The organism is Escherichia sp. E3659 (assembly GCF_005781135.1).
Classification (GTDB): domain Bacteria; phylum Pseudomonadota; class Gammaproteobacteria; order Enterobacterales; family Enterobacteriaceae; genus Escherichia.
In genome coordinates this window covers 57672-115342 of the sequence record NZ_VATQ01000042.1, presented here as the reverse complement: position 1 = coordinate 115342, position 57671 = coordinate 57672, and the positions used below count along the sequence as shown (strand labels likewise).

The following is a 57671-nucleotide window of genomic DNA, read 5'->3' as shown; positions in this document are numbered from 1 at the left end:
CCCCTGACGCAGGGCGCGTAATTGCACGTCATAACGCTGGCCGCCGTACAGGGCAACCACGTTTACGCCGCGCATGTGTTTAGAGAAATCCGTCATTGCTTCAGCAACCTGTACCGCCAGTTCGCGGGTCGGTGCCAGCACCAGAATCTGTGGTGCTTTCAGCTCAGGATCAAGATTCTGCAGCAGAGGTAAAGAGAATGCTGCAGTTTTTCCGCTCCCCGTCTGGGCCATACCCAGAACGTCGCGGCCATTCAGCAGATGTGGAATACACTCTGCCTGAATTGGAGATGGTTTTTCGTAACCCAGATCGTTAAGGGCTTCAAGGATAGGAGCCTTCAGGCCCAGATCTGCAAAAGTGGTTTCGAATTCAGCCATGTAGTACGTGTGCCTCAAAATTAATGGCGGCCAGTCTACATAACTCATCATGAAATTGATCAGCAATTTTCATTGAAAAGTGTGAACCGGCTCAAAGTAGGTGTATTAACGAACAACAACGCCCTCACCCGTTAAGGTGATGGCAATCAAAAAAGATTACGGGCTGATGTGTACGTCAGCTATTGCTGGTCCGATTCTGCCAGGTCATCTTGGTCCTGGCCCAGGAGCGATAATTCCAACAATGCGTATCGGTGCTCAACAAAGTTATGAACGTTGTTGGCAACCGCCAGTTTGAACAGTGCCGTGGCGCTGTCCAAATCCCCCAGACTTAGGTAGTACTTACCTAAATAGAAGTTGGTTTCACTGAGATGCTCAGCGAGCGAGGTGTTATCCGTTGCGTCCGCCTTGAGCCTTTCCATTAACGTTTGTTCGCTAATGTTGCCCAGGTAGAACTCGACAATGTTCCATCCCCACTGTTCCTTGTCCGATTTTTCGAAGTGCTGTTTCAACACTTCTTTAGCCTGCTTCTCATCGAGCTTCTGCTCGGCGAGATAAAGCCACAGACTACGGAAAGGATCATTGGGATCGTCTTGATAAAACGCCAGCAGATCATCTTGCGCTAACTTGTCACGACCGCCGTAATATAATGCGATCCCGCGATTCAAGTGCGCGTAGTTGTAAGTTGGATCAAGCTCAAGTACAGAATCAAACGCTTCATAGGCAGCATCAAAATTGCCTGCCTGCGTTAAATATATGCCTAAGTAATTGAATACTTCAGGCATATCTGGTCGGATTGCCAGCGCTTGCGAAAAATCGTTACGCGCTAATGCCCTCAGACCGAGACTATCATACAACACTCCGCGCTCATATAAAAGCTGTGCGCGTTCGTCATCGGTTAAAGCCCGACTGGCAAGGATTTGTTCCATACGTGCCAGAATCACTTCCTGCTGTAAAGTCGGTTGCAATGGTACCGCGAGGACTTCACTTTTACGCCAGGAAGTATTACTGCATCCTGCAAGCGTAAGTGCTGTCGCAACGAAACACCAGCGCAAAAAAGGCTTCATTTCCCACTCCCGAAGACCACGGTTGAATGAACGTCCTGTTCCCGGTTGCTAACAAGGCGTCCTGCCCGGTTAAAAGCCCCCCGCCGCAGCGGAGGGCAAATGGCAACCTTACTCGCCCTGTTCAGCAGCCGGAGCTTCCGGTGCTGCAGCAGGTTGAGACTGCTCAGTCGCTTCTTTAATGCTCAGACGGATACGGCCCTGGCGATCAACTTCCAGAACTTTCACCGGTACTTCCTGACCCATCTGCAGGTAATCGGTCACTTTCTCAACGCGTTTGTCAGCGATTTGAGAGATGTGTACCAGACCTTCTTTACCGCCGCCGATGGCAACAAATGCGCCAAAGTCAACGATACGGGTCACTTTACCATTGTAGACGCGGCCCACTTCGATTTCTGCAGTGATCTCTTCGATACGACGAATAGCGTGTTTCGCTTTCTCGCCATCGGTCGCTGCGATCTTCACAGTACCGTCATCTTCGATTTCGATGGTGGTGCCAGTTTCTTCGGTCAGGGCACGGATAACAGAGCCGCCTTTACCGATAACGTCTTTGATCTTGTCCGGGTTGATCTTGATGGTATGGATACGCGGAGCGAACTCAGAGATATCGCCACGCGGCGCGTTGATCGCCTGTTCCATTACACCCAGGATATGCAGACGCGCACCTTTAGCCTGGTTCAGTGCAACCTGCATGATCTCTTTGGTGATACCTTCAATTTTGATATCCATCTGCAGTGCAGAGATACCGTCGCGGGAACCCGCAACTTTGAAGTCCATATCGCCCAGGTGATCTTCGTCACCCAAAATGTCAGACAGTACAACGTAGTTGTCGCCTTCTTTCACCAGACCCATTGCGATACCCGCAACAGCGGCTTTGATTGGCACACCTGCGTCCATCAGCGCCAGAGACGCGCCGCACACGGAAGCCATAGAAGAAGAACCGTTGGATTCGGTGATTTCAGACACAACACGTACGGTGTACGGGAATTTGTCCATATCCGGCATTACTGCCAGCACGCCGCGCTTCGCCAGACGACCGTGACCAATTTCACGACGCTTCGGAGAACCGACCATGCCGGTTTCGCCTACGGAGTACGGAGGGAAGTTGTAGTGGAACAGGAAGGTGTCAGTACGTTCGCCCATCAGCTCATCAAGAACTTGCGCGTCACGTGCAGTACCCAGCGTTGCGGTAACCAGAGCCTGCGTTTCACCACGGGTGAACAGCGCAGAACCGTGAGTACGCGGCAGCACGCCAGTACGCACGTCCAGACCACGGATCATATCTTTTTCACGACCGTCGATACGCGGTTCGCCTGCCAGTACGCGGCTACGAACAACGTTTTTCTCGATAGCGTGCAGAATTTCACCCAGTTCGTTTTCGTCCAGGGTTTCATCTTCAGCAAGCAGCGTAGCGATGGTTTCAGATTTGATGACATCAACCTGCGCATAACGCTCTTGTTTGTCGGTGATGCGGTAAGCATCGCTCAGACGAGCTTCAGCCAGTGCAGCAACGCGCGCGTTCAGCGCTTCGTTTACCGGCTCCGGCTGCCAGTCCCAACGCGGTTTGCCGGCTTCTTTCACCAGTTCATTGATGTTCTGAATAACAACCTGCTGTTGTTCATGACCGAACACTACTGCGCCCAGCATCTGGTCTTCGCTCAGCAGTTCAGCTTCAGATTCAACCATCAGTACAGCGGCTTCAGTACCCGCAACAACCAGATCCAGTTTGCTCTCTTTCAGCTCGTCCTGAGTCGGGTTCAGTACGTACTGGTCATTGATGTAACCTACGCGGGCAGCACCAATCGGACCATTGAACGGAATACCAGACAGAGACAGTGCTGCGGAAGCACCAATCATCGCGACGATATCCGGGTTAACCTGCGGGTTAACAGAAACCACGGTGGCGATAACCTGAACTTCGTTGACGAAGCCTTCCGGGAACAGCGGGCGAATCGGGCGGTCAATCAGACGCGCGATCAGGGTTTCGCCTTCGCTTGGGCGGCCTTCACGACGGAAGAAGCTACCCGGGATACGACCAGCAGCGTAGGTACGCTCCTGATAGTTAACGGTCAGAGGGAAGAAGTCCTGACCTGGTTTGGCTTTTTTCTGGCCGACAACGGTAACAAATACCGCGGTGTCATCCATGCTAACCATAACAGCGGCAGTGGCTTGACGCGCCATCATGCCGGTTTCCAGAGTCACGGTATGTTGGCCGTACTGGAATTTACGAACGATCGGATTAAGCAATGTAATACCCTTTTCTTTCTTAGACAGCACCTTACGGTACTGGTGTTAATACCCGATCTTCTGCGCATCCTCGCGACTAATGACAACCCTAACCCAGCCAAATGTGGGTAAAGCCTCTCATTAGCCGCGCGAACCTCTGCAACGGAAGATCATTCATAGCAACAATACATTAGTTTCCAGTGAATTGCTGCCGTCAGTTTGAAAAAAGGGGCCACTCAGGCCCCTTTTCTGAAACTCGCAAGAATTAGCGACGCAGACCCAGGCGCTCGATGAGCTGGGTGTAACGTGCTACGTCTTTACGTTTCAGGTAGTCGAGCAGTTTACGACGCTGAGAAACCATGCGCAGCAGACCACGACGGCTGTGGTGATCTTTTTTGTGCTCTGCAAAGTGACCCTGCAGGTGGTTGATCTGTGCAGTCAGCAGTGCTACCTGAACTTCGGTAGAACCGGTGTCGTTTTCACCACGACCAAACTCAGAAACGATTTTAGCTGTTGCTTCAGTACTTAGAGACATTTTAAAACTCCAAAGTATATAGAATGAAAGGACGCCGATCTCTAATTCAGCGATCCCAGTGTACGTTACGCAAAGTGTTAAACAATTTACGCGACGTTAAGCGGCAGTATTCTACTCGTAGCGACCTGTTATCGCAAGACGGTTAACATTACGCCGGATATTCAACCACCAGGCGACGAGGCGCAACGCGGCCTTCATCGTCAATTTCACCCATACCGATAAACTTGCCATTCTCACCTTCTGTAACACGAACCAGTCCTTCCAGCGGCGCACCAGATGTACGAACTGGGTTACCATTTTTGAAGTAAACAGAAGACGTTAACGGAAGATTCACCACCGGATAGTCCGAAGCTGGACTGTCCATTGGCATCAGTAATGGATCAAGTAACTCCGCAGCCGGAATATCCTGCTGTTCAGCTTGCTCAACAAGTTCACGCAGGTGCTCCAGGGTCACCATCCGTTCAACCGGATATTTGCTTACCGCCAGACGGCGCAGGTAAATAACATGCGCGCCACAGCCGAGTTTTTCACCCAGGTCGTCAATGATAGTGCGGATATAAGTACCTTTTGAGCAGTGAATTTCCAGCTCCAGCTCATTGCCTTCATGGCGAATAAACAGCAATTCATAAACGGTAATCGGACGCGCTTCACGCGGAACTTCAATGCCCTGACGCGCGTATTCGTACAGTTTTTTGCCCTGATATTTCAGTGCTGAATACATCGAAGGGATCTGTTCGATATCGCCACGGAAGGTATCCAGCGCCGCCGCCAGTTGCTCTGCACTAAAGGTTACCGGACGTTCTTCAACGATTTGTCCATCGGCATCGGAAGTATCGGTACGCTGTCCAAGACGCGCAATCACCCGATAGCGTTTGTCGGAGTCCAGCAGATACTGGGAAAACTTCGTCGCTTCCCCGAGGCAAATCGGCAACATGCCAGTTGCCAGCGGGTCCAGCGCGCCGGTGTGTCCGGCACGGTTGGCGTTATATATACGTTTCACTTTTTGCAGCGCATCGTTGCTGGACATACCCTGCGGTTTATCCAGCAACAAAACGCCGTTAATGTCGCGACCGCGACGACGAGGACGACTCATTAGTCCTCCTTGCTGTCGTCCGGGTTAACACGACGTTCTTCGTCATGTTTGACCACGCTGGTCACCAGGTTTGACATGCGCATCCCTTCAACCAGCGAGTTGTCGTAGAAGAAGGTCAGTTCCGGCACGATACGCAGGCGCATCGCTTTACCCAGCAGGCTGCGGATGAAACCAGAAGCTTCCTGCAACGCTTTGATGCCCGCTTTAACCGCGTCTTCATCTTTGTCGTTAAGGAACGTCACATATACTTTGGCATACGCCAGGTCACGAGACATTTCGACACCGGAAACGGTGGTCATCATGCCCAGACGAGGATCTTTAATTTCACGCTGCAGGATGAGAGCGATCTCTTTTTGCATTTCCTGCGCTACGCGCTGCGGGCGACCAAATTCTTTCGCCATAATAAATTCTCCTGACAAAAAAGGGGCTGTTAGCCCCTTTTTAAAATTAATTTCAGGTGGAAGGGCTGTTCACGTTGGCCTGATAAGACGCGCCAGCGTCGCATCAGGCAATCCATGCCAGATGCGGCGTAAACGCCTTATCCGGCATGGAACCCTAAAAACCTTAAGCGATGGTACGTTGGATCTCGATGATTTCGAATACTTCGATCACATCGCCAGTGCGGACGTCGTTGTAGTTCTTAACGCCGATACCACATTCCATACCGTTACGGACTTCGTTAACGTCATCTTTGAAGCGGCGCAGGGACTCCAGCTCACCTTCGTAGATAACCACGTTGTCGCGCAGGACGCGGATCGGGTTGTGACGTTTAACCACACCTTCGGTAACCATACAGCCTGCGATGGCACCAAATTTCGGCGATTTGAACACGTCACGAACTTCCGCCAGACCGATAATCTGCTGTTTCAGTTCCGGAGACAGCATACCGCTCATCGCCGCTTTCACTTCGTCGATCAGGTTATAGATGACGGAGTAGTAACGCAGATCCAGGCTTTCCGCTTCAATCACTTTACGTGCAGAGGCATCAGCACGTACGTTGAAGCCAACCAGGATGGCGTTGGACGCTGCCGCCAGGGTGGCGTCGGTTTCGGTGATACCACCTACACCAGAACCGATGATCTTCACTTTAACTTCGTCAGTAGACAGTTTCAGCAAGGAGTCGGAGATCGCTTCCACAGAACCCTGTACGTCTGCCTTCAGGACGATATTCACTTCGTGAACTTCGCCTTCGGTCATGTTGGCGAACATGTTCTCGAGTTTAGATTTCTGCTGACGAGCCAGTTTAACTTCGCGGAATTTGCCCTGACGGTACAGTGCAACTTCACGTGCTTTCTTCTCGTCACGTACAACGGTAACTTCATCACCTGCAGCCGGAACACCGGACAAGCCGAGGATTTCCACCGGAATGGACGGACCCGCTTCCAGCACTTCCTGACCCAGTTCGTTACGCATCGCACGAACACGACCGTATTCGAAGCCACACAGAACGATATCGCCCTTATGCAGAGTACCTTCGCGTACCAGTACAGTAGCAACCGGACCACGACCTTTATCGAGGAAGGATTCGATAACCGCACCGCTCGCCATCCCGTTACGTACAGCTTTCAGTTCAAGGACTTCAGCCTGCAGCAGGATAGCATCCAGCAGATCATCAATACCGGTACCCGCTTTTGCAGATACGTGTACGAACTGGCTTTCGCCGCCCCACTCTTCTGGCAGGATGCCGTACTGAGAGAGTTCGTTCTTAACGCGATCCGGATCGGCTTCTGGTTTATCGATTTTGTTCACAGCAACCACCACCGGAACACCCGCCGCTTTCGCGTGCTGGATAGCTTCGATGGTCTGCGGCATTACGCCGTCGTCTGCAGCAACAACCAGGACTACGATGTCCGTTGCCTGCGCACCACGTGCACGCATTGAAGTAAACGCGGCGTGCCCCGGGGTGTCCAGGAAGGTGATCATGCCGTTTTCAGTTTCAACGTGGTATGCACCAATGTGCTGGGTAATGCCGCCCGCTTCGCCAGAGGCCACTTTCGTTGAACGAATGTAGTCCAGCAGAGAGGTTTTACCGTGGTCAACGTGACCCATGATGGTCACAACCGGTGCGCGCGGTTCAGCCGCAGCGCCCGTGTCACGGTCGCTCATTACCGCTTCTTCCAGCTCGTTTTCACGACGCAGGATAACTTTGTGGCCCATCTCTTCGGCTACCAGCTGTGCGGTTTCCTGGTCGATAACCTGGTTGATGGTTGCCATTGCGCCCAGTTTCATCATCGCTTTGATGACCTGAGAGCCTTTAACCGCCATCTTGTTAGCCAGTTCGCCAACGGTGATGGTTTCGCCGATCACAACGTCACGGTTAACGGCCTGAGCTGGCTTCTGGAAGCCCTGCTGCAGCGAAGAACCTTTACGTTTTCCGCCTTTACCGCCACGTACCGCTGCGCGCGCTTCTTCGCGATCAGCTTTTGATTCAGCGTGTTTGTTGCCTTTCTTCGGACGCGCTGCTTTCGCGTTACGACCACGGCCACGGCCGCCTTCGACTTCACGATCGCTTTCGTCTTCTGCCTGACGGGCATGTTGAGAGGTAGTAACGTGATAATCGCTGGAATCTTCAGTTGGTTCCGCGTTATCAGTCCATTTATTTTCTTCCGCCATACGACGTGCTTCTTCAGCAACGCGACGTGCTTCTTCTTCGAGTTTACGACGCGCTTCTTCTTCAGCTTTACGCTTGAGCTCTGCAGCTTCCTGCTCACGGCGGGCTTTTTCAGCCTGGGCGGTTTTAGTCATATCGTCTTGTTGATTGCTCACTTTGTCTTTTTCCGCAGCTTCACGTTTCGCTTGTTCAGCGGCTTCACGTTTAGCTTGTTCTGCGGCCTCACGTTCAGCTTTTTGTTGCGCCTCGCGTTTGGCCGATTCTTCTGCCTCACGACGGGCTTGCTCTTCCGCTTCACGCTGCGCTTGCTCTTCCGCCGCAAGGCGCTCGGCCTCTTGCGGGTCACGTTTCACAAAGGTGCGTTTCTTGCGGACTTCGATTTGTACCGATTTGCTTTTTCCACCGGTACCAGGAATGTTAAGGGTGCTGCGTGTTTTACGCTGCAGCGTTAATTTGTCCGGACCTGAATTTTTCTGGTTCAGGTGGTCAATTAAAGCCTGTTTCTCTTGTGCGGACACAGAGTCGTCAGCAGACTTCCGGATACCTGCATCAGCAAACTGCTGTACCAGGCGTTCCACGGAGGTCTGTCGCTCTGCGGCCAGCGTTTTAATCGTTACATCTGTCATGCTGTTCCTTCCTGCTACAGTTTATTACGCTTCGTCACCGAACCAGCAAATATTACGGGCAGCCATAATCAGTGCTCCGGCTTTTTCGTCGGTCAACCCTTCGATATCAGCCAGATCATCAATGCCCTGTTCGGCGAGATCTTCCAGCGTACAAACGCCACGGGCGGCCAGTTTGAATGCCAAATCACGATCTATCCCTTCAAGGTTCAGCAGATCGTCAGCCGGTTTGTTATCACCGAGGCTTTCTTCCTGGGCCTGTGCAATGGTGGCCAGTGCATTTTTAGCACGCTCACGCAGTGCTTCAACGGTCGGCTCATCAAGGCCTTCGATTTCCAACAGCTCTTTCATCGGCACATAGGCCAGTTCTTCCAGCGTCGAGAAACCTTCTTCTACCAGGACAGTCGCGAAGTCTTCGTCAATGTCGAGATAACGGGTGAAGGTGTCAATCGCTGCATGCGCTTCCGCCTGATGCTTAGCCTGCAGGTCGTCAACGGTCATCACGTTGAGTTCCCAACCGCTGAGCTGCGAAGCCAGACGCACGTTCTGACCGTTACGGCCAATCGCCTGCGCCAGGTTACCGGCTTCAACGGCGATATCCATGGTGTGTTTATCTTCATCCACCACGATAGAAGCAACGTCTGCCGGTGCCATCGCATTAATCACGAACTGCGCTGGGTTATCATCCCACAGGACGATATCGATACGCTCGCCGCCCAGTTCAGTAGAAACCGCCTGAACACGCGCGCCACGCATACCTACGCAAGCACCTACCGGATCGATACGTTTATCGTTGGTTTTCACCGCGATTTTCGCACGAGAACCCGGGTCGCGAGCCGCTGCTTTAATTTCAATCACTTCTTCGCCGATTTCTGGCACTTCAATGCGGAACAGTTCGATCAGCATTTCCGGCTTGGAACGGGTAACGAACAGTTGCGCGCCACGCGCTTCCGGGCGAACGGAATAAAGCACGCCACGAACGCGGTCGCCAGGGCGGAAGTTTTCACGCGGCAGCATATCTTCGCGCAGGATCACGGCTTCAGCGTTGTTGCCCAGATCCAGAGAGATGTTGTCGCGGTTTACTTTTTTCACCACGCCGGTGATGATTTCACCTTCGTGTTCACGGAACTGATCAACCACCATCGCACGTTCGGCTTCACGCACTTTCTGCACGATAACCTGTTTTGCCGTCTGGGTGGTGATACGGTCAAAGGTAACAGACTCAATCTGATCTTCAACGTAATCGCCCAGGTTCAGGCTTTCATCTTCATAACGTGCGGCTTCAAGGGTGATTTCCTTGGTCGGCTGGGTGACTTCATCAACAACTAACCAGCGACGGAAGGTGTCAAAATCACCGCTTTTGCGATCGATCTGTACGCGGACGTCGATCTCTTGTTCATATTTTTTCTTTGTTGCTGTCGCCAGCGCGCTTTCCAATGCTTCGAAAATCTTCTCGCGAGGTAGCGCCTTTTCATTGGATACGGCTTCAACTACAGCCAAAATTTCTTTGTTCATCGCGGGCTTTTCACCTCATCCAGACTATTAAAAGTGGGGAACCAGGTTCGCCTTCTGGATATTACTCAGCGCGAACACTTCATCTTTACCTTCGACGGTAACTGTGATCATTTCACCGTCTACCGCTTTGATAACGCCCTGCCATTTACGACGGTTTTGTACCGCCATACGGAGAACCAGAGTCACCTCTTCTCCGACAAAACGGGCGTAGTGTTCAGCCGTGAACAGTGGGCGATCGAGACCCGGTGAGGAGACTTCCAGGTTATAAGCAACGGTGATGGGATCTTCAACATCCAGCACAGCACTTACCTGGTGGCTCACATCAGCACAATCATCAACATTGATGCCATCTTCACTATCAATATAGATGCGCAGTGTGGATGTGCGACCGCGAATAAACTCGATGCCAACCAGCTCAAAACCCAGGGCCTCAACTGGCGCAGTAATCATCTCTGTTAATTTTTGCTCTAATGTGGACAAGCCCACCCCCAAGACATAAAAAAAGGGCCTAAAGCCCAGTTATTCTGTAGTCAGATAACAAAAAACCCCGATAAATCGGGGCTTTATATAACTGAACCCTATAACCGCAACTGCGGTCTGGAGCACTTTCCAGAAGGATTTTTTCAAATCCCACTACGAAGGCCGAAGTCTTCACAGTATATTTGAAAAAGAACTCTAAGGGAAAGTGGTTGCGGGGGCCGGATTTGAACCGACGACCTTCGGGTTATGAGCCCGACGAGCTACCAGGCTGCTCCACCCCGCGCCTGAAACGTGGCAAATTCTACTCGTTTTGGGTAAAAAATGCAAATACTGCTGGGATTTGGTGTACCGAGACGGGACGTAAAATCTGCAGGCATTATAGTGATCCACGCCACATTTTGTCAACATTTATTGCTAATCACGTGAATGAATATCCAGTTCACTTTCATTTGTTGAATACTTTTGCCTTCTCCTGCTCTCCCTTAAGCGCATTATTTTACAAAAAACACACTAAACTCTTCCTGTCTCCGATAAAAGATGATTAAATGAAAACTCATTTATTTTGCATAAAAATTCAGTTAGAGCGCAAATCCAGGCTCATCATCAGTTAATTAAGCAGGGTGTTATTTTATGACGACGATTCTCAAGCATCTCCCGGTAGGTCAACGTATTGGTATCGCTTTTTCTGGCGGTCTGGACACCAGTGCCGCACTGCTGTGGATGCGAAAAAAGGGAGCGGTTCCTTATGCATATACTGCAAACCTGGGCCAGCCAGACGAAGAGGATTACGATGCGATCCCTCGTCGTGCCATGGAATACGGCGCGGAGAACGCTCGTCTGATCGACTGCCGCAAACAACTGGTGGCCGAAGGTATTGCCGCTATTCAGTGTGGTGCATTTCATAACACCACCGGCGGCCTGACCTATTTCAACACGACGCCGCTGGGCCGCGCCGTGACCGGCACCATGCTGGTTGCTGCCATGAAAGAAGATGGCGTGAATATCTGGGGTGACGGCAGCACCTATAAAGGAAACGATATCGAACGTTTCTATCGTTACGGTCTGCTGACCAATGCTGAACTGCAGATTTACAAACCGTGGCTTGATACTGACTTTATTGATGAACTGGGCGGCCGTCATGAGATGTCTGAATTTATGATTGCCTGCGGTTTCGACTACAAAATGTCTGTCGAAAAAGCCTACTCCACAGACTCCAACATGCTTGGTGCAACGCACGAAGCGAAGGATCTGGAATACCTCAACTCCAGCGTCAAAATCGTCAACCCGATTATGGGCGTGAAGTTCTGGGATGAGAGCGTGAAGATCCCGGCAGAAGAAGTCACAGTACGCTTTGAGCAAGGTCATCCAGTGGCGCTGAACGGTAAAACCTTTAGCGACGACGTAGAAATGATGCTGGAAGCTAACCGCATCGGCGGTCGTCACGGCCTGGGCATGAGCGACCAGATTGAAAACCGTATCATCGAAGCGAAAAGCCGGGGTATTTACGAAGCTCCGGGGATGGCACTGCTGCACATTGCGTATGAACGTCTGCTGACCGGTATTCACAACGAAGACACCATTGAGCAGTATCACGCGCATGGTCGTCAGTTGGGCCGTCTGCTGTACCAGGGACGTTGGTTTGATTCCCAGGCGCTGATGCTGCGTGACTCTCTGCAACGCTGGGTTGCCAGCCAGATCACTGGTGAAGTGACGCTGGAACTGCGCCGCGGGAACGACTACTCGATCCTCAATACCGTCTCTGACAACCTGACCTATAAAGCAGAGCGTTTGACCATGGAGAAAGGCGACTCTATGTTTACGGCTGAAGATCGTATTGGTCAACTGACCATGCGTAACCTGGATATTACCGATACCCGCGAGAAGCTGTTCGGTTATGCCAAAACTGGACTACTCTCCTCCTCTGCCTCTTCGGGCGTGCCGCAGGTGGAGAATCTGGAAAATAAAGTTAAGTAATATCATAGCTTTCGTGCTAAAGGCCGCAAATGCGGCCTTTTTTTACGGCTAAGAGAATGTGACTGCGTTCAGTGGCCACCGTGTCCGAATTCGGAATTAAAGTAAAATTTAAATGAAATAAAGTAAATTTCAGCGCATTCTATTTTTACTTTATGTTTTTATGCTTAGTAAAAGGAATGACCAATGAATGGTGAATATTTTGTACGCCTCGCATTACATACCCTGAAATGCACTCAAAAAGATTTAGCAAGCCACTTAGGTGTTTCCTCAACACAAATTAGCAAGTGGAAAAAAGGGGAACACATGTCTGCTGATATGGAAAAAAAGTTCAGAAATATTACCCAAATAGGAGATTATTCTCCTCAACTAGTTGAATGGACGGGCTCAGTCGAGAATGCTGAGAAATGGGATCGGCTTATCCATTTTCTTGCTCAACGAGCTATGGAGGATGCTGAAACGGGTTATATAACACGACCTCTTACTGACGAAGATGGCTTTTTGGTTGAAGAAACAATTGATGTATTAAAGCGAATAGGTTTTCCTACACCTCTTTCCTTTCCTGAAGGACTTAATATTGACGACGATAATGCTGATGAAGAAGAGGCTTTTTGGGAGATCTTAGAGAGCAATGCTCATTGTTCTGTAATTAATGATATTTATCATGCTCTGAATGATGTTTATGGTTTCTACATAGCATATGTTGATGAGTTGATTCAGGACGACGATTTAGATGTCTATTCAAGCGAAGCCATCAATATTCAGAGTTCATTGCTATCACTTGCTGCATGCAAAATTGAAATTGATACTCCTGTTGCGTCAAACATTAAAGAATTTCGTTATAGAGTTCAAAAAGACTACGAAAATTGGTTGAATCAACTCAAGATGATGGCATTCAGGGCGGGAATCCCGTTAAGAGCCGAACTTCTGGAAATGGTTTATAACACTGCTGACCAACTTAGCGTTGCAGCAGAAGCCGAAAGTTTCGATTTCAATAAATCTCGCATTCATCCAGATATATACATGAACGAGATCCTCACTGGCATGAGAATAATTCACCAAGTGCTTCCGTTAATAATGCAAAAGTTAGAAATTACAGATTTCAAATTAGATGAAACAGATTTACGCTTGGGTAAATAGTTATCAAATTCAGAATATTTAGCCTGGCTTATAAAACGAAAAAAGACGCTTTTCAGCGTCTTTCTTTCGGAATATTGGTACTGAGGATGGGACTCGAACCCACAAGCCCGTTAGGGCACTACCACCTCAAGGTAGCGTGTCTACCAATTCCACCACCTCAGCACAGATACTACTTTTTAGTTCGGGATATCGCTGGTCGGCTTAGCCGGAGCAGCTGGCTGAGTTTGTTCGGTTTTCGCCGGCGCACTCAGGTTTTCCCATTCGCTACCTTTATTGGTTTTGTTGCTGTTGATGTTACCCAGCACCAGACTGATGATGAAGAATAACGTTGCCAGCAGCGCCGTCATGCGGGTCATGAAGTTACCAGAACCACTTGAACCAAACAGCGTAGCGGAAGCGCCTGCTCCGAAGGAGGCTCCCATATCAGCGCCTTTACCTTGCTGCAGCATGATCAGACCTACAAGGCCAATTGCTACAATAAGGAAAACTACTAAAAGAGCTTCGTACATAATCAACCTGTTCCTTGCGGAGTTGCCGCGTACCAATGCTTCAACCAATAAAGCGGGAGTTTTTAATCTTTCCCACTGAAGCGGGTGTGAATACTAACCAAAGCGAATGACCTTCGCAAGGGCAATTTTATCGCATTGTATCAACTGCGGAAAAAAACAGCAAAACCGATGTGCTTAAGAAGAACAAAGGCGACAAGCGCCGCCTTTTTAGCCAGTTAGCTATCGAATCAAACTGCTTTTACCGCGTCAGCGATGCGATGCGCAAATTCGGTTACCTGCGCTTCGTCTTCACCTTCTACCATCACGCGAATTAACGGCTCGGTGCCAGATTTACGCAGCAACACGCGTCCACGGTTACCCAGCGCAGCTTCAACCTCTGCGGTCACGGCTTTAACTGACTCATGCTCAAGCGGATCGCCGCTACCTGCGGTGTAACGCACATTAACCAGAATCTGCGGGAACATTTTCATGCCACTGCAAAGGTCGTGCAGGCTCATATGGTTACGCGCCATCGCCGCCAGCACCTGCAAACCAGCAACGATGCCGTCACCGGTAGTGGTTTTATCCAGCAGGATCACATGACCGGAGTTCTCGGCACCGATGCGCCAGCCTTTCTCCTGCATTTTTTCCAGTACGTAGCGGTCGCCCACTTTCGCACGAGCAAATGGAATACCTAACTGTTTCAGCGCCAGTTCCAGCCCCATATTGCTCATCAATGTACCCACAGCGCCACCACGCAGCTGGCCCTGACGAAGACCTTCACGCGCGATGATATACATGATCTGATCGCCATCGACTTTATTGCCTTCATGGTCAACCATAATCACGCGGTCGCCGTCACCGTCAAAGGCGATACCGAGATCCGCTTTTTCAGCCAGCACACGCGCCTGTAACGCACGAACATCAGTTGCGCCCACTTCGGCATTGATGTTTACGCCGTTCGGCTCACAACCGATAGCGATAACATTCGCCCCCAGTTCACGCAGCACGTTCGGCGCGATGTGATAAGTCGCGCCGTTGGCGCAATCCACCACAATCTTCAGTTCACTGAGGCTAAGTTCGTTCGGGAACGTGGCTTTACAAAATTCGATATAGCGACCCGCAGCGTCAACGATACGGCTGGCTTTACCCAGTTCTGCCGAATCAACGCAGCTAATCTCTTTTTCCATTTCAGCTTCAATGGCTTCTTCAACTGCATCCGGCAGCTTGGTGCCGTCAATAGAAAAGAATTTGATCCCGTTATCATAAAATGGGTTATGTGATGCAGAAATTACAATCCCAGCTTCTGCGCGGAAGGTACGCGTCAGATAAGCCACGGCCGGTGTTGGCATCGGGCCAGTGAAGAGTGCGGAAAGACCGGCAGCCGCCAGACCCGCCTCCAGCGCCGACTCCAGCATATAGCCAGAAATACGCGTGTCTTTACCAATAATGATCTTACGGGAGCCGTGGCGCGCCAGCACTTTACCCGCAGCCCACCCCAGCTTAAGCACAAAATCAGGCGTGATCGGCGCATCCCCAACACGACCACGAATCCCATCGGTACCGAAATATTTACGATTACTCATAGCGTTTGTTTTCCTTTGCAGACAGAGTGGCTTCCACCACTCGCATCGCTTCTACGGTTTCTTTGACGTCATGAACACGAATAATGTGCGCGCCTTGCATTGCGGCAATGACCGCACAGGCCAGACTACCGCTCAGGCGCTCGGACGGCCCCACGTTCAACAGCTGTCCAATCATCGATTTTCGTGACATACCCACCAACAGCGGCAGGTTGAAATGATGAAATTCAGCCAGACGCGCCAGTAATGAATAGTTATGGGAGAGATTTTTACCGAAACCGAATCCGGGGTCGAGCAACAATTTCTCTTTTGCGATACCCGCCTGTTCGCAGCGTGCTATTTGCTCAACAAAGTAGCGATTTACCTCGGCAAAGACATCGTCATACTTTGGTGCTTCCTGCATGGTCTTTGGGTTTCCCTGCATATGCATCAGGCAAACTGGCAAACCAGTTTCAGCGGCAGCTTCCAGGGCGCCGGGTTCGGAAAGGGAGCGGATATCATTAATGATGTGAGCGCCTGCTTTCGCTGACTCACGGATGACTTCTGGTTTGGATGTATCTACCGAGATCCAGACTTCGAAGCGTTGAGCAATTGCCTCAACCACAGGAATAACACGTTGCAACTCTTCTTCAACGCTCACTTCCGCAGCCCCTGGACGTGTGGACTCGCCGCCAACGTCAATGATCGTTGCGCCAGCATTGATCATCAGATTCGCATGTTTCACCGCATCAATCAGCGAATTATGCGTGCCGCCATCGGAGAAAGAATCAGGCGTGACGTTGAGGATCCCCATTACGTGAGGATGGCTAAGGTCCAGTGAAGTGCCCTGGGCAAAGAGTTTCATGGTGTTATCCCTGGTATGAATTGATAAGAAAAAACCCCGGAGCACGCCCCGGGGTTTTCGGTACAAATACAGTCATCTGATGCGGGAACTTACTTGTCGCCTAACTGCTCTGACATGGTGTTACCCGGGTTCGGCGTACGCGGTTCATCAACCGGACGAGGAGCCTTTGGACTACCATTGTCGCCAGAATTATTAGAAGCGCCTGGTTCTTCCCAGCCCGCTGGCGGGCGTACATCGCGACGTGCCATCAGGTCGTCAATCTGCGGTGCATCGATGGTTTCATATTTCATGAGCGCATCTTTCATCGCATGCAGAATATCCAGGTTGTCGTTCAACAACTGACGCGCACGATTGTAGTTACGCTCAATCAGTAACTTCACTTCCTGGTCGATGATACGCGCAGTTTCATCGGACATATGTTTCGCTTTCGCCACGCTACGACCGAGGAACACTTCACCTTCTTCTTCCGCGTACAGCAGAGGACCAAGTTTTTCGGAGAAGCCCCACTGAGTCACCATGTTACGTGCCAGGTTGGTCGCAACTTTAATATCGTTGGACGCCCCGGTAGAAACATGTTCCGGCCCGTAGATGATCTCTTCTGCCAGACGACCACCGTACAGCGTAGAAATCTGGCTTTCCAGTTTCTGACGGCTGGCGCTGATTGCGTCGCCTTCAGGCAGGAAGAAGGTCACACCCAACGCACGTCCGCGCGGGATAATCGTCACTTTGTGCACCGGATCGTGTTCCGGCACCAGGCGACCGATAATCGCATGGCCTGCTTCGTGGTATGCCGTCGATTCTTTCTGCGCTTCCGTCATCACCATGGAGCGACGTTCCGCACCCATCATGATTTTGTCTTTCGCTTTCTCGAACTCAACCATCGACACAACGCGTTTATTGCCACGAGCAGCGAACAGTGCCGCTTCGTTCACCAGGTTCGCCAGGTCAGCACCGGAGAAACCAGGAGTACCACGGGCAATGATTGCCGCATCGATATCGGGTGCCAATGGTACGCGACGCATGTGAACTTTCAGGATCTGCTCACGACCGCGAACATCTGGCAGACCAACCACAACCTGACGGTCGAAACGGCCAGGACGCAGCAGTGCCGGGTCCAGAACGTCCGGACGGTTAGTCGCGGCGATAACGATGATACCTTCGTTACCTTCGAAGCCATCCATCTCAACCAGCATCTGGTTCAGAGTCTGTTCACGTTCATCGTGACCACCGCCCAGACCTGCGCCACGTTGGCGGCCGACGGCGTCGATTTCATCGATAAAGATGATACACGGTGCCGCTTTCTTCGCCTGTTCGAACATGTCACGAACACGGGATGCACCCACACCGACGAACATTTCTACGAAGTCAGAACCGGAGATAGTAAAGAACGGAACTTTCGCTTCGCCTGCAATCGCTTTCGCCAGCAGCGTTTTACCGGTACCCGGAGGACCGACCATCAGGACGCCTTTCGGGATCTTACCGCCGAGTTTCTGGAAGCGGCTTGGCTCGCGCAGATACTCAACCAGTTCAGCAACTTCTTCTTTTGCTTCGTCGCAGCCCGCAACATCAGCAAAGGTCGTTTTGATCTGATCTTCCGTCAGCATGCGCGCTTTGCTCTTACCGAACGACATGGCACCTTTGCCACCGCCGCCCTGCATTTGACGCATGAAGAAGATCCAGACACCAATCAGCAACAGCATCGGGAACCAGGAGATGAAGATAGAAGCCAGCAGGCTTGGCTCTTCAGGCGGTTCACCGACAACCTTGACGTTCTTGGTCAGCAGGTTATCCAGTAACTTCGGATCCTGAACCGGAATGTAAGTGGTATAACGGTTACTATCTTTCTTGGTAACGTTGATTTCACGTCCGTTGATACGCGCTTCACGAACCTGGTCGTTATTGACCTCTTGTAGGAAGGTAGAGTAATCCACCTTACGTCCATTAGACTCGCTGGGCCCAAAGCTCTGGAATACTGACATCAGCACAACGGCAATGACCAGCCAGAGTATTAGGTTTTTCGCCATGTCACTCAAGGGATTAACCTCTTATTACAACTGTGTTAAAAACAGCGTCAGGATACTCTATATCCAGCATCTTTCAAACTTTCGTCTGAAATCTCCCGGTTAGGGTTTACGCCCGGTCGCTACAATATACACTTCCCGCGAACGTGCACGAGAAGAGTCCGGCTTACGAACTTTGACCTTCGTAAACAGGGAGCGAATTTCCCTTAGATACTCATCGAAACCTTCGCCCTGGAACACCTTCACTACAAAACTGCCACCTGGCGCTAATACATCACGACACATTTCTAGCGCCAGTTCCACCAGATACATGGCACGGGGGATATCCACCGCCGGTGTTCCGCTCATGTTTGGTGCCATATCGGACATGACAACCTGGACTTTGCTGTCGCCTACGCGCTCCAGCAGTGCTTTCATCACCAGTTCATCACGAAAATCGCCCTGAAGAAAGTCCACACCAACGATAGGATCCATAGGTAAAAGATCGCAAGCGATGATACGGCCTTTGCCGCCAATTTGGGTGACCACATATTGTGACCAACCACCTGGCGCAGCACCAAGGTCGACAACCGTCATTCCCGGTTTAAAGAGTTTGTCACTTTGCTGTATTTCATCAAGTTTAAACCAGGCACGGGAACGTAACCCCTTTTTCTGTGCCTGTTGAACATATTTATCGCTAAAGTGTTCCTGAAGCCAGCGACTGGAGCTGGCAGAACGCTTCTTACCTGTCATTTAACTTTCCCATTGGGATAACTCATCGTAACCAATTGCGTAAATTTTTACGCGCCTATTTGGCGATATATGGGAGATGGCGGTAGAATGACCCGTTTTCAATCCCAACGTAAGCAAAAAAATACGATGAATCTGAGTACTAAACAAAAACAGCACCTGAAAGGTCTGGCACATCCGCTCAAGCCAGTTGTTCTGCTTGGCAGTAATGGTTTGACCGAAGGGGTGCTGGCCGAGATTGAACAAGCGTTAGAGCACCATGAACTCATCAAGGTGAAAATCGCCACTGAAGATCGCGAAACTAAAACCTTGATCGTGGAAGCTATCGTGCGCGAAACCGGCGCCTGTAATGTACAGGTCATCGGTAAAACGCTGGTGCTTTATCGTCCAACTAAAGAACGTAAAATCTCGCTGCCACGCTAAGATTATCCTAAAGTTACACACATTTGCTGTGTAAAACGAGGGATTTTCCGCAAGCAGGAGAGCAAAATGCCACGCTCTGTTCGTTGATAAAAGGCCGCATAGCGGCCTTTTTCCTTTCTTTACAATACATCAACATTTTGAGTATTGGGTAATTCTTACAGGTATTCCACCTTAATTACTTCAAATTCTACATCGCCGCCCGGCGTTTTGATGACCACGACATCATCTTCTTCTTTGCCAATCAGGCCACGAGCAATAGGCGAGTTTACAGAAATCAGGTTTTGTTTAAAGTCAGCTTCGTCATCGCCTACGATGCGATAGGTCTGTTCTTCATCAGAATCCAGATTCAAAACCGTCACGGTAGCGCCAAAAATCACGCGACCATTGTTTGGCATTTTGGTGACATCAATTACCTGCGCGTTCGACAGCTTGGCTTCGATGTCTTTGATACGGCCTTCGCAGAAGCCCTGCTGTTCACGCGCTGCGTGGTATTCGGCGTTTTCTTTCAGGTCGCCATGCTCACGCGCTTCCGCGATAGCAGCAATGATTTCAGGACGGCGCACAGATTTCAGAAAATCCAGCTCTTCGCGTAATTTTTCAGCGCCGCGTAAGGTCATCGGAATAGCTTGCATTTGTTATACCTCTTGAATATTCCTGATGGGGAGAGTCTCCACTCGCCCCGGCTGTTCGGCATGCCCGGCACAACTCCTCGTCGGGGCCAGAAGCAAAAAAATACCGACCCGGGAACAGGTCCCAGGCCAGCAATAATTCACATTTTGATAGTCATTTTACCCTGAAGTTCCCGAAGGGTCATCGTTTACTTTATAGGGCGTTGCGCCGTAGTATGACGGCTCGATTCCAGGTTGTTAGCGCGAGATTATGCGATTTTCCAGATTTATCATCGGATTGACCAGCTGTATAGCGTTCAGTGTTCAGGCCGCGAATGTAGATGAGTACATTACTCAACTCCCCGCTGGCGCCAACCTTGCCCTGATGGTGCAAAAAGTCGGCGCGTCTGCCCCCGCTATTGATTACCATAGTCAGCAAATGGCGCTGCCCGCCAGTACGCAGAAGGTGATCACTGCGCTGGCGGCGTTGATTCAACTTGGCCCCGATTTTCGTTTTACCACGACGCTTGAAACCAAAGGCAATGTGGAAAACGGCGTACTCAAGGGTGACTTAGTGGCGCGATTTGGTGCCGATCCGACGTTAAAACGTCAGGATATTCGTAATATGGTGGCGACCCTGAAAAAATCAGGCGTCTCCCAAATCGAGGGCAATGTGTTCATAGACACGTCCATTTTTGCCAGTCACGATAAAGCCCCCGGCTGGCCCTGGAACGATATGACACAATGCTTTAGCGCCCCGCCTGCCGCCGCCATTGTTGACCGCAATTGCTTTTCCGTCTCGCTCTACAGTGCCCAAAAACCCGGTGATATGGCCTTTGTTCGCGTGGCCTCTTATTACCCTGTAACGATGTTCAGCCAGGTACGCACTCTCCCCCGTGGCTCAGCCGAAGCGCAATATTGCGAGCTGGATGTGGTGCCAGGCGACCTTAACCGCTTTACGTTAACCGGATGCCTACCACAACGTTCAGAGCCGCTCCCGTTGGCTTTTGCCGTACAGGATGGCGCCAGCTACGCCGGAGCGATTCTGAAAGATGAGTTAAAACAGGCAGGCATTACTTATTCCGGCACGCTACTGCGACAAACGCAGGTTAACGACCCAGGAACGGTGGTTGCCAGTAAACAGTCGGCCCCTTTGCACGATCTGCTTAAGATTATGCTGAAAAAGTCCGACAACATGATCGCCGATACCGTCTTTCGCATGATTGGTCATGCGCGCTTTAATGTCCCTGGGACATGGCGGGCCGGGTCGGACGCCGTGCGTCAGATCCTGCGTAAGCAGGCGGGTGTGGATATTGGCAACACGATTATTGCAGATGGTTCAGGGCTTTCACGGCATAACCTGATTGCACCAGCCACCATGATGCAGGTGCTGCAATACATTGCCCAACACGACAATGAGCTTAACTTTATCTCAATGCTACCTTTGGCAGGCTACGATGGTTCGTTGCAGTACCGTGCAGGTCTGCATCAAGCGGGAGTAGATGGTAAAGTTTCAGCGAAAACAGGTTCGTTGCAGGGCGTGTATAACCTGGCAGGATTCATCACCACAGCAAGTGGGCAACGAATGGCGTTCGTACAATATCTTTCTGGTTACGCAGTAGAACCCGCGGATCAGCGTAATCGCCGTATTCCGTTGGTACGTTTTGAAAGCCGTTTGTATAAAGATATTTACCAGAACAATTAGTCAAAAAGAAACCCCGGCACATGGCCGGGGTTTCAGATTATTGACAAAGCGCGCTTTGTTTATGCCGGATGCGGCGTGAATGCCTTATCCGGCCTACAAAATCGTGCAAATTCAATATATTGCAATCATCTTGTAGGCCTGACCTGATAAGTGTAGCGCATCAGGCTTATTTGGCGTTTGTCATCAGTGATTAACGCTTGTAAATGAACTCAACGCCTTCTTCGTCGTCTTCGTCCCAATCGTCATCCCAGTCTTCATCATCCTCTTCAGCAATCTCTTCAAGCTGCTGGCGGTGATAATCATCCCACATGAATTCGACTTTCTCTGGCTGTTTCGCTTCTTCTGCCTGCACGACCGGGTTTTCAATGATAAAGGTCATCACATCCCAGCAGAGATCTTTCACGCCCAGTCCGCTCGCCGCAGAGATCAGATAATATTTATCTTCCCAGCCCAGCGCCTCAGCGATCGCTTTCGCTTTCTCTTCAGCTTCTGCTTTATCCAGCAGGTCGATCTTGTTGAAGACTAACCAGCGTGGTTTCGCCGCCAGATCCTGGCTGTATTTTTCCAGCTCGCTGATAATAATACGCGCATTTTCAACCGGATCGGTGCCGTCAATCGGATCGATATCGATGAGGTGCAACAGGACGCGGCAACGTTCCAGGTGTTTCAGGAAGCGAATGCCCAGACCTGCGCCTTCCGCAGCGCCTTCAATCAACCCCGGGATATCAGCAACAACGAAGCTCTTCTCGTTGTCCATACGTACCACGCCCAGGCTTGGTACGAGCGTAGTAAACGGATAATCAGCCACTTTCGGTTTAGCCGCCGAGACAGCGCGGATAAATGTCGATTTACCGGCATTTGGCATCCCCAGCATACCGACATCAGCCAGCAGCATCAGCTCCAGCAGCAGCTCGCGCTTATCGCCCGGCGTACCGTTGGTTTTCTGCCGTGGTGTACGGTTAACGGACGATTTGAAACGGGTATTGCCCAGACCGTGCCAGCCGCCCTTGGCAACCAGCAGACGCTGACCGTGTTTGGTCATATCGCCCATGGTTTCACCGGTACCCTGGTCGATTACACGCGTACCTACCGGCACTTTAATCGTCACGTCTTTACCGCGCTTACCGGTACAATCGCGGCTTGCGCCGTTTTGACCGCGCTCTGCACGGAAAGATTTTTCAAAACGATAATCGATAAGCGTGTTCAGGTTCTCGTCGGCTTCCATCCATACGTCACCACCGTCACCGCCGTCGCCGCCATCCGGGCCGCCTTTCGGAATATACTTTTCGCGGCGGAAGCTCACGCAACCATTACCGCCATCACCTGCAACGACCAGAATCGATGCTTCATCAACAAACTTCATTTTATTCTCCGTAAATCATTCGCCTGCGCGGGGTTGCGATACCACCGTTGTATGCTTACGTAATCCGCCCCAAATACGATGACCAATGGCGGAATACATCGCGCCCGCAACCACGACAAACGCACCGAGATAACCTAAAAGGTTTAACATCGGTCTGGCGAAGAAATCGGGCCAGGCCAGTGATAAAAGATCTGAAAAAAACAGCGTAAACAGTGGGGTGAGCGTGATGATCGCACTCACCTGCGCTGCCTGCCAGCGAGCCATCGCTTCCGCCAGGGCGCCATATCCTACCAAGGTATTCAGTCCGCAAAAAATTAAACATGCGAGCTGCCAGTGGCTAAGCTGCGCTATCACTCCAGGCTTTGCCAGAGGGAAGAGCGCAATTGTACATAAAGTGTACAGTAAAAACAGGATCTGCGGTGAGGCCAGCCGACGCAATAAAACCTTTTGCGCCACGCCATAACTCACCCAAACCGTCGCCGCACCGACCCCAAAGATAACTCCCCAGGTGTAATCGGTGAGCTTTGTAAATATCTCGACCAGACTGGTGTTAAAAAACATCACCAGGCCGCTCAGGAGCATCAATGCCCCTACAACCTGAGTGCTGCGCATTTTCTCTTTCAGGATAAATACGCTGGCAACCATCATGCCAACTGGCGAGAGTTGCCCAATCACCTGCGAAGCGGTCGGACTCAGGTATTGCAAGGATGAGCTGAACAGGATGAAGTTCCCAAACAGCCCAGCGGTCGCCACTGCCAACAAAATCAACCAGCGTGGCTTACGAAACACGCGTAATGGCGGCAACCTCTTCTTCACCGCAAGAATGGCACCAAGACCAATACTCGCCATCAAGAAACGGTAAAACACGATTGTCGGAGGCTCCATCACCTCCAGCACCTGCTTCATTGCGATTGGCAACGCCCCCCAGCAAATTGCTGTGGTGAGCGCCAAAAGAATGCCAATGCCTGCCTGCTGCTTCATACCGTATTCCCTGCAAAGCGCATTTGCGGATTAACGCCGCACCATGCGCATTTTACCGGTTATCGAATGTAAAAAGCCCCGCAACGTGTTGCGGGGCTTTCATCCGTTACCGGGACGCGAAAAACTTATTCAGCTTCGATGCTGATAAATTTACGGTTTTTCGGGCCTTTAACTTCGAATTTCACTTTACCGTCTGCTTTAGCAAACAGAGTGTGGTCACGACCGCAACCTACGTTAGCGCCAGCGTGGAATTTGGTACCACGTTGACGAACGATGATGCTACCCGCCAGAACGGATTCGCCACCGAAACGCTTAACGCCCAGGCGTTTAGCTTCTGAATCGCGACCGTTACGTGTGGAGCCGCCAGCCTTTTTATGTGCCATTTGAAATCTCTCCTCAGGTCTTAGGCGCTGATGCCAGTAATTTTCACATCAGTGAACCACTGACGATGGCCCTGCTGCTTACGATAGTGTTTACGACGGCGAAACTTAACGATTTTAACTTTCTCGCCACGACCGTGAGCAACAACTTCAGCTTTGATTACGCCGCCATCAACGAAAGGAACGCCGATTTTGACTTCTTCACCGTTTGCGATCATCAGCACTTCAGCGAACTCAACAGTTTCGCCAGTTGCGATGTCCAGCTTTTCCAGGCGAACGGTCTGACCTTCGCTTACTCGGTGTTGTTTACCACCACTTTGGAAAACCGCGTACATATAAAACTCCGCTTCCGCGCACACCTTTTCAATGATTCAGAGTGCGCTATAAATATTCACAATAGGGCGCGAATATTACGCAAAACGCACGCCTTTGACAAGTGCTACAGTCAATACACGAAGAAAAAAAACACAACTTGTACGGTAACGTTTATCTGTGCCATTTTTTCAGTACAATCACTCTATATTCCTAACCATAAACCCTAAGTTGCCTCTGTTCACAGTAAGGTAATCGGGGCGAAAAGCCCGGCTTTTGCGATGAATTTAGAAAAAATCAATGAGTTAACCGCGCAAGATATGGCGGGTGTTAATGCAGCAATTCTCGAGCAGCTTAATTCCGACGTCCAACTGATCAATCAGTTAGGCTATTACATCGTCAGCGGCGGCGGTAAACGTATTCGTCCGATGATTGCTGTACTGGCTGCACGAGCTGTTGGCTATGAGGGGAATGCACATGTCACCATTGCTGCCCTAATTGAGTTTATCCACACGGCGACTCTGCTACATGACGACGTTGTGGATGAATCAGATATGCGCCGAGGCAAAGCTACCGCCAACGCCGCTTTCGGTAACGCTGCCAGCGTGCTGGTAGGCGATTTTATTTATACCCGTGCGTTCCAGATGATGACCAGCCTCGGCTCGCTCAAAGTGCTGGAAGTGATGTCAGAAGCCGTAAACGTCATCGCGGAAGGTGAAGTTCTGCAACTGATGAACGTTAACGACCCGGACATCACCGAAGAGAACTACATGCGTGTTATTTACAGCAAAACCGCACGTCTGTTCGAAGCTGCTGCTCAGTGTTCCGGTATTCTGGCAGGCTGTACGCCGGAAGAGGAAAAAGGTCTGCAGGATTATGGTCGTTACCTCGGCACCGCTTTCCAGCTGATCGACGATTTACTCGATTACAATGCCGATGGCGAACAGTTAGGTAAAAACGTCGGCGACGATCTGAACGAAGGTAAACCGACGCTGCCGCTGCTGCATGCGATGCATCATGGCACACCAGAACAGGCTCAGATGATCCGTACCGCCATCGAACAAGGGAACGGTCGACATCTTCTGGAACCGGTTCTGGAAGCAATGAACGCTTGCGGCTCTCTGGAATGGACGCGTCAGCGTGCAGAAGAAGAAGCAGACAAAGCTATTGCTGCGTTGCAAGTGTTGCCGGATACCCCGTGGCGAGAGGCGTTAATTGGCCTCGCACACATCGCTGTTCAACGCGATCGTTAATCCCTTCCTGTTATCCCGCGCACTGCGCGGGATAATTCCAGTAAACTCCCAAAAATCCTCAATCAATCGCAAAACCGTCTGAAATACAGATGGCTCATCTTGATATATTCTGAATATTCACACTCTTTACAGGAACTTTTTAGAGCAATACGTCATCAGGAGTATAGTGATTCCTGGCAGAACGCATGTTCTGAATGAAAGCGACCAACTTAAGGAGTGAGGAAAGATGGAGAATAATTTCATTGACTGGCATCCCGCCGATATCATTGCGGGTTTGCGGAAAAGAGGAACGTCAATGGCGGCGGAATCTCGCAGAAATGGTTTGAGTTCCTCGACACTGGCGAATGCATTATCGCGTCCCTGGCCGAAAGGAGAGATGATTATTGCGAAAGCATTAGGAACTGATCCCTGGGTTATCTGGCCATCACGCTATCATGACCCGCTGACCCATGAGTTTATCGACAGATCGCAGTTGATGCGCAGCTACACCAAACCGCAAAAATGAGTAGCCTGGCGGTAGCCCCGCGAACGGGGCTGCCAGCTATCAGACGATTACTCGCCTTTCACACGCTCAATGTTAGCACCAAGCGCGCGAAGTTTGTCTTCAATGCGCTCGTAGCCACGATCGATGTGATAAATACGATCAACAACCGTAGTACCTTCTGCAATGCAGCCAGCCAGCACCAGACTTGCTGAAGCACGCAGATCGGTTGCCATTACCTGTGCGCCGGAAAGTTTTTCAACACCGTGACAAATTACGGTATTGCTTTCAATTTCGGCATGCGCGCCCATACGGCTTAGCTCAGGTACGTGCATAAAGCGGTTTTCAAAGACCGTTTCGGTGATAAATCCGGTTCCTTCTGCCACCAGGTTCAGCAGCGTGAACTGGGCCTGCATATCGGTCGGGAACGCCGGATGCGGCGCAGTACGTACGTTAACGGCCTTCGGACGTTTGCCGTGCATATCCAGACTAATCCAGTCTTCACCCACTTCAATGTCCGCCCCGGCGTCACGCAGTTTCGCCAGCACAGCGTCAAGGGTATCTGGCTGAGCGTTACGGCAGATGATTTTGCCGCGAGAGATCGCCGCAGCAACCAGGAAAGTACCGGTTTCAATTCGATCCGGCAGGACGCGGTAAACGCCGCCACCTAAACGTTCTACCCCTTCGATGACAATACGATCGGTACCCTGGCCGCTAATTTTCGCGCCCAGCGTAACCAGGAAGTTCGCGGTATCGACGATTTCCGGTTCACGCGCCGCGTTTTCAATAATTGTGGTGCCTTCCGCCAGGGTTGCAGCACACATAATGGTCACGGTTGCACCAACACTGACTTTATCCATTACGATGTGCGCGCCTTTCAGACGGCCATCGACGGAAGCTTTAACGTAACCTTCTTCCAGTTTGATGGTCGCGCCTAATTGCTCAAGGCCGGAAATATGTAAATCAACCGGACGAGCACCAATCGTACAACCACCAGGCAAAGAAACCTGCCCCTGACCAAAACGAGCCACCAGCGGCCCAAGCGCCCAGATAGAGGCACGCATGGTTTTAACCAGATCGTAAGGCGCGCAGAAGACATTAACGTCACGGGCATCGATATGCACAGAACCATTACGTTCTACTTTGGCGCCAAGCTGGCTAAGCAGCTTCATTGATGTATCGACGTCTTTCAGTTTCGGGACGTTCTGGATCTCCACCGGGTCTTCCGCCAGCAGTGCAGCGAAAAGGATAGGCAGAGCAGCATTTTTAGCGCCGGAAATTGTGACTTCGCCCTGGAGCTTCGTTGGCCCCTGAACACGAAATTTATCCATTTAGTATGTTCTCAGTTAACAATTCATATCCGCTACCGGCGTATCGCCCATAGCTCAAAAGCCGTTCAGTTTGCGATCACGCGCCCACTCCGCAGGGGTATACGCTTTGATCGACACAGCATGAATGCGGTTATCCGCAATATATTCCATCAGCGGACCGTAAACCGTCTGCTGTTTTTTAACCCGGCTCATGCCATCAAACATCTCACCCACGGCAATAACCTGAAAGTGGCTGCCATCGCCGGAAACGTGGACTTCCTGGAGGGAAAGAGCGTTCATCAGCACGCTCTGAATTTCATTATTTTCCATGGGATCTTCATTCATCAGTTAATAAACCAGCGAAACATCTTAGAGCAAAGTTGCGCTGTCATAAATAAGCAAAAAGCCTTGCTGATTAATCAGACAAGGCTCGACTTACTGGTAGGTTTGCCGGACTGACGGGTAACGCCTTATCCAGCCTGAAAAAAATTAACGAGGCAGGACATCAGACGGCAAATTATACAATTTTGCCAGGGTATACACCTTGTCGTTTACCCCCTGAAGCGTCACGCTGTTGCCTTGCTTTTTCGCCAGATCGATCAGATGGAGCAGCAACGCCAGTCCACCCGTATCAACGCGGGACACTCGACTAAGATCGATGCGGGTAATCCCCCTCACCGCTTCGTCACGCATTTCCCACAGCGGCAGCAGAACGTCCTGATCCAGCTCTCCGGTCAATACCAGGGTGTCACCCGTCTGCATCCAGCTCAGTGACTCGCTCATTATTTTTTCTCTTCCAGGGTGATTTTCTGTTGAGAAATAGACTTCAGTTGTGCGGTCAGACCATCGATGCCTTTCGTGCGCAGTAAAGTCCCCCACTCATTTTGTTTCGTGGTGATCATGCTGACGCCTTCGGCAATCATGTCATAAGCCTGCCACCTACCAGTCTGAGAGTTTTTACGCCACTGGAAATCGAGACGTACCGGTGGACGGCCATTCGGGTCAATAATGGTAACGCGGATAGGCACAATGGTTTTATCACCCAACGGCTGTTCTGGCGCAATCTGATAGGTCTGACCGTGATACATCGCCAGCGCCTGACCGTAAGCCTGCTTCAGATACTCATGGAAAGCGGCAAAGTAGGCTTCACGCTGGGCTGGGGTCGCGCTTTTGTAGTACTGACCCAGTACCAGCGCACCGGCGTATTTTATCTGTACGTACGGAAGCAGTTCCTGATCGACGATGGTACGCAGGTAATCCGGATTAGCCCGAATTTGCGATTGTTCATTCTTCAGGCGATCGAACGTTTTCTGTGCCGCCTCGTCCATCAGCTTATACGGATTGGTCTGATCTGCCGCGGTTGCCGCACTCAGCGGTGCAATCATTAGCAAAGCGACCATCATTAAACGTTTAAACATGCGTCGGTTCTCCTGAAATTATTTCGTTGTACCCACAGGTTCAGTGGTTTCATTATTACCTGGCGCAGCGGCTGGCGCATCGCCACTATTCTTATTGTCATCACCTTTACTGCCGTAAAGGAACTGACCAATGAGATCTTCCAGAACCATCGCAGATTTGGTGTCCTGAATCGTATCCCCCTCTTTCAGAATAGCAGTCCCTAGTTCCGGGTCTTCAAAACCGACGTTTAATGCCAGATATTGTTCTCCAAGCAAACCGGAAGTACGAATGCTCAACGAACTGGTATCAGGAATGTGGTTATAACGTTGTTCAATTTCCAGCGTCACGCGCGGTAGATAGGTTTTTGGGTCCAGCGTAATATCTGCAACCCGGCCTACGACAACACCACCAATACTGACCGGAGAGCGCGCTTTCAGGCCGCCGATATTATCGAACGTCGCATAAAGCGTGTAGGTCGGTTCAGTTCGCATTGACGTCACGTTTGCCGCTTTCAGGCAAACAAACAGCGCCGCCAGCAGTGCTGCTAATAAAAAGATACCCACCCAAATTTCATTTTTTTTCGTTTGCATGAACTCAATTCCCAAACATCAATGCGGTCAGCACAAAATCCAGCCCCAGAACGGCCAGAGACGAGTGGACAACGGTACGAGTGGTTGCCCGGCTAATCCCGGCAGAGGTCGGGATGGCGTCATAACCGTTAAACAGCGAAATCCACGTCACCGTAATAGCGAACACCACGCTCTTAATCAGACAGTTGACCAGATCCATACGCCAGTCGACGGCGTTTTGCATTGCCGACCAGAAGAACCCACTATCAATGCCTTTCCAACTGACGCCAACCAGCGATCCGCCCCAGATCCCCACGGCGACGAAAATTATCGTCAGCAGCGGTAGTGAAATTACCCCAGCCCAGAAACGTGGAGAAATGACGCGGCGCAGTGGGTCCACGGCCATCATCTCCATGCTGGAGAGCTGCTCTGTGGCGCGCATCAAACCGATTTCCGCAGTTAACGCCGAACCGGCACGTCCGGCAAACAGCAGTGCTGCGACCACCGGCCCCAGTTCGCGCAGTAGCGATAAGGCCACCAGCATCCCCAGACTGGTTTCCGCACTATAAGTGGTCAGCACCAGATAACCTTGCAGACCCAGCACCATTCCGATGAACACGCCAGAAACCACAATAATCAGCATCGACAGGACGCCGACATTATAGAGCTGACGCACCAACAGCGGCGCATGTTTGCGAAATTCCGGTTTGCCGACCAGCGCATTGAATAACATTAACCCGGCCCGCCCGAACGTTCTCAGGGTTTTAATCCCTTTATGTCCGAGCGACGCCAGCGCATTTAACAGCATGAGTGGCTTAACTCCCTGGTAAAAGATCAGCGTGATAATCGCCGGCAGGATAGCGGAACGGAACTGGTCCGTCAGCAATCCCGTCCAGAAACTGACGTACGCGAGGATCAGGATTCGCCTGCAACGCCTGGGCGCTACCGTGAGCGACAATCTTTTTGTCTGCCAGGATCCAGGCGTGATCCGCAATACTTAAGACTTCCGGCACATCGTGAGAAACCACCACACAGGTTACGCCCAGCGCGCTGTTCAGCTCGGAAATCAGCTTCACCAGGACGCCCATAGTGATGGGATCTTGCCCAACAAACGGCTCATCAAACATGATGAGATCCGGCTCCAGCGCAATTGCACGCGCCAGTGCCGCACGACGCGCCATCCCGCCTGAAAGCTCCGATGGCATAAGTTTAGCCGCTCCGCGCAGCCCCACGGCTTCCAGCTTCATCATCACCGTACTATGCAACAATGGCGCGGGAAGTTGGGTATGTTCACGCAGTGGATAGGCGACGTTGTCAAAAACGTTCATATCGGTGAACAGCGCTCCGGACTGAAACAACATGCTCATCCGTTTACGCACGGTATACAGGCGCGAACGAGACATCGCCGGAATATTTTCGCCATCAAAAAGGATCTCGCCGTGATCTGGCGCGATTTGCCCACCAATCAGACGGAGTAGCGTCGTTTTACCGATGCCTGATGGCCCCATAATCGCCGTGATCTTCCCTCGCGGCACGGTCAGGGAAATATTATCGAAGATGCAGCGATTGCCACGCGTAAAACTGACATCGCGCATATCGACTAAATTCGCCACAGACTGCTCCATAATTCACCCTTTGTCTTGCGTTGATTTTCTAAGCATGGCGCTCAATTTAACCTTGAACCCAACATATTTACAGAATATTACCCGCCGCGGTTAGCGAAAGCTGGCATTTGTTTTACTTTTTAGCCGCATAAAGTCAAAATTAAGAATTCATTACGGCTTTCTGAAAATCTTCAGCGGACCGGCGAGTATACCTGAAGAAAGGACGTTAGATGCTTTTAGCTACGGCACTGTTAATTGTTGGTTTACTTTTGGTCGTTTACAGTGCCGACCGTCTGGTATTTGCCGCCTCTATTCTTTGCCGTACTTTTGGCATCCCACCGCTGATCATCGGCATGACGGTGGTCAGTATTGGTACGTCACTTCCAGAAATAATCGTTTCGCTTGCCGCGTCGCTGCATGAACAACGAGATTTAGCCGTCGGCACAGCACTCGGCTCAAACATAATCAATATTTTACTGATCCTCGGTCTGGCAGCGCTGGTGCGCCCTTTTACCGTCCATTCCGATGTTCTGCGCCGTGAATTACCATTAATGTTATTAGTCAGTGTGGTGGCCGGTTCCGTACTCTATGACGGACAACTTGGTCGCAGCGATGGTATCTTTCTCCTCTTTCTGGCTGTGCTATGGCTGCTGTTCATTGTTAAACTTGCACGTCAGGCAGAACGTCAGGGGACTGACAGCCTGACCAGAGAACAGCTTGCAGAGCTACCGCGCGAAGGCGGTTTACCTGTCGCGTTTTTATGGCTCGGCATTGCATTGATTATCATGCCGGTAGCAACGCGGATGGTGATTGACAACGCCACCGTACTGGCGAATTACTTTGCCATCAGCGAGTTGACTATTGGTCTGACGGCAATCGCTATCGGCACTAGTCTGCCGGAACTGGCAACCGCGATAGCAGGTTTTCGCAAAGGTGAAAACGACATTGCTGTCGGTAATATCATTGGCGCAAACATTTTTAATATTGTCATCGTGCTGGGTTTACCCGCGCTGATAACGCCCGGGGAGGTTAACCCACTGGCGTACAGCCGTGACTGCAGCGTGATGCTGTTGGTCAGTATTATTTTTGCGTTGCTATGCTGGCGACGCTCCCGGCAATCTGGCCGTGGCATTGGGGTATTATTAACAGGCGGATTTGTCGTATGGCTGGCGATGTTGTACTGGTTATCGCCAATACTCGTTGAATAACTGGAAACGCATTATGTCGCACGTAGAGTTGCAACCGGGTTTTGACTTTCAGCAAGCAGGTAAAGAAGTCCTGGCGATTGAACGTGAATGCCTGGCAGAGCTTGATCAATACATCAATCAGAATTTCACGCTCGCCTGTGAAAAGATGTTCTGGTGTAAAGGTAAAGTCGTGGTCATGGGAATGGGTAAATCGGGACACATTGGGCGCAAAATGGCAGCAACCTTTGCCAGCACCGGTACTCCGTCATTTTTCGTCCATCCCGGTGAGGCCGCACATGGCGATTTAGGCATGGTCACCCCGCAGGACGTGGTCATTGCGATTTCTAACTCAGGTGAATCCAGCGAAATCACGGCCTTAATCCCGGTACTCAAACGCCTGCATGTACCGTTAATTTGCATCACCGGTCGTCCGGAGAGCAGCATGGCACGCGCAGCAGACGTGCATCTGTGTGTTAAAGTAGCAAAAGAAGCTTGTCCGTTAGGGCTGGCGCCAACCAGCAGTACTACCGCGACGCTGGTCATGGGAGATGCGCTCGCCGTCGCCTTGTTGAAAGCGCGCGGCTTTACCGCCGAAGATTTTGCACTTTCGCATCCAGGCGGCGCACTTGGTCGTAAACTTCTGCTTCGCGTCAGCGATATTATGCATACGGGCGACGAGATCCCGCATGTCAAGAAAACGGCCAGCCTGCGCGATGCGCTGCTGGAAGTCACCCGCAAAAATCTTGGTATGACCGTCATTTGCGATGACAATATGATGATTGAAGGCATCTTTACCGACGGTGATTTACGCCGTGTCTTCGATATGGGCGTGGATGTCCGTCAGTTAGGTATTGCCGATGTGATGACGCCGGGGGGAATTCGTGTACGTCCTGGCATTCTGGCCGTTGAGGCGCTGAACTTAATGCAGTCCCGCCATATCACTTCCGTAATGGTTGCCGATGGCGACCATTTACTCGGTGTGTTACATATGCACGATTTATTGCGTGCTGGCGTAGTGTAAAGATTCAAGGATAAACAACAATGAGTAAAGCAGGTGCGTCGCTTGCGACCTGTTACGGCCCTGTTAGCGCCGATGTGATGGCAAAAGCAGAGAACATTCGTCTGCTGATCCTCGACGTTGATGGCGTATTGTCAGATGGTCTGATTTATATGGGTAACAATGGCGAAGAGCTGAAAGCGTTCAATGTTCGTGACGGTTACGGTATCCGCTGTGCGCTCACCTCTGATATTGAAGTCGCCATCATTACTGGACGAAAGGCTAAACTGGTAGAAGATCGGTGTGCAACGTTAGGGATCACTCATCTGTATCAGGGGCAATCAAACAAGCTTATCGCCTTTGGCGATCTGCTGGAAAAACTGGCGATTGCGCCAGAAAACGTGGCTTACGTTGGTGATGATCTTATCGACTGGCCAGTGATGGAAAAAGTGGGCTTAAGCGTGGCCGTAGCCGATGCGCATCCGCTATTGATTCCGCGCGCTGATTACGTGACGCGCATTGCTGGCGGTCGTGGCGCGGTTCGTGAAGTTTGCGACTTATTACTTCTGGCGCAGGGCAAACTGGATGAAGCCAAAGGGCAATCGATATGAGTAAAGCCAGACGTTGGGTTATCATTGTGCTATCACTGGCGGTTCTGGTGATGATCGGCGTTAACATGACCGAGAAAGACGATACCGCCCAGGTGGTCGTCAACAACAATGATCCAACCTATAAAAGCGAGCATACGGACACGCTCGTCTATAACCCAGAAGGAGCCCTAAGCTATCGATTGATTGCTCAACACGTTGAATATTATTCCGATCAGGCCGTTTCGTGGTTTACGCAACCCGTACTTACCACGTTTGATAAGGATAAAATCCCGACATGGTCGGTTAAAGCAGATAAAGCCAAGCTAACCAATGACCGGATGCTCTATTTATATGGACACGTTGAAGTCAACGCACTCGTGCCGGACTCTCAACTTCGCAGAATCACGACGGATAACGCGCAGATCAATCTGGTGACGCAGGATGTTACCTCTGAAGACCTCGTCACGTTATACGGAACAACATTTAACTCCAGCGGTCTGAAAATGCGCGGCAACTTACGCAGCAAGAATGCCGAGCTGATTGAAAAGGTTAGAACATCCTATGAAATTCAAAACAAACAAACTCAGCCTTAATCTTGTGCTTGCCAGCTCACTTCTGGCCGCCAGCATTCCGGCATTTGCCGTTACCGGAGATACTGACCAACCGATCCACATTGAGTCGGACCAGCAATCTCTTGATATGCAAGGCAACGTGGTTACCTTTACCGGTAATGTCGTCGTGACTCAAGGCACCATTAAAATTAATGCCGATAAAGTGGTCGTTACCCGTCCGGGCGGCGAACAAGGTAAAGAGGTGATTGACGGCTACGGTAAACCGGCAACGTTCTACCAGATGCAGGACAACGGTAAACCCGTTGAAGGTCACGCTTCCCAGATGCACTACGAACTGGCAAAAGATTTTGTCGTTCTGACGGGTAATGCTTATCTGCAGCAGGTCGATAGCAACATTAAGGGCGATAAGATCACTTACCTGGTGAAAGAGCAGAAAATGCAGGCTTTCAGTGACAAAGGTAAGCGTGTGACCACCGTTCTGGTGCCGTCACAGTTGCAGGACAAAAACAACAAAGGCCAGACCCCGGCGCAGAAGAAGGGTAATTAATTCGTTATGGCAACTTTAACTGCAAAGAACCTTGCAAAAGCCTATAAAGGCCGCCGCGTGGTGGAAGACGTCAGCCTGACCGTCAACTCCGGGGAGATTGTCGGTCTGCTGGGGCCAAACGGTGCCGGTAAGACAACCACTTTCTACATGGTCGTTGGCATTGTGCCGCGCGATGCGGGCAACATTATTATTGATGACGACGATATCAGCCTGCTGCCGCTGCATGCGCGTGCGCGTCGCGGTATCGGCTATTTGCCGCAGGAAGCCTCTATTTTCCGTCGCCTCAGCGTTTACGATAACCTGATGGCGGTACTGCAAATTCGTGACGACTTATCCGCTGAACAGCGTGAAGATCGCGCGAACGAGCTGATGGAAGAGTTCCACATTGAGCATTTACGCGACAGCATGGGGCAATCGCTCTCCGGTGGTGAACGCCGTCGTGTAGAAATTGCGCGCGCACTGGCTGCGAATCCGAAATTTATCCTCCTCGATGAACCATTTGCCGGGGTTGACCCGATCTCGGTTATCGACATCAAACGTATCATTGAACACCTGCGCGACAGCGGCCTGGGCGTGCTTATCACCGACCATAACGTGCGTGAAACGCTGGCTGTTTGTGAACGCGCTTATATCGTCAGTCAGGGGCATTTAATCGCTCATGGCACGCCGACAGAAATCTTACAAGATGAACATGTTAAGCGTGTATACCTTGGGGAAGACTTCAGACTCTGATAGGGTAGAAGTTTGCGACGTTTTAGCAGGAGAGTACGATTCTGAACATGAAGCAAGGTTTGCAACTCAGGCTTAGCCAACAACTGGCAATGACGCCTCAGCTACAACAGGCGATTCGTCTGTTGCAGTTGTCCACGCTGGAACTTCAGCAGGAGCTACAGCAGGCGCTGGAAAGTAATCCATTGCTTGAGCAAATCGACACTCATGATGAAATCGACACTCACGAAACGCCAGACAGCGAAACGCTGGATACCGCTGACGCGCTCGAACAAAAAGAGATGCCGGAAGAGCTGCCGCTCGATGCCAGTTGGGATACCATCTACACCGCCGGTACGCCATCAGGCACCAGCGGTGACTACATCGACGACGAGCTGCCGGTCTATCAGGGCGAAACGACGCAGACCTTGCAGGATTATCTGATGTGGCAGGTCGAGCTGACACCGTTTTCCGACACTGACCGCGCTATCGCCACCTCCATCGTCGATGCCGTTGATGACACCGGTTATCTGACCGTCCCGCTGGAAGATATTCTCGAAAGTATGGGCGATGAAGAGATCGACATCGATGAAGTTGAAGCAGTTCTGAAACGCATCCAGCGTTTTGATCCGGTCGGTGTGGCGGCGAAAGATCTGCGTGACTGTCTGCTGATCCAACTTTCCCAATTCGATAAAACCACGCCGTGGCTGGAAGAAGCTCGACTGATCATTAGCGATCATCTCGATCTGCTGGCCAATCACGACTTTCGCTCATTAATGCGCGTCACGCGTCTGAAAGAAGATGTGCTGAAAGAAGCCGTCAATCTGATCCAGTCACTCGATCCACGTCCTGGCCAGTCGATCCAGACCGGTGAACCGGAATATGTCATCCCTGATGTGTTGGTGCGTAAACATAATGGCCAGTGGACGGTTGAACTGAACAGCGACAGTATTCCACGTCTGCAAATCAACCAGCATTACGCCTCAATGTGCAATAACGCACGTAACGATGGCGACAGTCAGTTTATCCGCAGCAATCTGCAGGATGCTAAATGGTTGATTAAGAGCCTGGAAAGCCGTAACGATACGCTGCTGCGCGTCAGTCGCTGTATTGTTGAACAACAGCAAGCCTTCTTTGAGCAAGGCGAAGAATATATGAAACCGATGGTGCTGGCTGATATCGCCCAGGCCGTCGAGATGCATGAATCGACGATATCTCGCGTGACCACGCAAAAGTACCTGCATAGTCCACGAGGCATTTTTGAACTGAAGTATTTCTTTTCCAGTCACGTCAATACCGAAGGGGGTGGCGAAGCCTCTTCCACGGCGATTCGTGCACTGGTGAAGAAATTAATCGCGGCGGAAAACCCAGCGAAACCGTTGAGCGACAGCAAGTTAACCTCTTTGTTGTCAGAACAAGGTATCATGGTGGCACGCCGCACTGTTGCGAAGTACCGAGAGTCTTTATCCATTCCGCCGTCAAACCAGCGTAAACAGCTCGTTTGACCCAACCGATAAGGAAGACACTATGCAGCTCAACATTACCGGAAATAACGTCGAGATCACCGAGGCCCTGCGCGAATTTGTCACCTCAAAGTTTGCCAAACTTGAGCAATATTTTGACCGAATCAACCAGGTTTATGTTGTTCTGAAAGTGGAGAAAGTCACCCACACCTCAGATGCAACACTGCATGTTAACGGTGGCGAAATTCATGCCAGCGCGGAAGGTCAGGACATGTACGCCGCCATTGATGGCTTAATTGATAAGTTGGCACGTCAGCTAACCAAGCATAAAGATAAATTGAAACAACACTAATTGTCCGGGCAATTAGCAAGTGCATGGCGGCCTGTTGTATGGCACAACAGGCCATTTGTACGGTTAATGCTCCGAATCTGCCCCACTGTTTGAGTGGGCAGATTCTTAGGTGAAATTATGACAAATAATGATACAACTCTACAGCTTAGCAGTGTTCTTAACAGGGAATGTACGCGAAGCCGCGTCCACTGTCAGAGCAAAAAACGCGCCCTGGAAATCATCAGCGAACTGGCGGCAAAACAACTTAGCCTGCCGCCGCAGGTGGTTTTTGAAGCTATTCTGACGCGGGAAAAAATGGGCAGTACCGGTATTGGTAATGGCATTGCCATTCCGCACGGCAAACTGGAAGAAGATACCCTACGCGCGGTTGGCGTTTTCGTTCAGCTAGAAACACCCATTGCTTTTGATGCCATCGATAACCAGCCGGTAGACTTACTTTTTGCCCTGTTGGTACCCGCAGACCAAACCAAAACGCACCTGCACACTCTTTCGCTGGTCGCGAAACGTCTGGCGGACAAAACTATCTGCCGCCGTTTACGTGCAGCCCAGAGCGATGAAGAGCTGTATCAAATCATTACGGATACCGAAGGTACTCCGGATGAAACGTAGTTATTCTGTAATGTCTCTTTTAGACGTTGTGAGGAGAAACAGTACATGGTACTGATGATCGTCAGCGGACGTTCAGGGTCAGGCAAATCTGTCGCCCTGCGGGCGCTGGAAGATATGGGTTTTTACTGCGTGGATAACCTTCCCGTAGTGCTGTTACCCGATCTGGCTCGGACTCTGGCCGATCGCGAGATTTCTGCCGCCGTCAGCATTGATGTCCGCAATATGCCAGAGTCGCCAGAAATATTCGAACAGGCGATGAGCAATCTGCCTGATGCTTTCTCACCGCAACTCCTGTTTCTCGATGCCGATCGTAACACGCTGATTCGTCGTTACAGCGATACGCGCCGCCTGCATCCGCTTTCCAGCAAAAACCTGTCGCTGGAAAGTGCTATCGACAAAGAAAGCGATCTGCTGGAACCGCTACGTTCACGGGCGGATCTGATTGTCGATACGTCTGAAATGTCCGTTCATGAACTGGCAGAAATGCTGCGTACCCGCCTGCTGGGTAAACGCGAGCGTGAACTGACAATGGTCTTTGAATCCTTCGGCTTCAAGCACGGTATTCCTATCGACGCGGATTACGTCTTTGACGTACGTTTCCTGCCGAACCCACACTGGGATCCGAAACTGCGTCCGATGACGGGCCTTGATAAACCTGTCGCCGCATTCCTCGATAGGCACACAGAAGTACACAATTTTATCTACCAGACGCGTAGCTATCTTGAGCTATGGTTACCTATGCTGGAAACCAACAACCGTAGCTACCTGACGGTCGCCATTGGTTGTACTGGCGGGAAACACCGTTCGGTGTATATTGCAGAACAGTTGGCTGACTACTTCCGCTCACGCGGTAAAAACGTCCAGTCACGCCATCGCACGCTGGAAAAACGTAAACCATGACCGTCAAACAAACTGTCGAAATCACTAACAAGCTGGGCATGCATGCCCGGCCTGCTATGAAACTGTTTGAATTAATGCAGGGTTTTGACGCCGAAGTGCTTTTACGTAATGACGAAGGCACCGAGGCTGAAGCCAACAGCGTTATTGCGCTGTTGATGCTGGATTCTGCCAAAGGACGACAGATTGAAGTCGAAGCGACCGGTCCGCAGGAAGTTGAGGCGCTGGCCGCCGTCATCGCCCTCTTTAACTCAGGTTTTGACGAAGATTAATCTTCGTCATTCCGACACTTAATTCCCCCAGACACGCCCCTTCCGCCCTAACGTACGAAAAAAGCACAACCCACAAATATCCCCATTTCTCGCAAATTGTACATTTCGTGCGCTTTTCTGTAAGTATAAAACCTTAAGAAAACCTTAAAAAAGCTTGTTTAGGTTTTGTTTAAGTTAAGCCCTCATACTGGAGACAGTCAGAAAATACCTCCAGGAGATGGCATGATTCGCTTATCTGAACAAAGTCCCCTGGGCACCGGAAGACATCGAAAATGTTATGCGCATCCGGAAGATGCCCAACGCTGTATTAAAATTGTCTACCACCGTGGCGACGGTGGTGATAAAGAGATCCGCCGTGAGTTAAAGTACTATGCGCATCTTGGTCGTCGTTTGAAAGACTGGAGCGGTATTCCGCGCTATCACGGTACGGTTGAGACTGATTGCGGAACCGGTTATGTCTACGATGTCATTGCCGATTTTGATGGCAAACCGTCTATTACACTGAGCGAGTTTGCTAAACAATGCCATTACGAAGAAGATATCGCGCAACTGCGTCAGTTATTGAAACAGTTAAAGCGTTATTTGCAGAATAACCACATCGTGACGATGTCGCTGAAGCCGCAGAATATCCTCTGCCACCGCATCAGTGAGTCAGAAATTATCCCTGTCGTCTGTGACAACATTGGTGAAAGCACGTTGATTCCACTGGCGACCTGGTCGAAGTGGTGTTGTCTGCGTAAGCAAGAGCGGTTGTGGCGACGTTTTATCACTCAACCAGCGTTAGCTGTTGCTCTGCAAAAAGAGGCACAACCGCGTGACAGCAAAAAGCTCGCCCTCTCCTCGCGCGAAGCCTAATACAGCTGGTGTTGTTGCATAAACGACTCACCGCCTAACTGATGCATTTGCTGCAAAATCCACGCCTGACGGCTACGCACGTAGCCCGAAGGTGCAGTAACTTTGAAACGAAGTGGATTGGGTAATACAGCCGCCAGTAACGCTGCTTCCGAACGGGTAAGTTTGCTGGCGGATTTATGGAAATAACGCTGTGCCGCAGCCTCGACGCCAAACACACCGTCGCCAAATTCGGCGACATTCAGGTAAACCGCCAGGATGCGCTTTTTGCTCCAGACCGTTTCTATCCCCAGTGTTAATCCGGCTTCCAGCCCTTTTCTTACCCAGCTTCGCCCATCCCACAAAAAGAGATTTTTGGCTGTCTGCTGCGAAATTGTTGATGCGCCGCGAATGCGGTTTTCATTGCGCTCGTTGTGCGCCAGGGCTTTCTCAATGGAAGCGACATCAAAACCCCAGTGCTCGGGAAATTTCTGATCTTCTGCGGCAATCACCGCCAGCCCCATCCACGGCGAGATTTGATCCATACTGACCCAGTCAGAATGCGCCACGTAACGAAAGTTGCCATGCAGCCAGGCACTTAGCTGACGCTCGGCCATCACCGCAGAGAACGGGACTGGCGCTATACTAAACAGCGCTATACCCCCGCCCCAGAGCACAACGAGGACAATCAGTAACCGCAGAATGAAACGGCGAACGAAACCGAACGCCGTTATGCGGCGTTTGCTCATTCCGCCAGAACCAGTACGCGGGAAACCAGCTTATCAATGCCACTTGCTGCTTCCGCAATGTTCTGTGCCAACATATACGCAGGCGTGGTGACAATCTTATTGTCTTCATCAACGACAATATCATCTACCGGACATGGCACATGCTCCGCGCCCATCTCTTCCAGCACTTCTGCGGTATCGATATCAGTACCGATAGTCAAACGCAGCGGAAAATTGAAGATTTTCGGCAACATTGCCGGTGCAATACACATAAAGCCAAGCGGTTTTCCGGCCTGATGCATTGCCAGCGCCAGCGCCTTTAATTCACGATCTACGCTGCATTCACTGCCAAGATTAGCAAAATTGCTTAAATTCTTTGCCGCGCCAAATCCACCCGGCACAATTAACGCATCAAGTTCGGCGGCATCAGCCTGTGCCAGAGGACGGATCTCACCACGCGTAATACGCGCCGCTTCAATCAACACATTGCGCGTTTCCGCCATTGCTTCACCGGTTAAATGGTTAATGACATCAACCTGCTGCTTATCTGGAGCAAAACAAACTGCCTGCGCGCCGCTGCGAGATATCGCTAATAACGTCAATACCGCTTCATGAATTTCAGAACCGTCATAGACGCCGCATCCGCTCAGAACTACGCCAATTTTCTTCATTGTGATCATCCTTTCGCAATTGACTGAAACACATTAATTTTTTTAATAAAAACGCTACGCATCACACATTTAACTGATTCATGTAACAAATCATTTAAGATTTGCTATCTTAACTGCATGCGGCCTGAAAAACAGTGCTGTGCCTTTGTTACTTATCATAAAAAATTACGGCGCAGCCAAGATTTCCCTGGTGTTGGCGCAGTATTCGCGCACCCCGGTCTAGCCGGGGTCATTTTTTAGCGGCTTTTGCCACCCACGCTTTCAGCACTTCTACGTCGTGACGCCACTCTTCTTTCATCTCTTCAATCCATTCACCTACGTTATCTTCCCACGCAGGAAGATCGGGAGACTGAATTTGCTGCCCCAGCTGTTGTAGATGGCGTAACCCCACTGAACCCGCTGCGCCTTTAATTTTATGTCCTTCCTCAACGATGCCTTTTTTGTCCTGTGCCGTCAGGTTCGACTCCAGTACGCTGACATAGCCCGGCATCATCTTCTCAAACACGGCCAACCCGTCGGTAATCAGCTTCGGTCCTACAAGTTCGAGATACTGTTCCAGCATGGGAATATCGAGCAATGCTTCTGATTTATCACTCTCTTCTGTCGTCACCGTGCTCTCCTCATCATCCTGGGTATCCCAGAATTTCTTGATCATCGCGGTTAGCGCCGGAACAGAAAGCGGCTTACTCAGCACATCATCCATTCCAGCATTGAGGTACTCTTGTTTGTCTTTCAGCACGTTGGCGGTTAAGGCCACCAGCGGTGGTAAATCTTCACGCGGATAACGCTTCGTCAGTTCGCGAGATATATCCAGCCCGGTCATATCTGGTAACTGAATATCCAGCAATACAAGGTCGTATTCGCCCGGCTTAAACATCTCCAGTGCTGCCTTACCAGACATCGCCACATCAACGCTGTTGCCCAGTTTTTCCAGCACCGAACGGGCAACGATGACGTTCAGCTCAATGTCTTCTACCAACAGCACATTCAGCGCCGGTAAAGGCATATCATCTTCATCAAACGCGTCATCCACTTCTTCCGCCACCGACGGCGCGTGGATCGTCAGGGTAAAGGTCGAGCCTTTACCTTGTTCGCTGGTGACTGTGATATCACCGCCCATATTTTTCGCCAGTCGACGAGAAACCGCCAGGCCAATACCCGTACCGGTTGCAGGTTTGCCACCATGGCTGTCTTTCACCTGGTAATACATGGCGAAAATTTTATCCAGTTCATTCTGTGGAATACCGATGCCGGAGTCTTCCACTTCAAAATGCAGCATGTCACCTTCGTCATAACGTACGCGAACAGTCACCAGGCCCTTCTGGGTAAATTTCACAGCGTTACTGATTAAGTTCCACAGGATCTGGCGTAAGCGAGTCCCGTCGGTAATCACCTGATGCGGCAACGGCAGTGTTGGTTCAAGAACAAAGCGCAAACCTTTTTGTTGCGCCTGCAGTGCGGAGAGGTTTTCCAGATCGGCCAGGAAGCTGGTGAAATCAACCGGCTGGTTATCGAGCTGAACTTTACGTCGCTCCATCTTATCCATATCAATAATATCGTTGAAGATATTCCCCAAAGTGATGGCGGAAACATGGATAGTTTTGAGATATTTTTCCTGCTCGGCGGTGAGCTCTGTATCCAGCAGAATTCGGCTTAAGCCGACGATACCGTTCAGCGGCGTACGCAACTCATGACTGATGGTGGAGATAAAGGTTGTTTTGTCGCGGCTGGCGCGTTCTAGCGCATCCTGATAACGCTTACGCTCGGTAATGTCGCGGCCGAACCCCATCAAGCCGTGGCGTTTACCCACGCGGTCGTAGTACGGCACTTTACGGATTTCAAAGCAGGCTTTGCGTCCATCCGGATAATCCAGCCACTGTTCATAGGTCAGTGACACATTATGACGGAACACCTTCTCGTCGGTTTCAATGACTTTCGCTGCGGCTTCCGGCGAGTAAACGTCCGCAGGTTTCAAATGCACCAACTGTTTTTCGCTTTTCCCGGTCAGCAGTTCCATCGCACGGTTACAGCCGGAAAACTCTTTATCTTCGTTACGGTAAAAAACCAGATCGGGTGAAGCATCAAGGAAGGAACGTAAGAACGAAGATTGTTGTTCGAGTTGAATTTGCGTCTCTTCGCGCTCTTTGATTTCAATTTTCAGCTGACCGAAGGTTTCCTGCAGTTCTGCTTCTGCTTTTTCACGAACGGCGATTTCCTGATTTAGCTGGGCAATATTATCTTTTAACTGAACGTTGAGGCTCAAATCGCGCTCGCGCATCTCCTCCAGTTTTTGCACCAGCCGTGACAGGCGTTGCCGTGACTCCTCGAGTTGCTCAACGACTACCGAAAGAAAGTAGACCGCCCATGGCGTAATCAACAAACCAAAGAAAATAGAGCGGATAACATCAATGCTTTCGACCTGACCATGCAGCACCATGGTTACCGCCATTTGTACCACAATGGCAAGAACGACGAGGGCCAGCGCCAGCAACATTGAGAAGCGCACCAGACCTAACTTCATCATCAGGTCAACATAGTACTGCGCCAGCAGACGAATTTGCTTCATTAGGGGATTCCTTCACGACAACCTGCCCCAATAATACCCAATTCTGGCAGTTACGTTATAAATTGTGTGAGAAATGCGGAATTCCCCTCAATGGCCTACGCCGTTGGAGGTAGCCACGGACGTCCCAGCGCCGATCCCTGTACGCCATGTTCAGTAAGATAGCGATCCAACTCAACCATCCCCGTCCAGCGATTTTCACACCATAGCGGTGCAAGTAGCGTCGGGCGACGGGCGCTGGCGGAAATGCGGTGGTAGATAACTTCCGGCGGCGTATGGCGAATCATTTCTCCGGCAGTGAGCGTGTAATCTTCCAGTTCAATACCGTTCAAACGCCCCGCTTCCCAGGCTTTCGCCATAATGCTGCCTTTCACAATATGCAGCGGATGCAGCTTTATGCCGTCCACGCCGGTTTCAACCACTCGCTCCAGCGTTTGCAAACATTCAGCCAGCCCTTCGCCAGGCAGCCCGACAATTAAGTGAGAACACACCTTCAGACCGCGCTGACGTGCCAGCTGGGTTGTACGCTGATAACAGGCAAAATCATGGCCGCGATTGATGCGATGCAGCGTTTTGTCGTGTGCGGTTTGCAGCCCCAGCTCCAGCCACACTTCATAGCCCTGGTCTTTATATTCACAAAGCAAATCAAGCACCGCATCTGGCACGCAGTCCGGGCGGGTACCAACACACAAACCAACGATATTGGCCTGGCTTACCGCCTGTTGATACATAGAACGCAGCACCTGAACTTCAGCAAAGGTGCTGGTATACGCCTGAAAGTAAGCCAGATAGCGTTTAGCGCGGTTAACTAAATTCGCCTGGTGCGCCAGTTGTTCGGCAATGGAACGATGCTGCTGCGCTTCGTCGGCAAACGAGGCAACATTACAGAACGTGCAGCCGCCGCGCCCGATGGTACCGTCACGGTTAGGGCAGCTAAAACCGCCGTGCAGCGTCAGTTTATGCACCTTTTGCCCGTAACGACGGGTAAGATCACCACCAAACATATTGACTAATTTCTGTAACTGCATAATCTGATAGACCGCGCCTTGAAAAGAGGCCAAAGCCTGCCATTTTTAGCTCAATTCGGCGATGACCTGGATCAATCGCCCTGCCCTGCCTTTATCAACTGCATAATCAATCATAATTAATGAAATTCCATGCAGAACAACATGAATTACTTTTGCTTATCTGGCATCGGATTTTTTTATCTCCTTATAGATTTTAGGCAAAAACAGTAGCATGAAACGCCATTGCCGATTAAAGCAGTATAAAATACTGGCTTCTCTGCCTGTTCAAGGCAGGATAAGGGCTATCACACCTCTAAGGCAGTCAGGAACTGAATGTTTCCCTTGTGAGCATCGCATTAAGCTCAAAGAACAAATATTCTTTAATTTCAATTAATTAGCAAAGAATTTTGCGCCAAAGCACATTTCCAGACCAATAAGCTTGCCATTTGACCTGTATCAGCTTTCCCGATAAGTTGGAAATCCGCTGGAAGCTTTCTGGATGAGCAGCCTGCTCATCATATTTATGCAGTAATTGAGATCCCCTCTTCACCGTATTAACCGATGCGAAAAGGACAAAAAAGGGGCGAATGCGAGGTAAGCGTATGAAACGCAAACCCCGTCGCCACGCTCTTTCTGTGCCCGTGCGCAGCGGTTCGGAAGTGGGGTTCCCGCAGAGCCTGGGGAGGTTCACTGATATGTTGTACGATAAATCCCTTGAGAAGGATAACTGTGGTTTCGGCCTGATCGCCCACATAGAAGGCGAACCTAGCCACAAGGTAGTGCGTACTGCAATACACGCACTGGCCCGAATGCAGCACCGTGGCGCGATTCTCGCCGATGGTAAAACCGGTGACGGTTGCGGCCTGCTATTACAAAAACCGGATCGCTTTTTTCGCATCGTTGCGCAGGAGCGCGGCTGGCGTTTAGCAAAAAACTACGCCGTCGGGATGCTCTTCCTGAATAAAGATCCTGAACTCGCCGCTGCCGCACGCCGCATCGTTGAAGAAGAGCTGCAACGCGAAACGTTATCGATTGTGGGCTGGCGTGATGTCCCCACCAACGAAGGCGTGCTGGGTGAAATCGCCCTCTCTTCTCTGCCACGCATTGAGCAAATTTTCGTTAACGCTCCGGCTGGCTGGCGTCCGCGTGATATGGAGCGCCGTCTGTTTATCGCCCGTCGCCGCATTGAAAAGCGTCTCGAAGCCGACAAAGACTTCTACGTCTGTAGCCTGTCGAATCTGGTGAACATCTATAAAGGTCTGTGTATGCCGGCGGATCTGCCGCGCTTCTACCTGGATCTTGCGGACCTGCGTCTGGAATCGGCCATTTGCCTGTTCCACCAGCGCTTCTCCACTAACACCGTACCGCGCTGGCCGCTGGCGCAGCCGTTCCGCTACCTGGCGCATAACGGTGAAATCAACACCATCACTGGTAACCGCCAATGGGCGCGTGCGCGTACCTATAAATTCCAGACGCCACTGATCCCTGACCTGCACGACGCCGCGCCGTTCGTCAACGAAACCGGCTCTGACTCCAGTTCCATGGATAACATGCTGGAACTCCTGCTGGCAGGCGGGATGGATATCATCCGTGCTATGCGTCTGTTAGTACCACCCGCCTGGCAGAACAACCCGGATATGGACCCGGAACTGCGCGCGTTCTTCGACTTTAACTCCATGCATATGGAGCCGTGGGATGGCCCAGCGGGCATCGTGATGTCCGATGGTCGCTTCGCTGCCTGTAACCTCGACCGTAATGGTCTGCGTCCGGCGCGCTACGTCATCACCAAAGACAAACTCATCACCTGCGCCTCTGAAGTCGGCATCTGGGATTATCAGCCTGACGAAGTGGTCGAAAAAGGCCGCGTCGGGCCAGGCGAACTGATGGTTATCGACACCCGCAGTGGGCGTATTCTGCACTCGGCAGAAACCGATGACGATCTGAAAAGCCGCCATCCATATAAAGAGTGGATGGAGAAAAACGTCCGCCGACTGGTACCGTTTGAAGATCTGCCCGATGAAGAAGTGGGTAGCCGCGAACTGGACGACGACACGCTTGCCAGCTACCAGAAACAGTTTAACTACAGCGCGGAAGAGCTGGACTCCGTAATTCGCGTACTGGGCGAAAACGGTCAGGAAGCGGTCGGTTCGATGGGCGACGACACCCCATTCGCCGTGCTCTCCAGTCAGCCGCGCATTATTTACGACTACTTCCGCCAGCAGTTTGCGCAGGTGACTAACCCGCCAATCGACCCGCTGCGTGAAGCGCATGTTATGTCGCTCGCCACCAGCATCGGGCGTGAAATGAACGTCTTCTGCGAAGCAGAAGGCCAGGCTCACCGTTTAAGCTTTAAATCGCCGATTCTGCTCTACTCGGATTTCAAACAGCTCACGACGATGAAAGAGGAGCACTACCGCGCAGATACGCTGGATATCACCTTTGACGTCACCAAAACCACGCTCGAAGCGACGGTCAAAGAGCTGTGCGACAAAGCCGAAAAAATGGTACGTAGCGGCACTGTGCTGCTGGTGCTCTCCGACCGGAATATCGCTAAAGATCGCCTGCCGGTTCCGGCCCCGATGGCGGTTGGCGCGATCCAGACTCGTCTGGTCGATCAAAGCCTGCGTTGCGATGCCAACATCATCGTCGAAACCGCCAGCGCCCGCGATCCGCACCACTTTGCCGTGTTGCTGGGCTTCGGCGCGACGGCTATTTATCCGTACCTTGCCTATGAAACGCTGGGCCGCCTGGTAGACACTCAGGCGATTGCCAAAAATTATCGTACCGTGATGCTGAACTACCGTAACGGCATCAACAAAGGCTTGTACAAAATCATGTCCAAAATGGGCATCTCCACCATCGCCTCTTATCGATGCTCGAAACTGTTTGAAGCGGTCGGTCTGCACGATGATGTCGTGGACCTGTGCTTCCAGGGGGCGGTCAGCCGCATTGGCGGAGCAAGCTTTGAAGACTTCCAGCAGGATCTACTGAATCTCTCGAAACGTGCCTGGCTGGCGCGTAAGCCCATCAGCCAGGGCGGCCTGCTGAAATACGTGCACGGTGGCGAATACCACGCCTACAACCCGGACGTGGTGCGCACGCTGCAACAGGCGGTACAAAGCGGCGAGTACAGCGACTATCAGGAATACGCGAAGCTGGTTAATGAGCGTCCGGCAACCACGCTGCGCGATCTGCTGGCGATCACGCCGGGTGAAAATGCGGTCAACATTGCTGATGTTGAACCGGCAAGCGAACTGTTTAAACGCTTCGATACCGCCGCGATGTCTATCGGCGCGTTAAGCCCGGAAGCCCACGAGGCGCTGGCGGAAGCGATGAACAGCATCGGCGGTAACTCGAACTCCGGTGAAGGCGGTGAAGACCCGGCGCGATACGGCACTAACAAAGTGTCGCGCATCAAGCAGGTGGCTTCCGGTCGCTTTGGGGTTACTCCGGCGTATCTGGTCAATGCCGACGTCATTCAGATTAAAGTCGCCCAGGGCGCGAAGCCGGGCGAAGGCGGTCAGTTGCCGGGCGACAAAGTCACTCCTTACATTGCCAAACTGCGCTATTCGGTGCCGGGCGTGACGCTGATCTCCCCGCCGCCGCACCACGATATCTACTCTATCGAAGACTTAGCGCAGCTCATTTTCGACCTCAAGCAGGTTAACCCGAAAGCGATGATCTCCGTGAAGCTGGTTTCCGAACCGGGCGTAGGCACCATCGCGACTGGCGTGGCAAAAGCTTATGCGGACTTGATCACCATCGCAGGCTATGACGGTGGCACTGGCGCAAGTCCGCTTTCATCGGTGAAATACGCAGGCTGTCCGTGGGAGCTGGGGCTTGTTGAAACACAACAGGCGCTGGTTGCCAATGGTCTGCGTCATAAGATCCGTTTGCAGGTTGATGGCGGCCTGAAAACGGGTGTCGATATTATCAAAGCGGCGATTCTCGGCGCAGAAAGCTTCGGCTTCGGCACTGGCCCAATGGTCGCGCTCGGCTGTAAATATCTGCGTATTTGCCACCTGAACAACTGCGCAACGGGTGTGGCAACTCAGGATGACAAACTGCGTAAGAATCACTATCACGGCCTGCCGTTCAAAGTGACGAATTACTTTGAATTTATCGCCCGTGAAACCCGCGAGCTGATGGCACAGCTGGGCGTAACGCGTCTGGTGGATCTGATTGGTCGTACCGACCTGCTGAAAGAGCTGGACGGGTTCACCGCCAAACAGCAGAAACTGGCGCTGTCGAAGCTGCTGGAGACTGCCGAGCCACATGCAGGTAAGGCACTCTACTGCACCGAAAACAACCCGCCGTTTGATAACGGCCTGCTGAACGCGCAGTTGCTGCAACAGGCGAAACCGTTTGTCGATGAGCGCCAGAGCAAAACCTTCTGGTTCGATATTCGCAACACCGACCGTTCTGTCGGCGCGTCGCTCTCAGGCTATATCGCCCAGACGCACGGCGATCAGGGGCTGGCTGCCGATCCTATCAAAGCGTACTTCAACGGCACCGCAGGCCAGAGCTTCGGCGTGTGGAACGCAGGCGGCGTGGAGCTGTATCTAACGGGCGATGCTAACGACTATGTCGGTAAAGGCATGGCGGGCGGCCTGATTGCCATTCGTCCTCCGGTTGGCTCCGCCTTCCGCAGCCATGAAGCAAGCATTATCGGCAACACCTGCCTGTATGGCGCGACCGGTGGTCGTCTGTATGCCGCAGGCCGAGCGGGTGAACGTTTCGGCGTGCGTAACTCCGGTGCTATCACCGTGGTAGAAGGCATTGGCGACAACGGCTGTGAATATATGACGGGCGGTATTGTCTGTATTCTGGGTAAAACCGGCGTTAACTTCGGCGCGGGCATGACCGGCGGCTTCGCTTACGTTCTCGATGAAAGCGGCGATTTCCGCAAACGCGTTAACCCGGAACTGGTGGAAGTATTAAGCGTTGACGATTTGGCGATCCATGAAGAGCATCTGCGTGGTCTTATCACCGAGCATGTGCAGCATACCGGTTCCCAGCGTGGTGAAGAGATTCTGGCGAACTGGTCAACCTTCGCCACTAAATTTGCGCTGGTTAAACCGAAGTCCAGTGATGTAAAAGCACTGCTGGGTCACCGTAGTCGTAGCGCAGCAGAGTTGCGCGTGCAGGCGCAGTAAGGGGTAGCAACAATGAGTCAGAATGTTTATCAATTTATCGACCTGCAGCGCGTTGATCCGCCAAAGAAACCGCTGAAGATCCGCAAAATTGAGTTTGTTGAAATTTACGAGCCGTTTTCCGAAGGCCAGGCCAAAGCGCAGGCTGACCGCTGTCTGTCGTGTGGCAACCCATACTGCGAGTGGAAATGCCCGGTACACAACTACATCCCAAACTGGCTGAAGCTCGCCAACGAGGGGCGTATTTTTGAAGCGGCAGAACTGTCGCACCAGACCAACACCCTGCCGGAAGTTTGCGGACGTGTCTGCCCGCAAGACCGTCTGTGCGAAGGTTCCTGCACCCTGAACGATGAGTTTGGCGCTGTGACCATCGGCAACATTGAGCGCTATATCAACGATAAAGCGTTCGAAATGGGCTGGCGTCCGGATATGTCCGGCGTGAAACAGACCGGTAAAAAAGTGGCGATTATCGGCGCAGGCCCGGCCGGTCTGGCGTGTGCGGATGTCCTGACGCGCAACGGCGTAAAAGCGGTCGTCTTCGACCGTCACCCGGAAATTGGCGGCTTGCTGACCTTCGGTATTCCGGCTTTCAAGCTGGAAAAAGAGGTAATGACGCGCCGCCGTGAAATCTTCACCGGCATGGGTATTGAATTCAAACTCAATACCGAAGTGGGCCGCGACGTGCAGCTGGACGATCTGCTGAGTGATTACGATGCCGTGTTCCTTGGCGTCGGGACTTATCAGTCAATGCGCGGCGGGCTGGAAAACGAAGACGCCGATGGCGTGTACGCAGCGCTGCCGTTCCTCATCGCCAACACCAAACAGTTAATGGGCTTTGGTGAAACCAACGACGAACCGTTTGTCAGCATGGAAGGTAAACGCGTGGTGGTACTTGGCGGTGGCGACACTGCGATGGACTGCGTGCGCACGTCCGTGCGCCAGGGGGCGAAGCACGTTACCTGTGCCTATCGTCGTGATGAAGAGAACATGCCGGGTTCCCGCCGCGAAGTGAAAAACGCGCGGGAAGAAGGTGTTGAGTTCAAATTCAACGTCCAGCCACTGGGTATAGAAGTGAATGGCAACGGTAAAGTCAGCGGCGTGAAAATGGTGCGTACCGAAATGGGCGAACCGGATGCCAAAGGCCGTCGCCGCGCGGAGATCGTTGCAGGTTCCGAACATATCGTTCCGGCAGATGCGGTGATCATGGCGTTTGGTTTCCGCCCACACAGCATGGAATGGCTGGCAAAACACAGCGTCGAGCTGGATTCCCAAGGCCGCATTATCGCTCCGGAAGGCAGCGATAACGCTTTCCAGACCAGCAACCCGAAAATCTTTGCTGGCGGCGATATCGTCCGTGGTTCCGATCTGGTGGTGACCGCCATTGCCGAAGGCCGTAAAGCGGCAGACGGCATTATGAACTGGCTGGAAGTTTAAGCGAAGTAACAATGAATTCGCCAGACAGTGTCTGGCGAATCAAATTACTGACGAAGTGCGCGTTGTTTTATGGCAAATGCGGCATGAGCGTTTGACCTTTCCTATAATAGGGATAAATTTCAATAAATTGTGCTTTGTTCACCAAGTCTGATGAGTGAAGCACATCAAGCAATTTTTCATTTACAATCCGTCTCAATTACTTGTTAACACCTCTGACAATACCGATTCTGCAAACTGTTCAGTTTTTTCATTCCATGTAAATTGGCTCGATATTAATATACAAAATATGAATATAAATAATTAATATATTATCTTTGGATATCTATATATTTTCCTATTTTTCAGCGTAAACATTCATGTGATGAATGTTTATTACCACAAACCACCTCACCAGCATCTTATTATTCATATGATCGTTACTATAAAATTCATTAAATAAATACATCCCAGCAATGGTAGTCATTTCTGAACAAGTTATTTGTTTACATTCATAAACAGATATATATACTGCTTCAGCTTTTTATTTTAAAAAATAAATTTGTTATTAAGGATATGTTCATATGTTTTTCAAAAAGAACCTCACAACCGCTGCTATTTGTACAGCACTTTCTGTGGCAGCATTCAGTGCCATGGCAACAGATTCAACTGATACAGAATTAACTATCATCGGCGAGTATTCCCCTGGTGCATGTACCCCAGTTGTTACGGGTGGCGGCATTGTTGACTATGGGAAACATCATAACAGTGCGCTGAATCCGACCGGTAAAAGTAATAAACTGGTTCAACTGGGCCGCAAAAACAGCACATTAAATATAACCTGCACAGCACCAACGCTAATTGCTGTAACCTCCAATGATAACCGTCAGTCGACCATTGTAGCGTTAAACGACACATCCTATATTGAAAAAGCTTATGATACTCTCGTAGATATGAAGGGAACGAAAAACGCCTTTGGTTTAGGTTCTGCGCCTAATGGACAAAAAATTGGCGCTGCAACCATTGGTATTGACAGGACTAATGGTGGGATTCTCGCGGCGGACGATACAGGTGAAATTCCTGTCGACCTGATTCAAACTGACCACTGGTCAGCAGCGACCCCCACATGGAAAGCCTCGTCTAATGGCGCATTCTGCTCGCTGACAAGTTGCTCATCAATCGAGCGCGGTTATTCTGTTGCAAAAACAGGGGAACTGACACCTGTTGCCATTACAGCGGTCACCTTCCCGTTACTGATTGATGCTGCGGTAAATGACAATACTATTCTTGGTTCTGATGAAACGATCAAACTGGATGGTAACGTCACTATTAGCGTTCAGTATTTATAAGAGCTTGTAATACAGTTTTTTATTTTTACGCATTAACCAGTTAGCTATAACTCGGACAGATTATGCCCTATGACATGGTCTGTCTTAATCAATCTCATTGCAAACAGTGCATAACATATATTAACAATATGTTTCTGCGTTATTTATCATTATTACAGGAGTTTTAATTTAAATGCTCAGACACATTGCATTCACTGTATTTATAACAACATCGATGAATACCTTAGCCACAGGGATGGTTCCTGAAACATCAGTATTACTGGTTGATGAAAAACGTGGTGAAGCTAGTATTAATATTAAGAATACAGATGATCATCCTGCATTGCTTTACACCACCATTGTTGATTTGCCTGAAAGCAATAAATCAATTCGTTTAATCCCGACTCAGCCCGTTATTCGTGTTGAAGCCGGTCAAGTACAACAGGTTCGATTTTTACTTCAGGCGACTGTTCCTCTGCAATCAGAAGAGCTGAAACGCGTAACGTTCGAAGGTATTCCACCAAAAGATGACAAGAGCAGCAGAGTTACTGTTTCAATTCGTCAGGATCTACCTGTACTGATCCACCCTGCTTCCCTGCCGGAAGAGCGAGAGGCCTGGAAATTCCTGGAATGGCGTAAAAATGGCAACCAAATTGAGATTAGCAACCCCAGTAATTATGTCGTTCGTATGACCTTACAATTTAAAACGCTCCCTTCAGGAAAAACGGGGGCTATAAATAAGACCTATTTTCTACCACACACCAGTACAACTACTGCATTAACAAACGCTACGGATACAAAAGTCGAGTTTTACCCAGCCAGCCGATATGGTTATCGCGGTAATAAATATGTCACTGACTTAAAATAACTTTGCCTGGAGCGACAAGGATGTTAAAAAAAACGTTACTGGCCTACACCATTGGTTTTGCCTTTTCTCCCTCGGCCAATGCAGATGGTATAGAGATTGCCGCTGTTGATTTTGATCGGGAAACATTAAAATCACTAGGTGTAGATCCTAATATATCGCATTATTTTTCCCGTTCAGCCCGTTTTTTGCCAGGTGAATATTCACTGGCAGTATCAGTAAATGGCGAAAAAAAAGGCAACATTGCTACGCGCTTTGATGAAAATGGCGACATTTGTCTTGATCAGGCATTTCTGCAACAAGCCGGTTTAAAAATTCCTTCTGAAGAAAAAAATGGCTGTTACGACTATATCTTGTCCTACCCGGGTACCACAATCACACCATTACCTAACCAGGAAGCGTTAGATATTATCGTTTCACCACAGGCGATCATTCCCATAGGGTTGGATCTCACAAACGCAACAACTGGTGGAACAGCTGCACTGCTAAATTACTCTCTGATGAGCAGCCGCGCAGAATTTTCTAATGGGAGTTCGGACTACTCCCAGGCTGCACTTGAAGGCGGGATTAATATTAATGACTGGATGTTACGCAGCCATCAGTTCCTTACACAAACAAATGGCACATTCAGTAACCAGAACTCGTCAACCTACCTTCAACGTACCTTTACAGATCTTAAAACACTCATGCGAGCAGGGGAAGTTAACCTCAATAATAGCGTGTTGGAAGGAGCCAGTATTTACGGTATCGAAATCGCACCGGACAACGCATTGCAAACCAGCGGCAGTGGTGTGCAAGTTACTGGTATAGCCAACACCTCTCAGGCTCGTGTCGAGATTCGTCAACAAGGAGTTTTAATTCATTCCATTCTGGTTCCTGCGGGCGCATTCACTATCCCTGATGTACCTGTTCGCAATGGTAATAGTGATCTTAATGTCACCGTTGTCGAAACAGACGGTAGTTCGCACAACTATATTGTTCCCTCCACCCTGTTTAATCAGCATGTAGAAAGCTTCCAGGGTTATCGCTTCGCGATAGGGCGGGTAGACGATGACTATGACGAATCACCTTGGGTAATTAGTGCATCGAGCGGATGGAATCTGACACGCTGGAGTGCAATGAACGGCGGCGTTATCGTAGCAGAAAATTATCAGGCGGCATCAATCCGGTCGAGTCTGGTTCCCCTGCCCGATTTAACAGTGAGCAGCCAAATTAGTACATCGCAGGATACGAAAGACTCACTGCAAGGACAGAAATATCGTCTAGACGCGAACTACAATCTCCCATTTTCACTTGGGCTAACAACCAGCCTCACTCGATCTGATCGCCATTATCGCGAACTGTCTGAAGCGATTGATGATGATTATACCGATCCGACTAAAAGCACTTATGCGCTTGGTTTAAACTGGTCTAACTCCATTCTGGGTGGTTTCAACATCAGTGGCTATAAAACATATAGTTACGACGGTGACAATGACTCAAGCAACCTTAATATTAACTGGAACAAAGCGTTCAAACACGCCACGGTTTCCGTCAACTGGCAGCATCAACTTAGTGCTTCAGAAAATAATGAAGACGATGGTGATCTGTTCTACGTCAACATCAGTATTCCATTTGGCAGATCAAACACCGCCACACTGTATACTCGCCATGACGATCATAAAACCCACTATGGTACTGGTGTCATGGGAGTCGTCTCAGATGAGATGTCCTACTATGTGAATGCTGAACGAGATCACGACGAACGTGAAACGAGCGTGAACGGCAGTATCAGTTCCAATCTCCATTACACCCAAGTCAGCCTTGCCGCAGGAGCAAGCGGCAGTGATAGCCGTACTTACAACGGTACGATGTCAGGTGGTATTGCCGTACATGATCAGGGAGTGACCTTTTCACCGTGGACTATCAATGACACTTTCGCCATCGCAAAAATGGATAACAATATTGCAGGTGTCAGAATTACATCTCAGGCAGGCCCGGTATGGACAGATTTTCGGGGTAATGCCGTCATTCCATCAATCCAGCCGTGGCGAACATCAGGAGTTGAGATCGATACCGCCAGCTTGCCAAAGAATGTCGATATCGGTAACGGCACAAAAATGATCAAACAAGGCCGTGGTGCAGTAGGGAAAGTCGGATTCAGTGCGATAACACAACGCCGTGCATTACTCAATATCACACTTTCCGACGGCAAAAAACTGCCCAGAGGCGTTGCGATTGAAGATAGTGAAGGCAACTATCTGACAACATCAGTGGATGACGGTGTTGTATTCCTCAATAACATCAAACCGGACATGGTGCTAGATATAAAAGATGAGCAGCAATCATGCCGTATTCACCTTACATTCCCAGAAGATGCACCAAAAGATGTGTTCTATGAGACAGCAACAGGAGAGTGCCAATGAAACGGATAATAACAGGATGCCTGCTGCTGAACTTCGCCATGGCCGCTCAGGCAGAGTGTAATATCTCTAGTAGCATACAAAATATCGACTATGGCAAACGAAGTGCTGCCATGCGCCAAGTTGACCGGGGTAAAACAACACAATTAGCAGACAGAACAATCACGCTGGTAATGCAATGCGATCAGGACGCTCATATTCGTGTTCAGTTGAATACCGCTAATATTTCCAATAACGGATTTGGATTTGGCCCGAATGGTTCATTAAATCTGATCGCCAGCGATGCATTTTCAGGTAGTAACAATCTCGACCTGGCGTTAGCCAGTGGCAAAAATGACAATCCGGGCAGCACAGGAACAGCATCAATTAGTACTTCCCCCAATAATTGGCTGGTGTTTATGCAAAATGGTCAAGAAGTGGTAATTGATAGCGGTAAAAGCGTTAGCCTCACACTGACAATGGCTCCAGCTTTTAAGGATGAAGGGGAACTTACCGACATGACAGATATTACAGGCAATCTGACGGTCCTGGTGGAGGCAAAATGAACAATGTAAAATTACTGATTGCCGGAAGTGCCTTTTTTGCCATGTCAGCGCAAGCCGCTGATAGAGTATCAATTGACGTTAAGGTGACTCTGGAAGCTGCAGCTTGTACTCCAATACTAAGCAACGGCGGAGTTGTTAACTTCGGTAGTCATTCAGTCAATAGACTTTCAACGCAGCACTACACACAGATTGGAACACGTAATATTAATATGACTATAACTTGCGAATCCGCTACCGGCATTGCGATTACCGCTCGTGATACACGAATGGATAGTATGACCACCGGAAAAGA

General features: G+C 50.6%; 56 protein-coding genes and 2 tRNA genes (2 of these 58 cut by a window edge). 25 read left to right on the top strand and 33 right to left on the bottom strand.

All coding sequences use genetic code 11. The annotated features are described in order from the left end of the window. The 11 genes from deaD to FEK47_RS22005 all read right to left on the bottom strand — a co-directional run. A protein-coding gene (gene deaD / locus FEK47_RS22055) for an ATP-dependent RNA helicase DeaD (RefSeq protein ID WP_130204606.1) crosses the window boundary here: on the bottom strand, window positions 1–375 show its 5' portion. 1527 nt of this gene lie to the left of the window's left edge; only the first 375 of its 1902 coding nucleotides appear in the window; the start codon lies at window positions 373–375; its stop codon lies off the left edge, out of view. After that, complete coding sequence (yrbN, locus tag FEK47_RS22050) at window positions 368–448, bottom strand: protein YrbN (protein ID WP_010723222.1); 81 nt, start codon at window positions 446–448, stop codon at window positions 368–370. Before yrbN ends, deaD begins: the two co-directional genes overlap by 8 nt. 106 nt (window positions 449–554) lie before the next feature. Further along, window positions 555–1439: a lipoprotein NlpI gene (gene nlpI, locus FEK47_RS22045; RefSeq protein WP_000802080.1), complete on the bottom strand. Its 885-nt coding sequence runs from the start codon at window positions 1437–1439 to the stop codon at window positions 555–557. Window positions 1440–1547: 108 nt separating this feature from the next. Continuing rightward, a complete protein-coding gene (pnp, locus tag FEK47_RS22040) occupies window positions 1548–3683 on the bottom strand; it encodes a polyribonucleotide nucleotidyltransferase (RefSeq protein WP_001298330.1) in 2136 nt (711 codons plus the stop codon). A 244-nt stretch (window positions 3684–3927) separates the two neighbouring features. Next, complete coding sequence (gene rpsO / locus FEK47_RS22035; RefSeq protein WP_000059470.1) at window positions 3928–4197, bottom strand: 30S ribosomal protein S15; 270 nt, start codon at window positions 4195–4197, stop codon at window positions 3928–3930. A gap of 148 nt (window positions 4198–4345) precedes the next feature. Then, entirely contained in the window at window positions 4346–5290 is a 945-nt protein-coding gene (gene truB / locus FEK47_RS22030; protein WP_000089698.1) for a tRNA pseudouridine(55) synthase TruB, read from the bottom strand. Continuing rightward, complete coding sequence (gene rbfA / locus FEK47_RS22025; protein WP_001040205.1) at window positions 5290–5691, bottom strand: 30S ribosome-binding factor RbfA; 402 nt, start codon at window positions 5689–5691, stop codon at window positions 5290–5292. The genes truB and rbfA overlap by 1 nt, the downstream gene beginning before the upstream one ends. A 163-nt stretch (window positions 5692–5854) precedes the next feature. After that, on the bottom strand, window positions 5855–8527 hold the full coding sequence (gene infB / locus FEK47_RS22020) for a translation initiation factor IF-2 (protein ID WP_135487188.1): 2673 nt from the start codon (window positions 8525–8527) through the stop codon (window positions 5855–5857). A gap of 24 nt (window positions 8528–8551) precedes the next feature. Then, entirely contained in the window at window positions 8552–10039 is a 1488-nt protein-coding gene (nusA, locus tag FEK47_RS22015; protein ID WP_130204598.1) for a transcription termination factor NusA, read from the bottom strand. 27 nt (window positions 10040–10066) lie between these two features. Beyond that, on the bottom strand, window positions 10067–10519 hold the full coding sequence (rimP, locus tag FEK47_RS22010) for a ribosome maturation factor RimP (RefSeq protein WP_001300397.1): 453 nt from the start codon (window positions 10517–10519) through the stop codon (window positions 10067–10069). Between the two features lie 206 nt (window positions 10520–10725). Next, a tRNA-Met gene (locus FEK47_RS22005) sits at window positions 10726–10802 on the bottom strand. A 347-nt stretch (window positions 10803–11149) separates the two neighbouring features. Between FEK47_RS22005 and argG the strand changes: the two genes are divergently transcribed. Together argG and FEK47_RS21995 are read left to right on the top strand one after the other, a co-directional pair. Beyond that, entirely contained in the window at window positions 11150–12493 is a 1344-nt protein-coding gene (argG, locus tag FEK47_RS22000; protein WP_130204596.1) for an argininosuccinate synthase, read from the top strand. A gap of 183 nt (window positions 12494–12676) precedes the next feature. Beyond that, the gene (locus FEK47_RS21995; RefSeq protein WP_135487187.1) at window positions 12677–13630 is read left to right on the top strand and encodes a helix-turn-helix transcriptional regulator; all 954 of its coding nucleotides are present in this window, start codon (window positions 12677–12679) and stop codon (window positions 13628–13630) included. Between the two features lie 75 nt (window positions 13631–13705). On the opposite strand, the gene FEK47_RS21990 is transcribed toward FEK47_RS21995, so the two are convergent. The 6 genes from FEK47_RS21990 to rlmE all read right to left on the bottom strand — a co-directional run bounded on the left by FEK47_RS21990 (window position 13706) and on the right by rlmE (window position 19298). Continuing rightward, window positions 13706–13792: transfer RNA gene (locus FEK47_RS21990), tRNA-Leu, on the bottom strand. Window positions 13793–13806: 14 nt separating this feature from the next. Further along, complete coding sequence (gene secG / locus FEK47_RS21985; RefSeq protein WP_001295556.1) at window positions 13807–14139, bottom strand: preprotein translocase subunit SecG; 333 nt, start codon at window positions 14137–14139, stop codon at window positions 13807–13809. A gap of 227 nt (window positions 14140–14366) precedes the next feature. Then, complete coding sequence (gene glmM, locus FEK47_RS21980) at window positions 14367–15704, bottom strand: phosphoglucosamine mutase (protein WP_000071134.1); 1338 nt, start codon at window positions 15702–15704, stop codon at window positions 14367–14369. Beyond that, window positions 15697–16545 carry a dihydropteroate synthase gene (gene folP, locus FEK47_RS21975; protein ID WP_130223786.1) on the bottom strand — a complete coding sequence of 283 codons (849 nt, stop codon included), beginning with the start codon at window positions 16543–16545 and terminating at the stop codon, window positions 15697–15699. The genes glmM and folP overlap by 8 nt, the downstream gene beginning before the upstream one ends. Window positions 16546–16634: 89 nt before the next feature. Continuing rightward, the gene (gene ftsH / locus FEK47_RS21970) at window positions 16635–18569 is read right to left on the bottom strand and encodes an ATP-dependent zinc metalloprotease FtsH (protein WP_064529531.1); all 1935 of its coding nucleotides are present in this window, start codon (window positions 18567–18569) and stop codon (window positions 16635–16637) included. A gap of 99 nt (window positions 18570–18668) precedes the next feature. Further along, window positions 18669–19298, bottom strand: coding sequence for a 23S rRNA (uridine(2552)-2'-O)-methyltransferase RlmE (gene rlmE / locus FEK47_RS21965; RefSeq protein WP_000145975.1), 630 nt, complete (start codon window positions 19296–19298; stop codon window positions 18669–18671). Between the two features lie 126 nt (window positions 19299–19424). Here rlmE and yhbY point away from each other — a divergent pair, with 126 nt between their 5' ends. Next, window positions 19425–19718 (top strand): ribosome assembly RNA-binding protein YhbY, encoded by a 294-nt coding sequence (gene yhbY, locus FEK47_RS21960; RefSeq protein WP_001054420.1) that lies wholly within the window; start codon window positions 19425–19427, stop codon window positions 19716–19718. A 155-nt stretch (window positions 19719–19873) separates the two neighbouring features. Here yhbY and greA read toward each other — a convergent pair whose 3' ends face one another. Beyond that, on the bottom strand, window positions 19874–20350 hold the full coding sequence (greA, locus tag FEK47_RS21955) for a transcription elongation factor GreA (protein ID WP_064529530.1): 477 nt from the start codon (window positions 20348–20350) through the stop codon (window positions 19874–19876). A 247-nt stretch (window positions 20351–20597) separates the two neighbouring features. On the opposite strand from greA, the gene dacB reads away from it, so the two are divergent. Further along, a complete protein-coding gene (gene dacB, locus FEK47_RS21950; RefSeq protein WP_130219205.1) occupies window positions 20598–22031 on the top strand; it encodes a serine-type D-Ala-D-Ala carboxypeptidase in 1434 nt (477 codons plus the stop codon). 190 nt (window positions 22032–22221) lie between these two features. On the opposite strand, the gene cgtA is transcribed toward dacB, so the two are convergent. From cgtA to rplU, 4 genes are all read right to left on the bottom strand, one after another. Next, window positions 22222–23394, bottom strand: a complete 1173-nt coding sequence (gene cgtA / locus FEK47_RS21945) for an Obg family GTPase CgtA (protein WP_000673561.1) — start codon at window positions 23392–23394, stop codon at window positions 22222–22224. 15 nt (window positions 23395–23409) lie between these two features. Next, window positions 23410–24375 (bottom strand): DMT family transporter, encoded by a 966-nt coding sequence (locus tag FEK47_RS21940; protein ID WP_000813037.1) that lies wholly within the window; start codon window positions 24373–24375, stop codon window positions 23410–23412. Window positions 24376–24500: 125 nt separating this feature from the next. Beyond that, window positions 24501–24758: a 50S ribosomal protein L27 gene (gene rpmA, locus FEK47_RS21935; protein ID WP_000940595.1), complete on the bottom strand. Its 258-nt coding sequence runs from the start codon at window positions 24756–24758 to the stop codon at window positions 24501–24503. A gap of 20 nt (window positions 24759–24778) precedes the next feature. Beyond that, window positions 24779–25090 (bottom strand): 50S ribosomal protein L21, encoded by a 312-nt coding sequence (gene rplU, locus FEK47_RS21930; RefSeq protein WP_000271401.1) that lies wholly within the window; start codon window positions 25088–25090, stop codon window positions 24779–24781. 258 nt (window positions 25091–25348) lie between these two features. On the opposite strand from rplU, the gene ispB reads away from it, so the two are divergent. Together ispB and sfsB are read left to right on the top strand one after the other, a co-directional pair. Next, the gene (gene ispB / locus FEK47_RS21925; RefSeq protein ID WP_001047336.1) at window positions 25349–26320 is read left to right on the top strand and encodes an octaprenyl diphosphate synthase; all 972 of its coding nucleotides are present in this window, start codon (window positions 25349–25351) and stop codon (window positions 26318–26320) included. A 226-nt stretch (window positions 26321–26546) separates the two neighbouring features. Beyond that, window positions 26547–26825 carry a DNA-binding transcriptional regulator SfsB gene (gene sfsB / locus FEK47_RS21920; protein WP_064529526.1) on the top strand — a complete coding sequence of 93 codons (279 nt, stop codon included), beginning with the start codon at window positions 26547–26549 and terminating at the stop codon, window positions 26823–26825. Window positions 26826–26872: 47 nt separating this feature from the next. On the opposite strand, the gene murA is transcribed toward sfsB, so the two are convergent. The 7 genes from murA to mlaF form a co-directional block, all read right to left on the bottom strand. Further along, window positions 26873–28132: a UDP-N-acetylglucosamine 1-carboxyvinyltransferase gene (murA, locus tag FEK47_RS21915; RefSeq protein ID WP_130259105.1), complete on the bottom strand. Its 1260-nt coding sequence runs from the start codon at window positions 28130–28132 to the stop codon at window positions 26873–26875. Between the two features lie 54 nt (window positions 28133–28186). Then, window positions 28187–28441 carry a BolA family iron metabolism protein IbaG gene (gene ibaG, locus FEK47_RS21910; protein ID WP_010379217.1) on the bottom strand — a complete coding sequence of 85 codons (255 nt, stop codon included), beginning with the start codon at window positions 28439–28441 and terminating at the stop codon, window positions 28187–28189. A 159-nt stretch (window positions 28442–28600) separates the two neighbouring features. After that, a complete protein-coding gene (gene mlaB, locus FEK47_RS21905; protein WP_130204582.1) occupies window positions 28601–28894 on the bottom strand; it encodes a lipid asymmetry maintenance protein MlaB in 294 nt (97 codons plus the stop codon). Then, the gene (gene mlaC, locus FEK47_RS21900; protein ID WP_135487186.1) at window positions 28894–29529 is read right to left on the bottom strand and encodes a phospholipid-binding protein MlaC; all 636 of its coding nucleotides are present in this window, start codon (window positions 29527–29529) and stop codon (window positions 28894–28896) included. The genes mlaB and mlaC overlap by 1 nt, the downstream gene beginning before the upstream one ends. An 18-nt stretch (window positions 29530–29547) precedes the next feature. Then, complete coding sequence (mlaD, locus tag FEK47_RS21895) at window positions 29548–30099, bottom strand: outer membrane lipid asymmetry maintenance protein MlaD (protein WP_130223776.1); 552 nt, start codon at window positions 30097–30099, stop codon at window positions 29548–29550. A gap of 4 nt (window positions 30100–30103) precedes the next feature. Next, window positions 30104–30886, bottom strand: a complete 783-nt coding sequence (gene mlaE, locus FEK47_RS21890; protein WP_000925792.1) for a lipid asymmetry maintenance ABC transporter permease subunit MlaE — start codon at window positions 30884–30886, stop codon at window positions 30104–30106. A 7-nt stretch (window positions 30887–30893) separates the two neighbouring features. Next, window positions 30894–31703 carry a phospholipid ABC transporter ATP-binding protein MlaF gene (mlaF, locus tag FEK47_RS21885; RefSeq protein WP_000438245.1) on the bottom strand — a complete coding sequence of 270 codons (810 nt, stop codon included), beginning with the start codon at window positions 31701–31703 and terminating at the stop codon, window positions 30894–30896. Between the two features lie 209 nt (window positions 31704–31912). Between mlaF and FEK47_RS21880 the strand changes: the two genes are divergently transcribed. From FEK47_RS21880 to yrbL, 12 genes are all read left to right on the top strand, one after another. Continuing rightward, complete coding sequence (locus FEK47_RS21880; RefSeq protein ID WP_130219199.1) at window positions 31913–32890, top strand: calcium/sodium antiporter; 978 nt, start codon at window positions 31913–31915, stop codon at window positions 32888–32890. A 13-nt stretch (window positions 32891–32903) separates the two neighbouring features. Beyond that, complete coding sequence (gene kdsD / locus FEK47_RS21875) at window positions 32904–33890, top strand: arabinose-5-phosphate isomerase KdsD (RefSeq protein ID WP_130204572.1); 987 nt, start codon at window positions 32904–32906, stop codon at window positions 33888–33890. 20 nt (window positions 33891–33910) lie between these two features. Then, window positions 33911–34477: a 3-deoxy-manno-octulosonate-8-phosphatase KdsC gene (gene kdsC / locus FEK47_RS21870; RefSeq protein ID WP_064529519.1), complete on the top strand. Its 567-nt coding sequence runs from the start codon at window positions 33911–33913 to the stop codon at window positions 34475–34477. Next, complete coding sequence (gene lptC, locus FEK47_RS21865; protein ID WP_064529518.1) at window positions 34474–35049, top strand: LPS export ABC transporter periplasmic protein LptC; 576 nt, start codon at window positions 34474–34476, stop codon at window positions 35047–35049. The genes kdsC and lptC overlap by 4 nt, the downstream gene beginning before the upstream one ends. Next, complete coding sequence (lptA, locus tag FEK47_RS21860) at window positions 35018–35575, top strand: lipopolysaccharide ABC transporter substrate-binding protein LptA (protein WP_130219197.1); 558 nt, start codon at window positions 35018–35020, stop codon at window positions 35573–35575. The genes lptC and lptA overlap by 32 nt, the downstream gene beginning before the upstream one ends. 6 nt (window positions 35576–35581) lie before the next feature. Next, window positions 35582–36307 carry an LPS export ABC transporter ATP-binding protein gene (gene lptB / locus FEK47_RS21855; protein WP_000224099.1) on the top strand — a complete coding sequence of 242 codons (726 nt, stop codon included), beginning with the start codon at window positions 35582–35584 and terminating at the stop codon, window positions 36305–36307. A 47-nt stretch (window positions 36308–36354) separates the two neighbouring features. Beyond that, window positions 36355–37788: an RNA polymerase factor sigma-54 gene (gene rpoN, locus FEK47_RS21850; RefSeq protein ID WP_105281056.1), complete on the top strand. Its 1434-nt coding sequence runs from the start codon at window positions 36355–36357 to the stop codon at window positions 37786–37788. Between the two features lie 22 nt (window positions 37789–37810). Continuing rightward, window positions 37811–38098 carry a ribosome hibernation promoting factor gene (gene hpf / locus FEK47_RS21845; protein WP_001176602.1) on the top strand — a complete coding sequence of 96 codons (288 nt, stop codon included), beginning with the start codon at window positions 37811–37813 and terminating at the stop codon, window positions 38096–38098. A 117-nt stretch (window positions 38099–38215) separates the two neighbouring features. Further along, on the top strand, window positions 38216–38707 hold the full coding sequence (ptsN, locus tag FEK47_RS21840; protein ID WP_000183677.1) for a PTS IIA-like nitrogen regulatory protein PtsN: 492 nt from the start codon (window positions 38216–38218) through the stop codon (window positions 38705–38707). A 45-nt stretch (window positions 38708–38752) separates the two neighbouring features. Then, window positions 38753–39607 (top strand): RNase adapter RapZ, encoded by an 855-nt coding sequence (gene rapZ / locus FEK47_RS21835; RefSeq protein WP_000243741.1) that lies wholly within the window; start codon window positions 38753–38755, stop codon window positions 39605–39607. Then, window positions 39604–39876, top strand: a complete 273-nt coding sequence (gene npr / locus FEK47_RS21830; protein ID WP_000216792.1) for a PTS phosphocarrier protein NPr — start codon at window positions 39604–39606, stop codon at window positions 39874–39876. The genes rapZ and npr overlap by 4 nt, the downstream gene beginning before the upstream one ends. A gap of 222 nt (window positions 39877–40098) precedes the next feature. Continuing rightward, window positions 40099–40731, top strand: coding sequence for a PhoP regulatory network protein YrbL (gene yrbL, locus FEK47_RS21825; protein WP_135403600.1), 633 nt, complete (start codon window positions 40099–40101; stop codon window positions 40729–40731). Here the strand turns inward: yrbL and mtgA are convergent. The 4 genes from mtgA to FEK47_RS21805 all read right to left on the bottom strand — a co-directional run bounded on the left by mtgA (window position 40728) and on the right by FEK47_RS21805 (window position 45697). Continuing rightward, window positions 40728–41456 carry a monofunctional biosynthetic peptidoglycan transglycosylase gene (gene mtgA, locus FEK47_RS21820; protein WP_135487185.1) on the bottom strand — a complete coding sequence of 243 codons (729 nt, stop codon included), beginning with the start codon at window positions 41454–41456 and terminating at the stop codon, window positions 40728–40730. The two genes, yrbL and mtgA, sit on opposite strands and share 4 nt — an antisense overlap. Further along, window positions 41453–42106 carry an isoprenoid biosynthesis glyoxalase ElbB gene (elbB, locus tag FEK47_RS21815; RefSeq protein ID WP_135487184.1) on the bottom strand — a complete coding sequence of 218 codons (654 nt, stop codon included), beginning with the start codon at window positions 42104–42106 and terminating at the stop codon, window positions 41453–41455. Before elbB ends, mtgA begins: the two co-directional genes overlap by 4 nt. A 229-nt stretch (window positions 42107–42335) precedes the next feature. Next, the gene (gene arcB, locus FEK47_RS21810; RefSeq protein WP_138183372.1) at window positions 42336–44672 is read right to left on the bottom strand and encodes an aerobic respiration two-component sensor histidine kinase ArcB; all 2337 of its coding nucleotides are present in this window, start codon (window positions 44670–44672) and stop codon (window positions 42336–42338) included. A 95-nt stretch (window positions 44673–44767) separates the two neighbouring features. Then, window positions 44768–45697 carry a TIGR01212 family radical SAM protein gene (locus FEK47_RS21805; RefSeq protein ID WP_138183371.1) on the bottom strand — a complete coding sequence of 310 codons (930 nt, stop codon included), beginning with the start codon at window positions 45695–45697 and terminating at the stop codon, window positions 44768–44770. A 674-nt stretch (window positions 45698–46371) separates the two neighbouring features. On the opposite strand from FEK47_RS21805, the gene gltB reads away from it, so the two are divergent. From gltB to FEK47_RS21770, 7 genes are all read left to right on the top strand, one after another. Further along, complete coding sequence (gene gltB, locus FEK47_RS21800) at window positions 46372–50832, top strand: glutamate synthase large subunit (RefSeq protein ID WP_135487183.1); 4461 nt, start codon at window positions 46372–46374, stop codon at window positions 50830–50832. 12 nt (window positions 50833–50844) lie between these two features. After that, window positions 50845–52263, top strand: coding sequence for a glutamate synthase subunit GltD (gene gltD / locus FEK47_RS21795; protein ID WP_000081668.1), 1419 nt, complete (start codon window positions 50845–50847; stop codon window positions 52261–52263). 560 nt (window positions 52264–52823) lie between these two features. Then, entirely contained in the window at window positions 52824–53588 is a 765-nt protein-coding gene (locus FEK47_RS21790) for a DUF1120 domain-containing protein (RefSeq protein ID WP_135487182.1), read from the top strand. Between the two features lie 172 nt (window positions 53589–53760). Next, window positions 53761–54435 carry a fimbria/pilus chaperone family protein gene (locus FEK47_RS21785; protein ID WP_135487181.1) on the top strand — a complete coding sequence of 225 codons (675 nt, stop codon included), beginning with the start codon at window positions 53761–53763 and terminating at the stop codon, window positions 54433–54435. A gap of 20 nt (window positions 54436–54455) precedes the next feature. After that, window positions 54456–56837 (top strand): fimbrial biogenesis usher protein, encoded by a 2382-nt coding sequence (locus tag FEK47_RS21780; RefSeq protein WP_138183370.1) that lies wholly within the window; start codon window positions 54456–54458, stop codon window positions 56835–56837. Beyond that, window positions 56834–57379, top strand: a complete 546-nt coding sequence (locus tag FEK47_RS21775; RefSeq protein ID WP_000821351.1) for a YhcE family protein — start codon at window positions 56834–56836, stop codon at window positions 57377–57379. The genes FEK47_RS21780 and FEK47_RS21775 overlap by 4 nt, the downstream gene beginning before the upstream one ends. Beyond that, window positions 57376–57671: the 5' portion of a DUF1120 domain-containing protein gene (locus FEK47_RS21770; RefSeq protein ID WP_053295585.1), read on the top strand. 421 nt of this gene lie beyond the right edge of the window; only the first 296 of its 717 coding nucleotides appear in the window; its start codon is at window positions 57376–57378; its stop codon lies off the right edge, out of view. Before FEK47_RS21775 ends, FEK47_RS21770 begins: the two co-directional genes overlap by 4 nt.

Excerpts from the sequence above, each read along its gene's own strand:
- yrbN (WP_010723222.1), bottom strand. The coding sequence starts at position 448 with ATGAAAATTGCTGATCAATTTCATGATGAGTTATGTAGACTGGCCGCC.
- greA (WP_064529530.1), bottom strand. The coding sequence starts at position 20,350 with ATGCAAGCTATTCCGATGACCTTACGCGGCGCTGAAAAATTACGCGAA.
- lptC (WP_064529518.1), top strand. The coding sequence starts at position 34,474 with ATGAGTAAAGCCAGACGTTGGGTTATCATTGTGCTATCACTGGCGGTT.
- mlaE (WP_000925792.1), bottom strand. The coding sequence starts at position 30,886 with ATGCTGTTAAATGCGCTGGCGTCGCTCGGACATAAAGGGATTAAAACC.
- gltD (WP_000081668.1), top strand. The coding sequence starts at position 50,845 with ATGAGTCAGAATGTTTATCAATTTATCGACCTGCAGCGCGTTGATCCG.
- glmM (WP_000071134.1), bottom strand. The coding sequence starts at position 15,704 with ATGAGTAATCGTAAATATTTCGGTACCGATGGGATTCGTGGTCGTGTT.
- mlaD (WP_130223776.1), bottom strand. The coding sequence starts at position 30,099 with ATGCAAACGAAAAAAAATGAAATTTGGGTGGGTATCTTTTTATTAGCA.
- sfsB (WP_064529526.1), top strand. The coding sequence starts at position 26,547 with ATGGAGAATAATTTCATTGACTGGCATCCCGCCGATATCATTGCGGGT.
- rplU (WP_000271401.1), bottom strand. The coding sequence starts at position 25,090 with ATGTACGCGGTTTTCCAAAGTGGTGGTAAACAACACCGAGTAAGCGAA.
- rpoN (WP_105281056.1), top strand. The coding sequence starts at position 36,355 with ATGAAGCAAGGTTTGCAACTCAGGCTTAGCCAACAACTGGCAATGACG.
- kdsD (WP_130204572.1), top strand. The coding sequence starts at position 32,904 with ATGTCGCACGTAGAGTTGCAACCGGGTTTTGACTTTCAGCAAGCAGGT.
- mlaC (WP_135487186.1), bottom strand. The coding sequence starts at position 29,529 with ATGTTTAAACGTTTAATGATGGTCGCTTTGCTAATGATTGCACCGCTG.
- gltB (WP_135487183.1), top strand. The coding sequence starts at position 46,372 with ATGTTGTACGATAAATCCCTTGAGAAGGATAACTGTGGTTTCGGCCTG.
- elbB (WP_135487184.1), bottom strand. The coding sequence starts at position 42,106 with ATGAAGAAAATTGGCGTAGTTCTGAGCGGATGCGGCGTCTATGACGGT.
- ibaG (WP_010379217.1), bottom strand. The coding sequence starts at position 28,441 with ATGGAAAATAATGAAATTCAGAGCGTGCTGATGAACGCTCTTTCCCTC.
- arcB (WP_138183372.1), bottom strand. The coding sequence starts at position 44,672 with ATGAAGCAAATTCGTCTGCTGGCGCAGTACTATGTTGACCTGATGATG.
- FEK47_RS21940 (WP_000813037.1), bottom strand. The coding sequence starts at position 24,375 with ATGAAGCAGCAGGCAGGCATTGGCATTCTTTTGGCGCTCACCACAGCA.
- mlaB (WP_130204582.1), bottom strand. The coding sequence starts at position 28,894 with ATGAGCGAGTCACTGAGCTGGATGCAGACGGGTGACACCCTGGTATTG.
- rpmA (WP_000940595.1), bottom strand. The coding sequence starts at position 24,758 with ATGGCACATAAAAAGGCTGGCGGCTCCACACGTAACGGTCGCGATTCA.
- yhbY (WP_001054420.1), top strand. The coding sequence starts at position 19,425 with ATGAATCTGAGTACTAAACAAAAACAGCACCTGAAAGGTCTGGCACAT.
- npr (WP_000216792.1), top strand. The coding sequence starts at position 39,604 with ATGACCGTCAAACAAACTGTCGAAATCACTAACAAGCTGGGCATGCAT.
- yrbL (WP_135403600.1), top strand. The coding sequence starts at position 40,099 with ATGATTCGCTTATCTGAACAAAGTCCCCTGGGCACCGGAAGACATCGA.
- truB (WP_000089698.1), bottom strand. The coding sequence starts at position 5,290 with ATGAGTCGTCCTCGTCGTCGCGGTCGCGACATTAACGGCGTTTTGTTG.
- dacB (WP_130219205.1), top strand. The coding sequence starts at position 20,598 with ATGCGATTTTCCAGATTTATCATCGGATTGACCAGCTGTATAGCGTTC.
- kdsC (WP_064529519.1), top strand. The coding sequence starts at position 33,911 with ATGAGTAAAGCAGGTGCGTCGCTTGCGACCTGTTACGGCCCTGTTAGC.
- lptB (WP_000224099.1), top strand. The coding sequence starts at position 35,582 with ATGGCAACTTTAACTGCAAAGAACCTTGCAAAAGCCTATAAAGGCCGC.
- FEK47_RS21995 (WP_135487187.1), top strand. The coding sequence starts at position 12,677 with ATGAATGGTGAATATTTTGTACGCCTCGCATTACATACCCTGAAATGC.
- rlmE (WP_000145975.1), bottom strand. The coding sequence starts at position 19,298 with ATGACAGGTAAGAAGCGTTCTGCCAGCTCCAGTCGCTGGCTTCAGGAA.
- rapZ (WP_000243741.1), top strand. The coding sequence starts at position 38,753 with ATGGTACTGATGATCGTCAGCGGACGTTCAGGGTCAGGCAAATCTGTC.
- ptsN (WP_000183677.1), top strand. The coding sequence starts at position 38,216 with ATGACAAATAATGATACAACTCTACAGCTTAGCAGTGTTCTTAACAGG.
- lptA (WP_130219197.1), top strand. The coding sequence starts at position 35,018 with ATGAAATTCAAAACAAACAAACTCAGCCTTAATCTTGTGCTTGCCAGC.
- FEK47_RS21785 (WP_135487181.1), top strand. The coding sequence starts at position 53,761 with ATGCTCAGACACATTGCATTCACTGTATTTATAACAACATCGATGAAT.
- secG (WP_001295556.1), bottom strand. The coding sequence starts at position 14,139 with ATGTACGAAGCTCTTTTAGTAGTTTTCCTTATTGTAGCAATTGGCCTT.
- rpsO (WP_000059470.1), bottom strand. The coding sequence starts at position 4,197 with ATGTCTCTAAGTACTGAAGCAACAGCTAAAATCGTTTCTGAGTTTGGT.
- FEK47_RS21775 (WP_000821351.1), top strand. The coding sequence starts at position 56,834 with ATGAAACGGATAATAACAGGATGCCTGCTGCTGAACTTCGCCATGGCC.
- argG (WP_130204596.1), top strand. The coding sequence starts at position 11,150 with ATGACGACGATTCTCAAGCATCTCCCGGTAGGTCAACGTATTGGTATC.
- murA (WP_130259105.1), bottom strand. The coding sequence starts at position 28,132 with ATGGATAAATTTCGTGTTCAGGGGCCAACGAAGCTCCAGGGCGAAGTC.
- mlaF (WP_000438245.1), bottom strand. The coding sequence starts at position 31,703 with ATGGAGCAGTCTGTGGCGAATTTAGTCGATATGCGCGATGTCAGTTTT.
- ftsH (WP_064529531.1), bottom strand. The coding sequence starts at position 18,569 with ATGGCGAAAAACCTAATACTCTGGCTGGTCATTGCCGTTGTGCTGATG.
- infB (WP_135487188.1), bottom strand. The coding sequence starts at position 8,527 with ATGACAGATGTAACGATTAAAACGCTGGCCGCAGAGCGACAGACCTCC.
- FEK47_RS21805 (WP_138183371.1), bottom strand. The coding sequence starts at position 45,697 with ATGCAGTTACAGAAATTAGTCAATATGTTTGGTGGTGATCTTACCCGT.
- rbfA (WP_001040205.1), bottom strand. The coding sequence starts at position 5,691 with ATGGCGAAAGAATTTGGTCGCCCGCAGCGCGTAGCGCAGGAAATGCAA.
- mtgA (WP_135487185.1), bottom strand. The coding sequence starts at position 41,456 with ATGAGCAAACGCCGCATAACGGCGTTCGGTTTCGTTCGCCGTTTCATT.
- nusA (WP_130204598.1), bottom strand. The coding sequence starts at position 10,039 with ATGAACAAAGAAATTTTGGCTGTAGTTGAAGCCGTATCCAATGAAAAG.
- ispB (WP_001047336.1), top strand. The coding sequence starts at position 25,349 with ATGAATTTAGAAAAAATCAATGAGTTAACCGCGCAAGATATGGCGGGT.
- cgtA (WP_000673561.1), bottom strand. The coding sequence starts at position 23,394 with ATGAAGTTTGTTGATGAAGCATCGATTCTGGTCGTTGCAGGTGATGGC.
- nlpI (WP_000802080.1), bottom strand. The coding sequence starts at position 1,439 with ATGAAGCCTTTTTTGCGCTGGTGTTTCGTTGCGACAGCACTTACGCTT.
- FEK47_RS21790 (WP_135487182.1), top strand. The coding sequence starts at position 52,824 with ATGTTTTTCAAAAAGAACCTCACAACCGCTGCTATTTGTACAGCACTT.
- FEK47_RS21780 (WP_138183370.1), top strand. The coding sequence starts at position 54,456 with ATGTTAAAAAAAACGTTACTGGCCTACACCATTGGTTTTGCCTTTTCT.
- FEK47_RS21880 (WP_130219199.1), top strand. The coding sequence starts at position 31,913 with ATGCTTTTAGCTACGGCACTGTTAATTGTTGGTTTACTTTTGGTCGTT.
- folP (WP_130223786.1), bottom strand. The coding sequence starts at position 16,545 with ATGAAACTCTTTGCCCAGGGCACTTCACTGGACCTTAGCCATCCTCAC.
- hpf (WP_001176602.1), top strand. The coding sequence starts at position 37,811 with ATGCAGCTCAACATTACCGGAAATAACGTCGAGATCACCGAGGCCCTG.